The sequence below is a fragment of the Bacillus sp. CZDM1 genome (genome assembly GCF_055502545.1).
The window spans coordinates 403,701-461,371 of sequence record NZ_JBUESO010000004.1; the positions used below are offsets into that span (position 1 = coordinate 403,701).

47 protein-coding genes, 1 pseudogene and 3 riboswitches (2 of these 51 cut by a window edge) are annotated in these 57,671 nt (G+C 37.2%); of the genes and pseudogenes, 13 read left to right on the forward strand and 35 right to left on the reverse strand.

Translation table 11 applies throughout. The features are described 5' to 3' along the window. From ACY3XC_RS12225 to ACY3XC_RS12240, 4 genes are all read right to left on the reverse strand, one after another. On the reverse strand, window positions 1-391 hold the 5' portion of the coding sequence (locus ACY3XC_RS12225) for an NADPH-dependent FMN reductase (RefSeq protein ID WP_464868775.1). It extends 173 nt beyond the left edge of the window; the window shows 391 of its 564 coding nt (coding positions 1-391); it begins with the start codon at window positions 389-391; its stop codon lies off the left edge, out of view. 45 nt (window positions 392-436) lie between these two features. Further along, the gene (locus tag ACY3XC_RS12230; RefSeq protein WP_464868776.1) at window positions 437-961 is read right to left on the reverse strand and encodes an FAD synthetase; all 525 of its coding nucleotides are present in this window, start codon (window positions 959-961) and stop codon (window positions 437-439) included. Window positions 962-993: 32 nt separating this feature from the next. Then, window positions 994-2,472, reverse strand: a complete 1,479-nt coding sequence (locus tag ACY3XC_RS12235) for a 4-hydroxyphenylacetate 3-hydroxylase family protein (RefSeq protein WP_464868777.1) — start codon at window positions 2,470-2,472, stop codon at window positions 994-996. A gap of 163 nt (window positions 2,473-2,635) precedes the next feature. After that, the gene (locus ACY3XC_RS12240) at window positions 2,636-3,904 is read right to left on the reverse strand and encodes an MFS transporter (RefSeq protein WP_464868872.1); all 1,269 of its coding nucleotides are present in this window, start codon (window positions 3,902-3,904) and stop codon (window positions 2,636-2,638) included. Between the two features lie 368 nt (window positions 3,905-4,272). Between ACY3XC_RS12240 and ACY3XC_RS12245 the strand changes: the two genes are divergently transcribed. Next, a complete protein-coding gene (locus ACY3XC_RS12245; protein WP_464868778.1) occupies window positions 4,273-4,902 on the forward strand; it encodes a Crp/Fnr family transcriptional regulator in 630 nt (209 codons plus the stop codon). A 2-nt stretch (window positions 4,903-4,904) separates the two neighbouring features. Beyond that, entirely contained in the window at window positions 4,905-5,567 is a 663-nt protein-coding gene (locus ACY3XC_RS12250; protein WP_464868779.1) for a Crp/Fnr family transcriptional regulator, read from the forward strand. 78 nt (window positions 5,568-5,645) lie between these two features. On the opposite strand, the gene ACY3XC_RS12255 is transcribed toward ACY3XC_RS12250, so the two are convergent. The 13 genes from ACY3XC_RS12255 to ACY3XC_RS12315 all read right to left on the reverse strand — a co-directional run bounded on the left by ACY3XC_RS12255 (window position 5,646) and on the right by ACY3XC_RS12315 (window position 24,428). Then, window positions 5,646-5,891, reverse strand: coding sequence for a hypothetical protein (locus tag ACY3XC_RS12255; RefSeq protein ID WP_464868780.1), 246 nt, complete (start codon window positions 5,889-5,891; stop codon window positions 5,646-5,648). Window positions 5,892-5,989: 98 nt separating this feature from the next. Beyond that, entirely contained in the window at window positions 5,990-7,291 is a 1,302-nt protein-coding gene (locus tag ACY3XC_RS12260; RefSeq protein ID WP_464868781.1) for an MFS transporter, read from the reverse strand. Between the two features lie 121 nt (window positions 7,292-7,412). After that, window positions 7,413-8,738 (reverse strand): branched-chain amino acid transport system II carrier protein, encoded by a 1,326-nt coding sequence (gene brnQ / locus ACY3XC_RS12265; protein WP_464868782.1) that lies wholly within the window; start codon window positions 8,736-8,738, stop codon window positions 7,413-7,415. Between the two features lie 46 nt (window positions 8,739-8,784). Next, the gene (locus ACY3XC_RS12270; RefSeq protein ID WP_464868783.1) at window positions 8,785-9,744 is read right to left on the reverse strand and encodes an AraC family transcriptional regulator; all 960 of its coding nucleotides are present in this window, start codon (window positions 9,742-9,744) and stop codon (window positions 8,785-8,787) included. Between the two features lie 119 nt (window positions 9,745-9,863). Continuing rightward, window positions 9,864-10,706 carry a rhamnulose-1-phosphate aldolase gene (rhaD, locus tag ACY3XC_RS12275; protein WP_464868873.1) on the reverse strand — a complete coding sequence of 281 codons (843 nt, stop codon included), beginning with the start codon at window positions 10,704-10,706 and terminating at the stop codon, window positions 9,864-9,866. 322 nt (window positions 10,707-11,028) lie between these two features. Continuing rightward, the gene (locus ACY3XC_RS12280) at window positions 11,029-11,790 is read right to left on the reverse strand and encodes a DeoR/GlpR family DNA-binding transcription regulator (protein ID WP_464868784.1); all 762 of its coding nucleotides are present in this window, start codon (window positions 11,788-11,790) and stop codon (window positions 11,029-11,031) included. 172 nt (window positions 11,791-11,962) lie between these two features. Next, entirely contained in the window at window positions 11,963-13,216 is a 1,254-nt protein-coding gene (gene rhaA, locus ACY3XC_RS12285; RefSeq protein WP_464868785.1) for an L-rhamnose isomerase, read from the reverse strand. A gap of 21 nt (window positions 13,217-13,237) precedes the next feature. Beyond that, complete coding sequence (gene rhaB / locus ACY3XC_RS12290; RefSeq protein ID WP_464868786.1) at window positions 13,238-14,656, reverse strand: rhamnulokinase; 1,419 nt, start codon at window positions 14,654-14,656, stop codon at window positions 13,238-13,240. A 149-nt stretch (window positions 14,657-14,805) separates the two neighbouring features. After that, window positions 14,806-15,414, reverse strand: a complete 609-nt coding sequence (locus ACY3XC_RS12295) for a hypothetical protein (protein WP_464868787.1) — start codon at window positions 15,412-15,414, stop codon at window positions 14,806-14,808. 158 nt (window positions 15,415-15,572) lie between these two features. Further along, window positions 15,573-20,645 carry a rhamnogalacturonan lyase family protein gene (locus tag ACY3XC_RS12300; protein ID WP_464868788.1) on the reverse strand — a complete coding sequence of 1,691 codons (5,073 nt, stop codon included), beginning with the start codon at window positions 20,643-20,645 and terminating at the stop codon, window positions 15,573-15,575. 563 nt (window positions 20,646-21,208) lie between these two features. Next, window positions 21,209-23,278, reverse strand: a complete 2,070-nt coding sequence (locus ACY3XC_RS12305; protein WP_464868789.1) for a bifunctional aldolase/short-chain dehydrogenase — start codon at window positions 23,276-23,278, stop codon at window positions 21,209-21,211. Between the two features lie 167 nt (window positions 23,279-23,445). Next, complete coding sequence (locus ACY3XC_RS12310) at window positions 23,446-23,913, reverse strand: PTS sugar transporter subunit IIA (protein WP_464868790.1); 468 nt, start codon at window positions 23,911-23,913, stop codon at window positions 23,446-23,448. Between the two features lie 164 nt (window positions 23,914-24,077). Further along, window positions 24,078-24,428, reverse strand: a complete 351-nt coding sequence (locus tag ACY3XC_RS12315) for a hypothetical protein (RefSeq protein ID WP_464868791.1) — start codon at window positions 24,426-24,428, stop codon at window positions 24,078-24,080. A 314-nt stretch (window positions 24,429-24,742) separates the two neighbouring features. Here ACY3XC_RS12315 and proC point away from each other — a divergent pair, with 314 nt between their 5' ends. The 4 genes and pseudogenes from proC (at window position 24,743) to putP (ending at window position 29,392) form a co-directional block, all read left to right on the forward strand. Further along, on the forward strand, window positions 24,743-25,597 hold the full coding sequence (gene proC, locus ACY3XC_RS12320; RefSeq protein ID WP_464868792.1) for a pyrroline-5-carboxylate reductase: 855 nt from the start codon (window positions 24,743-24,745) through the stop codon (window positions 25,595-25,597). 2 nt (window positions 25,598-25,599) lie between these two features. After that, window positions 25,600-26,433, forward strand: a pseudogene (proB, locus tag ACY3XC_RS12325) (glutamate 5-kinase); the annotation flags it as partial. 51 nt (window positions 26,434-26,484) lie between these two features. Continuing rightward, window positions 26,485-27,747 (forward strand): glutamate-5-semialdehyde dehydrogenase, encoded by a 1,263-nt coding sequence (locus tag ACY3XC_RS12330; RefSeq protein WP_464868793.1) that lies wholly within the window; start codon window positions 26,485-26,487, stop codon window positions 27,745-27,747. Between the two features lie 172 nt (window positions 27,748-27,919). After that, the gene (gene putP / locus ACY3XC_RS12335) at window positions 27,920-29,392 is read left to right on the forward strand and encodes a sodium/proline symporter PutP (RefSeq protein WP_464868794.1); all 1,473 of its coding nucleotides are present in this window, start codon (window positions 27,920-27,922) and stop codon (window positions 29,390-29,392) included. A gap of 44 nt (window positions 29,393-29,436) precedes the next feature. Here putP and ACY3XC_RS12340 read toward each other — a convergent pair whose 3' ends face one another. Then, window positions 29,437-30,123: a hypothetical protein gene (locus tag ACY3XC_RS12340; protein ID WP_464868795.1), complete on the reverse strand. Its 687-nt coding sequence runs from the start codon at window positions 30,121-30,123 to the stop codon at window positions 29,437-29,439. 290 nt (window positions 30,124-30,413) lie between these two features. Here ACY3XC_RS12340 and ACY3XC_RS12345 point away from each other — a divergent pair, with 290 nt between their 5' ends. Continuing rightward, window positions 30,414-31,040 carry a class I SAM-dependent methyltransferase gene (locus ACY3XC_RS12345; RefSeq protein ID WP_464868796.1) on the forward strand — a complete coding sequence of 209 codons (627 nt, stop codon included), beginning with the start codon at window positions 30,414-30,416 and terminating at the stop codon, window positions 31,038-31,040. A gap of 78 nt (window positions 31,041-31,118) precedes the next feature. Here the strand turns inward: ACY3XC_RS12345 and ACY3XC_RS12350 are convergent, their stop codons facing one another. Next, the gene (locus ACY3XC_RS12350; RefSeq protein WP_464868797.1) at window positions 31,119-31,250 is read right to left on the reverse strand and encodes a hypothetical protein; all 132 of its coding nucleotides are present in this window, start codon (window positions 31,248-31,250) and stop codon (window positions 31,119-31,121) included. A gap of 348 nt (window positions 31,251-31,598) precedes the next feature. Here ACY3XC_RS12350 and ACY3XC_RS12355 point away from each other — a divergent pair, with 348 nt between their 5' ends. Then, window positions 31,599-32,297 carry a hypothetical protein gene (locus ACY3XC_RS12355; protein WP_464868798.1) on the forward strand — a complete coding sequence of 233 codons (699 nt, stop codon included), beginning with the start codon at window positions 31,599-31,601 and terminating at the stop codon, window positions 32,295-32,297. A gap of 240 nt (window positions 32,298-32,537) precedes the next feature. Here the strand turns inward: ACY3XC_RS12355 and ACY3XC_RS12360 are convergent, their stop codons facing one another. Then, window positions 32,538-33,773 carry an ATP-binding protein gene (locus ACY3XC_RS12360; protein ID WP_464868799.1) on the reverse strand — a complete coding sequence of 412 codons (1,236 nt, stop codon included), beginning with the start codon at window positions 33,771-33,773 and terminating at the stop codon, window positions 32,538-32,540. Between the two features lie 279 nt (window positions 33,774-34,052). On the opposite strand from ACY3XC_RS12360, the gene ACY3XC_RS12365 reads away from it, so the two are divergent. Together ACY3XC_RS12365 and ACY3XC_RS12370 are read left to right on the forward strand one after the other, a co-directional pair. Beyond that, a complete protein-coding gene (locus ACY3XC_RS12365) occupies window positions 34,053-34,964 on the forward strand; it encodes a DMT family transporter (protein ID WP_464868800.1) in 912 nt (303 codons plus the stop codon). A gap of 225 nt (window positions 34,965-35,189) precedes the next feature. Next, window positions 35,190-37,196 (forward strand): alpha-galactosidase, encoded by a 2,007-nt coding sequence (locus tag ACY3XC_RS12370; protein WP_464868801.1) that lies wholly within the window; start codon window positions 35,190-35,192, stop codon window positions 37,194-37,196. A 324-nt stretch (window positions 37,197-37,520) separates the two neighbouring features. On the opposite strand, the gene ACY3XC_RS12375 is transcribed toward ACY3XC_RS12370, so the two are convergent. The 3 genes from ACY3XC_RS12375 to ACY3XC_RS12385 form a co-directional block, all read right to left on the reverse strand. After that, entirely contained in the window at window positions 37,521-38,096 is a 576-nt protein-coding gene (locus ACY3XC_RS12375; RefSeq protein WP_464868802.1) for a uracil-DNA glycosylase, read from the reverse strand. A gap of 56 nt (window positions 38,097-38,152) precedes the next feature. Beyond that, window positions 38,153-38,440, reverse strand: coding sequence for a hypothetical protein (locus ACY3XC_RS12380; RefSeq protein ID WP_464868803.1), 288 nt, complete (start codon window positions 38,438-38,440; stop codon window positions 38,153-38,155). A gap of 90 nt (window positions 38,441-38,530) precedes the next feature. Beyond that, entirely contained in the window at window positions 38,531-38,677 is a 147-nt protein-coding gene (locus tag ACY3XC_RS12385) for a hypothetical protein (protein ID WP_464868804.1), read from the reverse strand. Window positions 38,678-38,786: 109 nt separating this feature from the next. Between ACY3XC_RS12385 and ACY3XC_RS12390 the strand changes: the two genes are divergently transcribed. Next, a complete protein-coding gene (locus ACY3XC_RS12390; RefSeq protein ID WP_464868805.1) occupies window positions 38,787-39,344 on the forward strand; it encodes a hypothetical protein in 558 nt (185 codons plus the stop codon). A gap of 58 nt (window positions 39,345-39,402) precedes the next feature. Here ACY3XC_RS12390 and ACY3XC_RS12395 read toward each other — a convergent pair whose 3' ends face one another. Continuing rightward, on the reverse strand, window positions 39,403-40,200 hold the full coding sequence (locus tag ACY3XC_RS12395; protein WP_464868806.1) for a DUF2935 domain-containing protein: 798 nt from the start codon (window positions 40,198-40,200) through the stop codon (window positions 39,403-39,405). Between the two features lie 203 nt (window positions 40,201-40,403). Between ACY3XC_RS12395 and ACY3XC_RS12400 the strand changes: the two genes are divergently transcribed. After that, entirely contained in the window at window positions 40,404-41,144 is a 741-nt protein-coding gene (locus ACY3XC_RS12400; protein WP_464868807.1) for a metallophosphoesterase family protein, read from the forward strand. A gap of 175 nt (window positions 41,145-41,319) precedes the next feature. On the opposite strand, the gene ACY3XC_RS12405 is transcribed toward ACY3XC_RS12400, so the two are convergent. Genes ACY3XC_RS12405 through ACY3XC_RS12415 form a run of 3 tightly spaced genes read right to left on the reverse strand, consistent with a single transcriptional unit; the run spans window position 41,320 to window position 45,131 of the window. Then, window positions 41,320-41,793 carry a flavodoxin domain-containing protein gene (locus tag ACY3XC_RS12405; RefSeq protein WP_464868808.1) on the reverse strand — a complete coding sequence of 158 codons (474 nt, stop codon included), beginning with the start codon at window positions 41,791-41,793 and terminating at the stop codon, window positions 41,320-41,322. Further along, window positions 41,774-42,817, reverse strand: a complete 1,044-nt coding sequence (locus ACY3XC_RS12410) for a ribonucleotide-diphosphate reductase subunit beta (RefSeq protein WP_464868874.1) — start codon at window positions 42,815-42,817, stop codon at window positions 41,774-41,776. The genes ACY3XC_RS12405 and ACY3XC_RS12410 overlap by 20 nt, the downstream gene beginning before the upstream one ends. 28 nt (window positions 42,818-42,845) lie before the next feature. Beyond that, on the reverse strand, window positions 42,846-45,131 hold the full coding sequence (locus ACY3XC_RS12415; protein ID WP_464868809.1) for a ribonucleoside-diphosphate reductase subunit alpha: 2,286 nt from the start codon (window positions 45,129-45,131) through the stop codon (window positions 42,846-42,848). Between the two features lie 158 nt (window positions 45,132-45,289). After that, window positions 45,290-45,467, reverse strand: a riboswitch (cobalamin riboswitch). A gap of 147 nt (window positions 45,468-45,614) precedes the next feature. Then, a riboswitch (cobalamin riboswitch) is annotated at window positions 45,615-45,795 on the forward strand. A gap of 161 nt (window positions 45,796-45,956) precedes the next feature. On the opposite strand from ACY3XC_RS12415, the gene metE reads away from it, so the two are divergent. Continuing rightward, entirely contained in the window at window positions 45,957-48,251 is a 2,295-nt protein-coding gene (metE, locus tag ACY3XC_RS12420) for a 5-methyltetrahydropteroyltriglutamate--homocysteine S-methyltransferase (RefSeq protein WP_464868810.1), read from the forward strand. 76 nt (window positions 48,252-48,327) lie between these two features. Here metE and glgA read toward each other — a convergent pair whose 3' ends face one another. The 8 genes from glgA to ACY3XC_RS12460 all read right to left on the reverse strand — a co-directional run. Continuing rightward, the gene (gene glgA, locus ACY3XC_RS12425) at window positions 48,328-49,770 is read right to left on the reverse strand and encodes a glycogen synthase GlgA (protein WP_464868811.1); all 1,443 of its coding nucleotides are present in this window, start codon (window positions 49,768-49,770) and stop codon (window positions 48,328-48,330) included. A 3-nt stretch (window positions 49,771-49,773) separates the two neighbouring features. After that, window positions 49,774-50,790: a GlgC family sugar phosphate nucleotidyltransferase gene (locus tag ACY3XC_RS12430; RefSeq protein WP_464868812.1), complete on the reverse strand. Its 1,017-nt coding sequence runs from the start codon at window positions 50,788-50,790 to the stop codon at window positions 49,774-49,776. Between the two features lie 32 nt (window positions 50,791-50,822). Then, window positions 50,823-51,950, reverse strand: coding sequence for a glucose-1-phosphate adenylyltransferase (locus tag ACY3XC_RS12435; protein WP_464868813.1), 1,128 nt, complete (start codon window positions 51,948-51,950; stop codon window positions 50,823-50,825). Then, window positions 51,901-53,829 (reverse strand): 1,4-alpha-glucan branching enzyme, encoded by a 1,929-nt coding sequence (gene glgB / locus ACY3XC_RS12440; RefSeq protein ID WP_464868814.1) that lies wholly within the window; start codon window positions 53,827-53,829, stop codon window positions 51,901-51,903. The genes ACY3XC_RS12435 and glgB overlap by 50 nt, the downstream gene beginning before the upstream one ends. Window positions 53,830-53,975: 146 nt before the next feature. Next, window positions 53,976-54,242, reverse strand: coding sequence for a hypothetical protein (locus ACY3XC_RS12445; RefSeq protein ID WP_464868815.1), 267 nt, complete (start codon window positions 54,240-54,242; stop codon window positions 53,976-53,978). Window positions 54,243-54,473: 231 nt separating this feature from the next. Then, window positions 54,474-55,961 carry an amino acid permease gene (locus ACY3XC_RS12450; RefSeq protein ID WP_179157586.1) on the reverse strand — a complete coding sequence of 496 codons (1,488 nt, stop codon included), beginning with the start codon at window positions 55,959-55,961 and terminating at the stop codon, window positions 54,474-54,476. 176 nt (window positions 55,962-56,137) lie between these two features. Beyond that, a riboswitch (cyclic di-AMP (ydaO/yuaA leader) is annotated at window positions 56,138-56,278 on the reverse strand. Between the two features lie 129 nt (window positions 56,279-56,407). Next, window positions 56,408-56,566 (reverse strand): hypothetical protein, encoded by a 159-nt coding sequence (locus ACY3XC_RS12455; RefSeq protein ID WP_464868816.1) that lies wholly within the window; start codon window positions 56,564-56,566, stop codon window positions 56,408-56,410. A gap of 360 nt (window positions 56,567-56,926) precedes the next feature. Beyond that, window positions 56,927-57,671 carry the 3' portion of an aldolase catalytic domain-containing protein gene (locus ACY3XC_RS12460; protein ID WP_179157585.1) on the reverse strand. It continues 215 nt past the right edge of the window, so only the last 745 of its 960 coding nucleotides appear in the window; its start codon lies off the right edge, out of view — the gene reads right to left on this strand; the stop codon is at window positions 56,927-56,929.

Sequence of the window (57,671 nt, forward strand, 5' to 3'; positions counted from 1 at the left end):
AAAATCCGGCAATCGGTTTCAATTGGTTTTCAATGACTAGGTAGTGCTGGTAAGTACCGCCGGTAGCGACAAATCCCATAACTTTATTACGAATATCCTTTGGATTGATTAAATCAAATAAATTCTTAAGTGGTCCTGATAATGAACCTTGAAAAATTGGTGTTCCGATAATATAAAAATCAGCAGATTGAATGATATCAAGAACTTTTTTTGTATCATCTGTGTAGGTCGAAGGGTTTCGACCATCACAAAACTGCACATCATATTCTCTTAAATCCAACAATTCAATTTCCACTTTTGGATGGTGTTTCTTTACCTCCTCAAGGACCTTTTGGACAACAATACTTGTCTTTGCACCAATGATAGTGCCTGAAATCCCTAGTAGTTTCATAGTTTTATTACCCCTTTTGTCTCTAATAAGTAACCCTCAGTTCTTTTACCACCCTAATAAAGAGTAGGACTGTTGATAATCTCCCGCAGAAAGTAACTGGCGTATTCTCGTTGATGAAATAAGTTCTCCATCGTTACAATAAACAGGTAATGTCACATTAATCTGAAAGTATTTTTTTAATAGTTCTACATCACCTTTTCTACTTTTTCCAAAACGATAATCCGAACCAACAGATACTTCTACCGGGTTTAGCTTCGATAATTCACTGATAAAATCCTTAGGAGGACGCGTTGCATACCATTCATCAAAACTAGCAACGATCACATAATCTACACCTAATTTATAGATTCTCCTTACCTTTTCTTGAATGGGTGTCAAGATTTGGGCACCTTTAAAAAAATGTCGAGGAGGCGGGTCGAACGTATATACGACGCTTGGAACCTGATGAAAAAGGCTCTTTTCCACAGCCTGCCTAATAACAGCCTGGTGTCCTTTGTGTACCCCATCAAATGCACCAATAGTAATAACAGAACCTTTAAGTGTCAGAACACCATCTTTAATCGTTTGCATCGATCACACCTCCTCGAGATAGTGTTGTAGATTTATAAGCTTGGAACCTCATTTTTTCGATTAAAAATCTCCAGCGCTTCTTCAGCCAGCTTAAATGAATTATTTCTTTTGTGGTTGTTATAGAAAATGGCTCTTTTGCGAATTGGATCTCCTGTGTAATAACGTTCGTATTGAAGGATTCTTTGCCCAAATGCCTCACCACATAAATCCCATGCCAGCTTAAAGAGATGAACCCGCTCTTCTGCAGTTACTCCTTCTCTTCCCACATAATATCGCTCTAAATCTTCTCGTAGATCTGGATTTTCAAAATCGGCATCTGTTGGTGACATTAATAGCCCTCCAGCACCGATGATTTGCATTACTTCAATGGCACGTGGATACATTTTCGGGAGCAATCCTCGAATGGTTTCAAGAGGTGCATAGGCTGGCATTACTTCACCAGTCTCTGTAACTTCGTACTCATACTCAGCGATTCGGAGCAAAGCCCTTATAGATTCTACTGATTGGATTAATTCGCCTAAATCGTTTTGAACATTTAGATAACAATCAACACCAATGGAGTCTGCTAATTTACAGGCCACTTCAGAAGCAAATTGCAGCTTTATTAAACCTCTAACTCCAGATTGATGTGCGGGCTGGATACCAATTCCTGTTTTCGGATAAAGTAAATTTGCTGCTTCGACATTGTTATAAAGGAAAACACGATCCCATGGTACTAAAACATCATTAAATACCAAAACTGCATCCATTTCTTCAAATCTTGATGCTAATGGGTGATCATAAACAGAACGCTTTCCATCCTGCATAGGTTCACGGCATAAAATACGCAGTCCTGGTGTATCAAGCGGCAGTGCAAAAGCAAGTGCGTAACGCTCATCTCCAGGCTTAAATCCAGGGAAGGAGTATACAATTACTTCGTCTGTAATTGGTGCGAGGGTCGCCAGCATTTTAGCCCCTCTTACGACTAAGCCATCTGGAGTTTCCTTAACCGCACCTAAATGGGTAAACATATCCTGTTGTTCATGTGATGATTTACTGCGGTCATTTTGTGGATTAATAATAGCGTGTGTTAAAAATAGGTCATTGTCGCGAACATGCTTATAATAGGCTCGAATGTTTTTTCCCCATTCAGGATTGTATTTGTCCAAGAACTCGGAATTACTTGCCATAGAAGTTACTACGACATTTAGAAAATCAGGAGTTCTTCCCATTAAACCAAAAGTAGCCTTAGCAAAGACTTCAAAGTTTTTTCTTCGGGCTTCCAGATCTTGATAGTTTTTTGGTACCATGAATGCATTCGAAATTCTTTCACCAGTTTCTTCACAAATATGAGTGATCTCTTCTCGATACTCTGGATCATGCTGCAAATCATACAGCTTCGCCATTTCAAGAATTGGCTGTTTAAAAACAGGTTCTTCAAAGATATTTGTTACTCTTATTCCTGATAACCAAACTTCTGGATAACGTGATTTCAATGCCTCGATATACTGCGCTCCTGTACGAATTCCCATATACATCCTCCTCATCTTTCATATTGTCATTATAAAACTGAATTTTCTGAGTCATTGTAGTCTGGTTAACACTTTTTTCAAAAAAGGTAAATTACTTTTTTTCAGAAAAATAAAAGCCGCACTCTTCTTTTGATTAGAAGAGTGCGGTTTTTAACTTTACAAATTAAATATTTCCTTTTTTAGGAATAAACAAGATTGTTATGGAAGCCAAGACTCCTGCAATGGCAAAGAGATAAAAGTTAAGGGAGAAGTCAAAATTTGAGCTCATAAAGAAACCAATTAGAATAGGGCCTGAAATGGCACCAATTCGCCCAAAACCAAGGGCCCAACCCAAGGCAGTCGCTCGATTGTCTGCTTCAAAATATTTGGAAATGTAGGCATTTAAAATAAGTGTAGTTCCAATTGTTCCAAAGCCTGCCATCCCCACTAAACCATACACAACAAACATCGATGATTTTATACTTAAAAGTGCGATTGATATTCCTGCTAAGAAATAAGAAAGGCTAATAATTTTTCTTGAGCCCCAACGGTCTGCCGCCGTACCAGCTACTAAAGCACCAATCGCCGCGGATAAGTTTAACATCAGTAAAAATCCTAAACTAGGTCCGAGCGGATATCCTGCCTCACGCATCATTTTTGGCAGCCATGTACTTAACCCATAAATCATTAACAGCCCTAGAAAGAAAGTAACCCAAAAAAACATGGTTGCCCTAATATTTGTCCGTGAGAATAGACTCGCGATAGCGGCAAATTTATTCATATTTCCTTTGGTCTCATACTTCATAGTGCTTTGGATAAGATCATTAGGAAGTTGATATTTTTTTGCCAAATTTTCAGCCTTATCAAACTTTTTCTTTGCAAGAAGAAAGCTGATCGACTCGGGAAGAAATTTAATTATAAAAGGAATAACTAAAAGTGGAATGACACCAATCCAAAACATTAATCTCCATCCATAATCCTCTAAAAGAAACATGGAAAATAAAGCGCCAAGGACTCCTCCAATTGGATAACCAGTATACATAATAGCGTACATTTTTGAACGATGCTGGACAGGAGAATACTCGATTGTTAAAGCGGATGCTGTAGGAATAACTCCACCAAGTCCAAGACCGCCAATAAAGCGAAAGATCCCAAACATTTCCGGAGACGTAGAAAGTGCGACAAGACACATTGAAATCGAAAATACGCTAACGCAAAAAATTAAAGTCATTTTACGGCCAATCATATCCGTAACCGTTCCAACACAGACAGCACCGATAAGCATACCCATTAGTGCATAACTACCGATTGCTCCAGCCTGTGCTGGTGTCATACTCCAATCTTTATACTCCATTAAAGACGGTAATACTGCACCATAGATTCCTAAATCATATCCATCAGCTAACATCGCAAACCAGCACAAGAGAACAACAATAAACGTTGCTTTAGGCATCTTCTTTATTGACAGATTAGTAGTATTTAGAGCCAATTGATTTGATTTTGTTATATCTTCAGTAACTACAGATTGTACTTTCTGGTTCATCCAATCATCTCCTTTTAGAATTTAATCCAATAGTCACTTGTGTTTATTCTTTGCTGTATTTTCTTACCGAATCCCCCTCTCTATATTTGATTTTATATTTTTTATCTTTTACACTATTGTTAAGCGGTTAACATTAATAAACTTTTTTATGTATTTGTTATGATAATTTAACAATACATTTCTATTAATCCATATTAAAATGTAAGCGTTAACAAAAAAGTAAACCAACTAACAAATTTTATACATAATAAATAAAATTTAGCTTAGGAGTTGATTCAGTGGCAATCCTTTTTGAAAGTGATATTAATTGGGAAACTTGTTTGCAATTTGGAACTAGACAATTCTTCAAGGAAAAAAAGAGTATTTACCAACAAGGAACAATGGGAGATGGATTTTATTATATCCAAAAGGGATTAGTGAAAGTGACAACTACAACAGCGAATGGGAAAGATCGTATGTTAAACATCGCTATTCCTGGTCAATTATTAGGAATTCAAGCTATGGATCGGATGCCACATTTTACAACGTCAACAGCAGTAAATGACACAGTACTCTACTATTTTTCATGTGAACAATTTCAAAAACTAATAACCTATCAACCTTCAATCCTAAACATTGTTATAGAAACAGTCATACATAAAATGCATATTCTTGCAGATAAAATTTACCTGGACACTCTTACTCCAGAGCAGCAGTTGTCCGTAATTCTTTTGAATATCTGTTATGAATTTAAGAATTATGAAGTTACTCTTTCACAGCAAGACCTTACAAAATGCACAGGATTAACAAGAATCACCATTTATAAGATTCTTAAGCAATGGAAGGAAGAAGACATCATTGAGGTTCATGGGAAAAAGATTATAATAAAAAATCCCGATGAATTAAAAAAACTTCAAGGCAGGGTGTAGGCATGAAAAATCTTAGAAATGCATGGGGTTCTTATTTAAAATATGGAAATAAACTTGTTCTTGAGGAAAATTCAGTTGTGTACCGTCAGGGCGGTGAAGGAAAAGGATTTTTTTTCTTATATGAAGGTGGGATAAAAATTACCCTTCTCTCAAAAGAAGGAGTGGAACGCACAGTTAACTATGTTCCTAAAGGAATGTTATTTGGTGAGCACGGCTCAAGGAAGCAATCCTATCTAACCTCCGCTTTAACAACCCGTACATCTATTGTCTATCATTTTTCTGATGATGCGTTAGAAAATATTTGTCATAATCATCCTGAAGCAGCATGTATTTTCACCAATTCTCTAATCTATAAATTTAGAATTCTTGCAGAGATTATTGCCTTTTTAAACTCCCCGGTTGAACAACAAATGGCGCATTATCTATTAAAACTAATAAATGAAAATGGCAGTTTCTCCATTGATCAAACATCCTTTGCTCATTACATAGGTACCTCAAGAATTACGGTTAATAAAATACTTAATAAGTGGAAGAGTCAAAAGATCATCGACTTAACGAATAGGACAATTGACATCCTGGATATTAATCGGTTAAAAGAACTACGAGAGTCTGGTGGAATTCACATTAATAACTTGGATTTATTAATATTGACTAACTATGAATAAAGCAGTGCCTAACTTCATTGTTAGGCACTAGAATCATTGGACCAAAGAGACTTTTATTCTGTTCAAATATATGAAACATTATTCAAGGACCAAAAAATATTGAATTTGATATGGTGTAACTGCTGTAATTGCTTTTATCGAATAACCGATACTTAGTAATTGCGATAAGGTTTCTGCACAATTTTCGCGAGGAGGCTCGATTGGTGCATGAAAGCTTTTAAATAAATTTATAAGTTGATTATTCGTCGTACATTGAAGCAAAACCACATGTCTACCAGTCCACGCCTGCCCAATCATGGGTTGTACTTGTCTTATCCTTCTCATGATATGACACCCTTACCTTATTGATACAATAGTCTATGTTTTACTTATCGGAAGGGTTTCACATTAAAGTACATAATTAAGGCGTGATCCAATTGGATTCACGCCTTAAGTTTTACCCTTTTAGAACTCGACCAGTTAAACACTGGTATTAGGAGGAGTGAAAGAATTCCTCCTGCAATGGATAGTGTGGCATAACTGCTATTCGCAACAACCACCCCAGATAGTACGCCTCCCGTAGCACCGGATAAAGCAACCATAACATCAACAGTTCCTTGCGTTTTTGCACGATTAGCCGGATTCGTTGAATCTACTAGAATAGCTGTTCCACTTATTAATCCGAAGTTCCAGCCTAGGCCTAGCAATATCAGTGCCAAAGTAAGTAAAGTCATCGATTCACCTGGTGCCATGGCAGCCAGCACCCCTGCTGCAAGTAAGGTGACACCCGATGCGATTGCCATGTATAGGCGTCCAATCCTATCAACAAGGACTCCTGTTAGGAGTGATGGAAGATACATAGCACCTACATGAAATCCAATTATCATACCAACCTCACTTAAACCATGTCCGTGCTTCCCCATATGTACAGGTGTCATTGTCATGATTGCGACCATAACCAATTGAGTTAACACCATTAATGTTGCTGCAGCCACGATTCCTCTTTTGTTAAACGCTAGTGTATTTGTATTACTATCTAAATGAACGTTCATGTTCTTTCTCTGCTCATCCGCAATTGCTTTTGCAACAATTAGTGGATCTGGACGCAGTAAAATGGCCAGCACCAAACCAGCTAGAATATAAGTTGCTGCTGCTAAAATGAATGGTCCTGATAATTCTGGGACACCTAACTTTATTGCAAATCGTCCCATTACATCAACCAAATTTGGACCCGCAACAGCTCCAAATGTTGTTGATACCATGGCAATACTTATTGCAGTCGCTCTCTGCTTGGGACTAGCCAAGTCTGTTCCTGCATAGCGGGCTTGTAAATTTGTTGCACTGCCGGAGCCATAGATTAGCAGTGAGATAAATAGCAGAAAAATATTATTGGTTATCGCTGCAATGACTACCCCGATTGCTCCAATTCCTCCGGCAAGAAAACCAGCAGCCAATCCAAACCTGCGGCCATAGTTTTGAGATAACCGCCCTACCAGAAGGGCTGCCCCTGCAGAACCAAGGGTAAATAACGCAGTTGGAACCCCTGAAAAACTATCTGTCCCCAGCATATCTTGAGCTAGCAGTGCTCCAACCGTGATGCCTGCTGCCAGTCCGGCACCGCCGAATATTTGTGATAAAACAACGATGATCAATGTCCGTCTATATAAAGCCCGCTGTTTTTCTGGTGAGTCAATGTAATTCTGATACTTATTAATAGTAGTTGAATCATCCTGTTTATCTGCCATATCTAAATCTCTCCCATTTGCACCATAATTGATATTGATTACTAAATAATATCATTTAGGGCTATTAACGAAAACAAAAAAAATTGAGAAACCACATTGAGTTTCTCGTTTTTAACAAATACTATGGATTTGTTCTTGTTACAGGAGTAGCACCTCTAAACCAACCTAAAATATATCCAACAATTAACCCTAAGAGCGCAGGAATTAACCACCCTAGCCCTTCAATATAATAAGGAAGAATTTCGAATGCCTCACTCCAACTACCAGCTAAAAATACTTTGTTAATGGTGTCTAAAACACTAAAAAGAGTAACAAAGCCGATTACTGAGCTATATATATATGGATTTCTTTTAATAAAATCATCCAGCAGACCTAAGAAAATTAGGACAATGGCAATTGGGTAGATCATGCCAAGAATCGGTACAGATATTTGCAGGATTTGGGTTAAACCTAAATTTGCAATTGCCGTACTTAGGAAAGCTAAGATAACGACCCATACTTTATAAGCGACTTTTGGAATGGCGTTAGAGAAGAACTGGCTGCATGATGTAATCAAACCGATGGATACACAAAAACATGCGAGCGTAAAGACAATACCCAGCAGCAATGTTCCGCTTTGTCCAAACAGGTAGGTCATAATGTTGGACAAAATAATTGCCCCATTTTCAGCTTGTCCTAATGAAGAACTCGCAGCGCCTAAATATCCTAAAATAAGATAAATCACCGCTAATAACAACCCAGCACCTAAACCAGCGTACATCATATAATGTGATTTCTTTTTGGAGTCGAGTATACCTTGCGATGTCAACGTGTTAGCAATTACAATTCCAAACGCCAGAGCTGCCAAGGCATCCATGGTTAAATAGCCCTCTAATATTCCTTGAAATAATGGATTCTCTTGATAATTCCCAACCGGTGATGTAAATGAACCGATAGGATCCATTAAGCTCTTTACAAAAATAATGGCGATCAAGGTTAAAAGGATTGGCGTCAACAGTTTCCCAAAAAGACTAATCAGTTTAGATGGATACATACTCAACCACGCGGCTAATCCAAAAAAGACGATGCTATAAAGTAATAAAGACATCGGACCTGCAACCAACTTCTCCGGTAAGAACGGTGCGGCCCCCATTTCAAAAGCAAGGCTTCCTGCACGAGGAATCGCTAGTCCTGGGCCGATTGCAATATAAATCAAAAATGGAAAGATTAATGCAAATAATGGGTGAACTCTAAGGTTCAGCTCGTTCAAGCTTCCTACCTTCGCAACTGCAATCACTCCTAATATTGGCAGACCAACGGCTGAAACAATAAACCCAGCAAGGGCCAGCCAAATATGTTCTCCGGCTGATTGACCGAGAAAAGGTGGGAAAATAAGGTTCCCGGCACCGAAAAACATAGAAAATAACATAAAACTAATAAAGACTACTTGCTTTGCAGAAAAATTCATGATGTATCTCCTTAGGTGTAATAAAAAACAACATTTTAAAATTATATCATTTTTTGGCTCTGAATTCCTTAGGTGTCTGTCCAAATTTCACTTTAAAAATTCGATAAAAATAACTGATGTTATCATAACCGACCTGTTCAACGATCGAAGCAATTGGCAAATCGGTTCCTTCTAACATTTCTTTTGCTTTTCCCAGCCTTCTTTCCTGAAGAAGGTCTTTAAATGTACGGGAAGTCGCCTTTTTTATCGTTTTGCTTAGACCATAATGGGATTGGTTTAATCGCTCTGCCAATTCGTATAAAGATGCTTCTTTGTAGTGTTCCTCTATATATTTAAGTGACTCCACTACCAAATAGTGTGTGATGGAGGCTTCTTCTTTTCGTTCTACCCGATCAGAATTCTTGATAAGCTCAATCATAAAGAGTCCCATGTATAGCTTGATGGCAGACTCTGAGAAAGTGGTGGGATACATAATTTCATGAATTATTTTTCTAATTAAATCCTGTATGTCTTCTATTTCCGAAACTTTAAAATAAAGAAATTGCCCATTCTGTGTATTATTGTAAAGGCTGCTCAATAAGAAATCACTGACAATATTACCTGAGCTTAAATAAGAAAATATAAAATCAAAAAAGGCTGGGCGAATAATAAAATTAATGACAATGTCTTCTTTGGCACAAGCTTTAATTTCATGCTCTATATGCTGATTTAATAGAAGCAGCTCCCCTTTTTTTAAGATTATCGGTCTCCCGCCGACTGTCTGCTCCAATTTCCCGTTATACACATAATTAACTTCGATATAATCATGTTTATGTAGGGGGAAATCTACAAATCGAGTGTGCTGGCGAACCATAATCATCTTATCTTTACTTAAGAATTTTTCACTTTCAATAATAAAATTTGTCTTACTCGTATATAGTTCTTTACTTACTGTCGCTTGCTGTTCAAGAATACTCTTCTCTTCGTCAGTAATCTGTAAAAGCTCGTTTAGTAGTTCTTGATTCATGTTTCACCTTTTCCTGTTTTCCATTTCATTATTATAGGTAGTATAATACCATTTCCCTTTATCCATTAGAACAAAAAGGTGTGCTCCATATCCGGAACACACCTTAGATTTATTTCTTATTAAATTTCCTTAAACATCTTTAAAATCCCTTTGCGTGGAACAACACCAAATGCATCCACAAGCTCTTGCAACTGAGCATCGGTAATGGTTTGCTTTTTGCCGCCTTGGGCACAAACAATGGTATAGACTTCAGCAGCTTTTTCAGCTGTTTCAATCAGACCAAAGGTTTCATCTAATGTAGTGCCAGCGCCGAAGATTCCATGATGCGGCCAAAGAACAAGCCGGACATCCTCCATTTTTACTGCTGTTGCTTCACCAATTGCATTTGTTCCAGGAACAATCCACGGAATGATCCCTACACCTTCAGGGAAAACTACAAGACATTCTGTACACATTTCCCATAGGGTTTTTGTGAAATCTTCTTCATTTAAACTATGTGTAAAGGACATGGCAATCAGGTTAGTTGCATGACAGTGCATAATAACTCGATGGTTTTTATCCGCATCTAATCGCTTCATATGATTCATAAAATGTGTTGGTAATTCGCTGGTTGCAACTCCGCCATCCTCAAAGCCCCAAAGGATTTCATAGCTTTTCCCATCCGCTGCAATACGAATCAGACCTAAGTTATTTGCAGGATCTCTTTTTACATTTTTAAAATATTTTCCAGAACCTGTTACGATGAAATAACGGCCAGCAAGTGCTGAAGCATCAAATTTCATAGGGACCGTTCTTTTAACATCATCGACATTCAAATACGGAAGAACTTCATATTCATGTAATAAATAACTGATATTGCCGCCATTTCGTTCATCCCAGCCTAAACGATATAAATTCGAAGTGGTTTCTAACATTTCTTGTAAAAATGGGGCTGTATAAATTACATCTTTTATGATTGTCATACTCATTTCAATTTCTCTCCTCTTATTGGAACCATTTATTTTGGCAAAAGTTTATGTTTAATATTAAATAGTTTTTGTTTTATTCTTTACAATGTAATCATACTCCCGAAACAAACATAAATCAACATAAAAACAAACGATTACTTTTGTTTATTTTTGTTTACTTAACAGAACCGTCACAATTGTATCCGTTTCCCCTTATTTCACTAAGAGTTTTGCAAAAATTTGATAATTATACTTGTATAAACAAATAGAAGCAGACCCACTTGGTCTGCTTCTAAACGATTTTTCTATAATAGATTTATGCGTTTACTTCATTAAATTAATTTGCTATCGTTATCGGAATGCTTCTTTCTTCTAATTGTTTTTTAGTTTGTTCATCTATATTTGAATCAGTGATAATACAGTGAATCTTTGATACAGGAGCTATTTGTGAAAAAGCCCGTGTCCCAAATTTGCTAGAATCAACCATTAGAATAGTTTCATCTGCAATATCCATCATTTGTTTCTTCAAAAGAGCTTGTGACTCATTGAAATCACTTAGCCCCTTTTCTAGATGGACACCCTTACAAGATATAAATGCTTTATTAACGTGATACATTCCCAGCGATCGTTCAGCAAGCGGACCGACATAGGATAGTGATTGTGCCAATAAAGTACCACCTGTCGAAATCACTTTAATTTGTTCTTTTTTGCTTAGCTCAATTGCTACTTTAATGGAATTTGTTAGAACAGTTAACGGAATGTCCTCTAATTCCTTTGCTACATACCAAGCCGTTGTACTTGCATCTAACACAATTTGATCGCCAGCCTCAATGGAGCGAACAGCTTCTGCCGCAATCGCCTTCTTCTCAGCAGCATTGGTAATTTCCCGTTCCAAATAAGAAGTTTCTCCATGTTCCTTTTCAATACAGACTGCACCACCATGGCTGCGCATTAATAGGTTCTCTTTTTCAAGCTTTTCAAGATCTCGACGAATTGTTTCCTCTGTAACAGAAAATATCTTGCTTAGCTCTGTAACACGTATACTCAACTTCTCATTTACTAGCTCAACAATTCTTTTATGCCTTTCTGCAACAAGCATTTATTATTCCCCTTCCGAACGATCACAATGATATTTTGTTTTTGTTGTTTTTTATTTATTTTTTCTTTGTTTATATAATAAATATATCATATTTTTTCAAAAACAAACACATTTTCAAAAAAAAGAAAGACCCAATAAGGGTCTATATTCCCTTATTGAGTCTTTTTATTACTTATCGCTTAGATAAAACTTCATTCTCATAAGCTTTTACTTCTTCTAACCAAGATTCTCTTACTGGTACGCCCATTTTTTCACAGTAGTAATCCCAAACTGCACCAAATGGATAGGTTTTGAATTCTTCCATTAATGCTAGTCTTTCTGTAAAGTTGCCTTCTTCTTGAAGCTGTTTTAAATATTCATTTGGAACTACCATCGCATAAAGCAGCGCTTTAATCATGTTGCGTGTACCAATAGTCCAAGCAGCAACACGGTTGATGCTGGCGTCAAAGAAATCTAGTCCGATGATAACGCGGTCTAAGGCATCGTTACGAACAATTTCAAGTGCGATTTCTTTTAATTCATCATCAAGAATAACAACGTGGTCGCTATCCCAGCGAACTGGTCTTGAAACGTGTAACGCAAGTTTCTCGCTAAATAAAAGCATAGAAGAGATTTTATTTGATACTGTTTCTGTAGGATGGTAGTGCCCAGTATCTAGTAAACACAATTTATCGTTTTTCATTGCATAGTTCAGGTAAAATTCGTGCGAACCAACAACATAAGATTCAGAACCAATTCCAAACACTTTACTTTCTACCGCATCAAGGTTATATTTTTCATCCGTTTCAACTGCAAAGATCTTATCCAATGATTCTTTTAATCTTTTTCTTGGAGTTAGACGATCACTAGGGATATCCTTATAACCATCTGGAATCCAAATGTTTGTTAAAGCTGGTGTACCAAGCTCTCTTCCGAAATATTCACCAATTTTACGACTGCCAATACAGTGATTAATCCAGAATTCACGAATTTCTTCCTTTGGATGGGAAAGTGTTAAACCATCATCCGCTTTAGGATGTGAGAATAATGTTGGATTATAATCCAATCCTAGTCCATTTTCCTTTGCCCACTTTATCCAGTTTTCAAAATGCTTCGGTTCAAGCTGATTTCTTTCAACCACTTCACCATTTGTTTCAGCATAAATAGCATGAAGGTTCACGCGGTGCTTACCAGGGATTAATGATAATGCCTTCTCTAAATCACTTCTTAATTCTTCAGCGTTGGTCGCTTTACCAGGGTAATTCCCTGTTACATCAATCCCGCCTGATAGTTCGTTTTGGTTTACTTCGAATCCAGCAACATCATCGCCCTGCCAGCAATGAATGGAAATCGGTACGGTTTTGAGCTTTTCTACTACTTCATCAACGTCTACTCCCCATTTAGCATATGCTTGTTTCGCAAGTTCAAAATTTTCTTTAATAGTCATGTTTATTCTTCCTTCCTTTAATTAGCTGATTACATGCTGAGCTGGTAGATATTTTTTCACTTCAAATGAATCTTTAATAATCGAACGCGCTTCTTTAATATCATTGATTTCTCCAAGAGCCATTAATTGTGCTGCTATGTTACCAATCGCCGTTGCTTCAACTGGTCCTGCATAGACTTCTTTATTGGTAACATTTGCGACCAGCTGATTAAGCATTTCATTTTGGCAGCCGCCGCCAATAACATTTATCTTTGTAAACTTCTTTTCGAAAATTTCTTCAATTTCTGCAACTGCTTCTTGGTAGCTTACTGCCAAACTATCAAATACACATTTCGCCACTTCCCCAGGCGTGCTAGGAACAGGCTGCCCTGTTTCAATGCAATAGTTCATGATTGCTTCAATCATATTATCCGGCTTTAGGAAACGGTCATCGTTTACATTTACTATCGCCTTATAATCCCCTGCTTCTCTTGCTAAATCCACAAGCTGTGCAAAGGAATATTCATCATTGTATTTTCGCTTCACTTCTTGGATCATCCAAAGACCCATGATATTTTTCAAGAAGCGGTATTGGTAATCGATTCCGCCTTCATTGGTAAAATTGTAATCCAATGCCTTGGTTACACAGATTGGAAAATAGTTTTCCACTCCAATGAGTGACCATGTACCCGAACTGATATAAATCGATTCATCTTCTTCTGGAACCGCAATAACCGCTGAGCCTGTATCATGTGTTGCTGGAAGAATAACTTGAAGGTCAAAACCAAGCTCTGTAACAAGTTCCTTTGAAAGTGTCCCAAGAATCGTTTTTGGAGTTTTGATTTCTTGAAACATTTCTTTATTAATCCCGAGAATATCTAATAGCTGCCCATCCCAGTGTTTCGTGAAGGCATTTACCAGCTGTGTAGAGGTGGCATTGGTGTATTCATTTGCCTTTTTACCAGTAAGTAAATAATTGAAATAATCCGGAATCATCAAAAATGATTTTGCTTTTTGTAGAATCTCAGGATTATTTTTTTTGATAGAAAATAATTGATAGATTGTATTAAACTTTTGAAATTGAATGCCTGTTTCGAGGTAAAGTCTTTCTTTTGAAAAAAGCTCAAAAACCTCTTCCATCATCCCATCTGTTCGGGGGTCACGATAGGCAACTGCTTCGGTTAAAGGCTGATCTTTTTCATCTAATAACAAAAAGTCAACGGCCCATGTATCAATTCCAATGCTGTCTGGCTTTATGCCCATTTCCTTGCACTTTTTTAGTCCATTTTTGATTTCTTGAAAAAGTTTAACCTCTTCCCAGCAAAAGGAATCTCCTTTTTTCACGATTTTGTTTTCAAAGCGATGAATTTCTTCTAGTTTTAAAAGACCATCTTCAAGATAGCCCAATATAAGTCTTCCACTTGATGCACCGATGTCGACGGCTATACAGTATTTTGGCATTAACATCACCTTTCCATTGGAAACGCTTACTGATATCTTTATTTTACTAGAAAAATATGTTTTTCCTATAACGTGATTCGACTAATATATTGTCCTTATTTGCACAAAAAAAGGAGATCTTTCGAATTGAAATAATCTCCTTCCTTCATTTATTCAGTTATGAGTGAAAAAAACTCATTGATTTGCTTCAAATTTTTTGTATTACTAGGGACGCATAATACCTTAATTTCATCCAACTTTAATGGAGTCAAAAAATTAATGTCCGAGGTGCTAATTCCATAAACTTCTTCATTAGAAGTCAATACTTTATTGATTCCCTTAAAATCATTTAGTGCTAACAATGAATTTTGCTGGGATGATATTTCCTCAAACAGTTCTTTATCAACAATCAGCAAATCAATAGATCCTGTAGTAATTTGTGCGGTCATTTTTTGCAGCCCTGCTTGGGAAGCCGGGTCTGGGCTTGATTTATCATAGGATAAAGTTTCGATAAAAACTTCTTCATCTGCTTTGTCAATTACTAACTCATTTGTTAATTGTTCTTGTAATTGAACCACACCTTCTGTATTTACCCCTTGTCCAATAATGGTCATATTTAAGGCAACTTCTTTTTTCTCACCGATACTACTAATAAATGAAATTAATAAGATGATTGCAGCAATTGTCCCAATGATATGAAACTTGTAATAGTCCCAGATATATGCCATTTTTTCTTTTTGACTCATGGGTGCAAGGATTGCTTTGATGTTTTGCTTCAATAGTTGTTTCTCCCTTCCATGACGGATTGTCGCTTTCAAATGATAGTTAAATATAATTTTAGTATAAAAAAACTTATAATACCACTGGCAGCTGCTTCAAAAAAACAGTAATCCAATACAGGGCCCATAGAATACAACACTTTGGGACCTGTTTTCTATTATTTTTTCAAAACTTCAGCGAATTTGATTAGCATTTGCATTTGATTCTCTGTGAAGTCTTTATTCGCTTTTGCTTTAACTTGGTTGATATAAGCATTTAGCTGTCCATCTCTTCCATCCTTATTGCCTATTTCCTCAGAAGCTTTAGCTGCTTCCAGTTTAGCATTTAATGCCTCCAAGATGCTGCTATTGCCCTTTGATTCAGTTAGGAACAACTGTGTAAGTTTTCCAAGGCTATCAAAATCAACATCGACGTTAATCGTAACGGATTTGGTCGATTTATTCCCAGCAATGTCTACTGCCTCTCCATTGAAGGTATGGTTTCCTAATCCAAGCTCATAAGCTGGTACCGAAACATCCTCACAAGTTGAGGAGGCAACTCCCGATAAAGCATCTGCTGCCTGACAAGTAATAGTAACAAGTTGGTCCACATTGAATACTGTTCCATCCTCAACCGAGAAAGTAATTTCTGGAGCAGTTTTATCAATGTTAATCTCAATTATTTTCTTTGGCTCGATGTTACCACTCTGGTCGACACTCCAATATTCAAGAACATGTTTACCACCTTCTGTAATGGTAACTGTACTGCTTTCTTGGTCGGCTGAACCATTTAATGAATAATAGGTTGTTTTAATGCCAGATTGATAGTCATATCCAGTTAAATTTACTGTTACTGTACGATTATACCAGCCTGCATTTTCTGTCCCTATTACCTCATATTCTGTTTCCGGCGCATTCACATCCGGTATTTCCACTACATCAATACTTGGTACCGGTGGCTTTGACATGCCTGTTCCAAGGAAAAAGCTAGTATGCGGCGGCTGGTTATAACCGACGTTTTGCCAGGCAATCGATAATCGATACTGAGGGTCATGCATTAGGGTGTAAATTCGATTATCTGTTTCTTCAGTTGTCATGTACACCCTTAGGGCACTGCTATCATCCGTTCTCCAGATAATCTCTTCTCTCCAGTCACCAAACATATCAGCTTGCAGGACAGGATTTCCTTTTGTTCCGTTATTAGATAGTGTTCCATCAGCAGTTAGGATATTTACTAGCTTACTATTTTCATAATCCCATTTGTCGATCGTTCCTACACCTGTTGCTGTGGCCTCATCCCACTTATGATCAACTAGTTCGCGGGATAAGTCTCCGTCCCACCAAATTGCAAAGTTGCTGGAAGGAATGTTGTCGGAAATTTTTTCACCTTGTGCTGTATGGATTCCGCCTGCCTTACTGTTCCAAGCACCTGAGATTGCCCATGCTTCTGCCCCCTCATACCTCGGATCAACGTCAGCAGACACACCGCGGCCTGTATCCTGGCCTGTTTTCACACCCCATAGGATTTCACCGGTTTGGGCATCGCGCATGTCATATCCATATGGACCGTCTTTATGCTCTTGTACAGCAAATACCTCAAGGCCTGGTCTAGTTGGGTCAAGATCACTCACATGCTGCGCATCTCCATGACCTAAACCAGTTGTATATAAGCCCTTACCATCATCATCTATTACTGCTTGACCGTAAACGATTTCATCTTTACCGTCCTTATCGACATCAGCTACACTTACGTTATGATATCCCTGACCTGCATAGTCTCGATGCTCTTCATCATTTGAATCGAAAACCCACTGTTTTGTTAGTTTTCCATCTTTAAAATTGTAAGCAGCAAGCACACTTCTTGTATAATATCCACGTGCCATAACAATGCTGGGAGTCTCGCCATCTAAATAAGCTACGGCTGCAAGGAAACGATCCACACGATTTCCATAGGTATCACCCCAGGCACCTACGTCACCACGAGCTGGTTCATAATCCGTAGTATCTAGTGCTTTTCCAGTCTCTCCATCAAATACCGTCAAGTACTCTGCACCCTGCAGAACATAACCTGTACTGTTACGATGGTCAGCATCTGCTCGGCCGATTACAGTTCCCAGTCCGTCTTTCGTTCCATCTGCCGTTTTGAAAACAATCTCAGATCTGCCATCCCCATCAAAATCATAAACGAGGAATGGTGAGTAGTGGGCACCTGCACGGATATTTTTACCTAAATCAATGCGCCACTTTAAGGTACCATCCATTTCATAGGCATCTACATATACATTTCCTGTATAGCCTGCTTGCGAGTTATCCTTTGAATTGGTTGGATCCCACTTTAACACCATTTCATATTCTCCATCAGCATCTAAGTCACCGATACTTGCATCATTTGCCCGGTATGAATATGGATCGCCAAGTGGTGTCACCCCGTCCGCTGGTTTTTGAAGAGGAATATCCAAATAATTTTGATTCAATACCTTCGTTGTATCCTTCGATTTTCTTTCTTTACCATCCATAACTGCACGAACTTCATAGGTTGATTCAGCTTTTCCATCTTTATCAACATAATTAGTGCTAGTTGTAATTGGTTCAGAATTAATCTTGTCACCATCACGGTAAACGTTAAAGCTAATACTTTCAGAATCTGTTCCGAGCATTCTCCAGCTGACAAAAACACCTTCTTCTGTTTTCATCGCAACTGGAGCACGCTTTAAGTCTTCCATTTGTCTTTTCAATTTCGTTACTGCAGGAGTCTCTAGGACTTCAGAGAGTTCGGAAGTACCACCTGCATTAACGGCAGCAACCTTATAAAAGTAAGGAATCGTTGTTAATACGGTCTCGTCTTTATAAGAATTTGTTTTGGTTTTACCGATAAATTCGTATGTTCCATTCACCTTCTTCGTACGGTACACATTATAGGTAATAGCACCCTCTACCTGATCCCAGCTAATCGTAAGGTCATTTTTATTTATATCACCAACCTGTAGGTTATCTGGTGCACTAGGAACTGGCTGTGATGGATCAATCATTACCACTTTTAGCGGAAGCGAGGGATCTGTTTCAACATCAGCATTATCTATGGTTGTAGCAACATACTCATATTCCATTCCTACATCCACAGTTTTATCAGTAAAGGATGTTGTAGTGGAGCTGCCGACCACTGTAAAGTCACTAGTCCCGACCACTTTCCGGTAAATATTATATTTTACTGCATCCTCAACCGCTTTCCATGATAAAGTGACAAATGGATTTTCAGCATCTAATGATGTCTCATCCACTTTAAGTTCGGACGGAGCGATTAAAATTGGGGTGATTTCTACACCGTTAACAATTCCTGTTGAACCACCGAAACTAAAATTCATTTGACCATCTTTAACAGAAACTTGAGAAACAACTTTGGTTGTAAAGTTATTTCTAGAGGCAGAAATTTGCCCATAATCCTGACCTTCTACTGCCAAAGTAGTTCTTGCACTTCCAGTCATATCTCCAACATAGACTTTTAGCGCATAAAGACCGTTTGGCACATCAACCTTAAATTTCCATCCGACGTTAAAATAACCCAGCCAGTCACGAATAACGTCTCCACCTGTACTGCGGTCTCGGCCAATCATACCAGTTGAATCAACAATTCCATAACCTCGTTCAGCAGTATATATGGTAGAGAGATTGACTCCTGTGTAACCTTCGGCAATTGGACTCCCGGCTAAACCGAAGTCAAATTTTAGGGTTGCTTTCTTCGTTGTAAACTGTATTGCATCCGAATATTCGGATTCACCCTTTCCATTTACAGCAGAAACAACAACATCGTAGGTTAGACCTTCTTCCATCCCCGTTACATTCAGTCTAGGGAGGGTGGAGGTACCAATTAATTTATAATCACTATCTGTTGAAAGCTTTCGATATACCTTGTAGATATCTGCTCCGTCTACCTCTTTCCATGTAATAAGGGCACCCGCATTACTTACATTGCTTACAGTCACATTGACTGGTTTAGCAGGTAAATTGGACGGTGGGTCTATACCCGTAACATACTGTGAAAGTGGAATATTCAGATTTTTTATTTCATCTGAAACCAACCTTGCAAGCTGAATGGCCCCATATTCTTGAAAATGAGTATTATCTTGGGATCCATTAGGGAATGCACCATAAACACCTGGGTCTGTATGTAAAAATACTGAAAGGCTACCTTCAGGCCCAATGGTATCGTAATAAGCAACACTGCGTGCACTTAAATCGACAACTTCGACATCCATTTCTGCTGCTACTTCCTTCATGCCCTGAACATACTCTGGGAAGCTGACATTAAACTTTCCAGTAGTTGGATTAAAATCACGTCTGCCAACCGGGGTTACCAGAATTGGAATCGCTCCACGTTGACGTGCACCATTAATATAGGTTTTTAAGTAATTTTTGTAATCTGGTACAGATGCATAACGTTCAGGAACACTGATCGTTGCATCATTATGACCAAACTGAATTAAAAAGAAGTCATTTGGTTTGATTTCTCTTAGGATGTTATCCAAACGTCCTTCATTAATAAACGTCTTTGTACTTCTCCCGCCAATAGCATGGTTTTTAAAAAGTACATCTGAGCTGAAAAAACGAGGAATCATTTGACCCCATCCGGCTTCAGGTCTCCAATATTCATCATAGGTCTGGACCGTTGAATCCCCTGCAATATAAACCGTTTGCAGTTCTCCAGCTGTTCTATCTGGAAGTTTCTCAATGGTAATACCGTTTACTTTTGAAGCAGCACCGGTAAATTCAAAATTTAATTGTTCATCAATTAGTGAAATCTCAAACTCACGTTCAATATAATTACCTTTTAATATCGGGGCATTTAAAACCTTTTGAATATTTTCAACCTTAATGCCCACTTCGGTTGCTTCTGCCTCGTCACCTGCTAAGACAGTTACCGAGTAATCGCCATTTGGCAGATCCACTTTAAAGGAGGTCTCAGTTGTCGAAATAAAATCTGATTTCAAGGGGTCTGATGTTGCACGCTCTGTTGAGGTTACCTTGGAGATATCAGCGAAACCGTAGCCTGTTTCTGCCGAATAAGCTGTGTCTGAAGAAACTTTAGTATAGCCGTCCATTACTGGACTTGTGGGTGTTCCAAAGTCAAACTTTTTTAATAGTGATGGTTCTGCCTCCTCTGCTTGAATTGGCACTCCAGGTAAAGAGGTTAAAATTAACAATAGACTTAGAATAACTGCAAAAAACTTGCTCTGTTTTTTTCTTTTGATCCTCAAAAAAACTTCCTCCCCGCTAACTCTTTTTTTCAATTGGCTGTGTTAAAGCTGAATGTTGATTTTACTGTGTTTGGAAAATAAGCGGAGAAGTTCCGTTTAAATTGGGAAATTCCCATATTTCCTTCATAATAAGCGGAGTTTTTCCGCTTAAGGTATCCAAAATCATTAGATTTTGTCTTATTTAAAGCAGTTAACCGGAATATTTCCGCTTATATCGGCTTCTTAAGGTTCCTTTTCTACATTAGCCGGAAATTCTCCGCTTATGAATGATCAACCCTACACGAAAATCAACAATGAATCATAACACAGCCTTTCAATTAAATACTCATTTGGTTTACTCCTAAAAATCATCTCCTCTTCCACTACTTTGGTAACGTTTTCAATTGTATAATAGCTCCATTTTCTACCTTTTAGTTAGATAGAAATCAGTCAATAATGTTTAAAATTCAGTGCTTGGCAAAAAATGTGTATTTTTACCTACTACTTATTGAGTGTTTGAAAATCATAACAGGTATAGAAAAGACTCTCTACCTGTTGATAGAGAGTCTTGATTTTGGATTATATTATCTAGTAAACGCGGCTGGTACACCGCCGTCTACGGTTAACATACAACCTGTTGTTTTTTCAGATTTTGAAGAAGCAAAGAATGCAATCGATTCAGCAATATCTGATGGATAAATATTGACTAGTAATGTCGTGCGCTTACGGTAGTGTTCTTCTAATTGGTCCGGGTGGATTCCGTATGCTGCCGCACGTTCTTCACGCCAGTTTGACCCCCAAATGGCAGAACCTTGAAGAACCGCATCTGGAAGAACAGAGTTTACACGAATTCCGAATTCTCCGCCTTCTGCAGCAATACATCTTGCTAAGTGTGTTTCCATTGCTTTTACAGAGCTATAGGCTGCGGCATTCTTACCAGCATAAACAGAGTTTTTCGAACCGATAAATACCATGTTACCGCCTATTCCCTGCTGCTTCATTTGCTTAAAGGCTTCACGGGCTACTAAGAAATAACCTGTTCCTAACACATTCATGTTTAAGTTCCACTCTTTTAGAGAAGTTTCGTCGAATGGACTAGAGGTAGCAAGACCTGCATTGTTAACGATAATGTCTACACCGCCAAAAGTAAGAGCTGTTTGATCGAAAGCAGCTTGTACTTGCTCTTCGCTAGTAACATCCATCTTAACAGCAAGGGCACGATTAGGACCGTATTGCTCATTAATTTCTGCTGCTACTTTTTCTGCACCTTCAAGATTTAAATCTGCCAACACAACATGTGCGCCTTCAGATACGATACGTCGAGCTGTTGCACTGCCTATACCGCCTGCACCACCAGTGATAAAAGCTACTTTTCTAGAAAATTCTGCTTCAGCTGGTGCCAGAGTTAATTTATATAATTCTAATGGCCAGTATTCCACATTATAAGATTCGTTTTCACTTAAAGAAACAAAGTTTCCTAGAGTTGTAGAACCTTTCATAACCGCAATCGCACGGTGGTATAAAGCACCACTTACTCTTGAATTATTTACATCCTTACCTGAATTCACCATACCTACTCCAGGAATTAGGATAACACGGGGAGCTGGTTCAAACATTTTGTCGCCTTCATTTTTGTTACGGTCAAAGTAAGCCTTATATCCTTCTTTGAAGCTCGCAATGCCTTTTTTTACACTAGCAATTAATGCCTCAACATCTTTTGTTTGTGGATCCCAATTTATATATAATGGAACCATTTTTGTATGAACTAAGTGGTCTGGGCATGCTGCTCCAATTTGCGATAGCTCAGGTGCTGCATAGCTATTTACAAATTGCAGGACATCTTCTCCACGGTCAAAGGTTAAAAGCATTTTCTTTTCTTCACTTACAGCACCACGGATAATTGGCATTACTTTTGCTAGAATGCTAGCAGCTTCTACATCTGAAAGAGATAGATATTTCTGTCCGCCAAAAGCAGTTTCTTCGTTTACTCTGTCATTAATATATTGTTCTGCTTCATTGATAATTTGAATTGTTTTTGCATATGACTCTTCTGAGGTTTCTCCCCAGGTTACAAGTCCGTGTTTTTCCATTAATACTAATTCTGCATTTGGATTGTTTCTAACGCCTTCTGCAATCATTTTGGAAAGGGTGAAGCCAGGGCGTACATATGGTACCCAAACAAAACGGTTTCCAAAAATCTCTTCAGCAAGCTGTTTACCGTTATCCGCACAGCAAAGGCTGATAATTGCATCAGGATGCGTGTGGTCAACATGCTTAAATGGTAAGAACGCATGTAATAAGGTTTCGATAGAAGCTCTTGGGTGCTTGCTGTCAATCATACAATGCGTAAGGTAAGCAACCATATCTTCATCTGTCATTTCTTCACGTTCAAATAATGGGCGAATATCTTCTAAATTTAGTCCTGTAAAGTTGTGAGCTTTCATTGTTGCTAAATCCGATCCACTTCCCTTTACCCACATAACCTCAATATCACGTCCACGGAAATCTTTTTCCGTTGTTTTCATAGAAGTGTTGCCGCCACCCCAGTTACATACGGCACGATCTGAACCAATCAAGTTGGAACGATACACTAATTCTTCTACCCCTTTAGATACTTGTGCAGCCTTTTCACTATCCCAATAATTTTTTACCATCCGAAATCCCCCGTTTGTATGTTTGTTAACTTCTGTAACTTATTATAATACACTTTTGTTTATTTTTGAATACTTAAATTAATATTTGTTTATATTTGTTTTCGATTTGATTATTTTTAATTACAAAAAAAGGGTATGATTCCTTATGAGGAACCACACCCTTTTTGTTACTTCGTAATTCTTACTCCTTGTTCTTCAATGACAACTCTTTCGTTTTCAGCCAAGTTAGTGAATATCACTGGTGTAATAATCGAAGGTACTTTGTCTTTAATGGTTTGAAAGTCAGCTTCAAGCAGCTTTTGACCCTTTTGGACACTTTGACCATCACTTACAAACGCTGTAAAACCTTCACCATTTAGAGAAACTGTCTCAAGACCAACATGAATTAATATTTCCCTGCCATCAGTTGACTTTACACTAACCGCATGTTTTGTCGGAAATACACTGATGACTTCTCCATCAACAGGAGAAACAACTGTACCATTTATAGGATTTATAGCAAAACCATCACCAATCATTTTTTGAGAAAACACAGGATCTGGAACAACATCTAGAGGAACGATTTCCCCTTCTAATGGCTGCAAAATCGTATTATCACTTTCAACCTTTTTACTTTTAAATAAATTTTTAAACATATATAAGACCGCCTTTTATTGAATTAAATGGATAACTTTTTAGGCAATGAAACCATTTTATCACTATATTATTTTCTCCTATTGTTCTAACTTTATCAAAACAAAAGCATTTTCAACTTTTAAAAAAATAAAAACTCCGCTAAGTGTGCGAAGTTAGGGTCGGATTATTCCATTTTACTAAAAGCCGTACTAAGATTTTTCAATGTATATAATCTAGCAGTTAAGATAAACAATTCATGATAGTTGTTTTTCACATATTCATCAATAACAGTAATTCCTTGCTGCAATCTATCAACTAAATAAAACGTATACTTCCCATCCCAGTCAAACTGATTTATTCTAATAAGTTCATCTGCTAATATTTGAAACTTAAAATCTTCAATCCAAAGATTAACCTGATACAATTTATCTGAATTAATTCGAAAGCTGTTTTTATTTTTTTGACGATGGATAAATTCTATAAACTCTTTTATATTTTCCGCCAAATTTATAGCTTTTTGCCTTTCGAAGTACATACACCCATCTCCTCCATGTCTAATTTCTCTAAGAAAAGTTTATGTAATAGGTGGGTGTTATGCTACAAAGCGAAATTAACCTCGCACCTGCTTTAACATTGTCCAACAAAACCTCAAATTTCCCCTTGAGAGACGATTTTCGCGCCTGAGAGCTCATTTTGATTAATGAAAAGGTGGTATTTTGCCTCATGCTCACTAATTAGGTCATATACACATTATTTCCCTTTTTTCCCTTGAAATCAATTACTCACATGTTAGTATTAGGTCATTGAAAAAAACAAGAACAACAATACGAACAATATGGGAGAGATTGCATGTTAGGAAAAAAGAAAATTGCGTTTATTGGAGCTGGATCGATGGCAGAAGCGATGATTTCAGGGATCGTACATTCTAAGAAAGTTCCACCCAAAAATATCATTGTAACCAATCGGAGCAACAACCACCGATTAAAAGAATTACAGAAGAAATACGGAATCACTGGGATAAAACGAGATAACCTAGATCTAAATAATATTGATATCATCGTCCTCGCTATGAAACCAAAAGATGCAGAAACCTCATTAAAATCAATGTTTGACACCATAAAACCAAATCACTTAATCCTGTCTGTTTTAGCTGGTATAACCACCTCATTTATCGAAAAGAATGTTCCGTTTGAGCAACAAGTAATACGGGTTATGCCAAATACATCTAGCATGATTGGGGAATCGGCTACAGCAATCTCCGCCGGAAAACACACCTCAAATCAAAACATTTCAATCACAGAAGAGCTGTTGCAATGTATTGGTGAAGTCTACGTTATACCAGAAGAAAAAATGGATCTCTTTACAGGGATTGCTGGAAGTGGACCCGCCTATTTTTATTACTTAATGGAGCACATGGAAAAAGAAGCAAAACTAGGCGGCCTTAATTCACAGATTATTCGGCAAATTATCGCCCAAACAGTTGTTGGCGCTGCAAAAATGATACAAGAACATGGTACGTCCCCTAAGATACTTAGAGAGAATGTAACATCTCCTAATGGAACAACAGCAGCAGGTTTAGAGGCACTTAAGGGGAATGGCGGTGGAAAAGCAATCGCGGAGGCAATAAAACATGCCGCCTATCGCTCCAAAGAAATTAGCTTACAGCTGGAAGAATCAACGTTAGGCACAGGAGTGATTGGATGATCATGAACGCAAAGTCACTTAGGATAGTAATTAAAATTGGCAGCAGTTCGTTAACAAGCCGTCATGGTGAAATTAGCCGGAGGAAAATTGAAAAGCTTACGAATGAAATTGTCTATTTAAAGGACCATGGATATGAAGTGGTATTAGTCTCATCAGGTGCAGTTGCTGCTGGTTACCGAAGATTAGGCTGTCTAGAACGCCCAAATACATTACCAGAAAAACAAGCTGCTGCCTCCATTGGCCAAGGATTATTGATGGAATCCTACTCTGAACTTTTTTTATCCCACGGTTATGTTGCCGCCCAAATATTAATTACCAAAAGTGATTTCTTAGACGAAGATCGTTATAAAAATGTCAGAAACACCTTAAACGTATTATTAGAAAGAGGTATGGTTCCCATCGTCAATGAGAATGACACCGTTACAAATGATCGCATAAATTTCGGTGACAATGACACACTCTCAGCCAAGGTAGCTGGATTAATAGATGCGGATCAATTAGTTATTTTGTCTGATATAGATGGGTTATTTAGTGAAGACCCCTCAAAAAGCATCAATGCTAAATTGCTGGAGTATGTAACTGAAATTACTCCCGAAATCGAAGCTGCTGCGGTTGGTTCCGGGACTATGATTGGAACAGGCGGAATGAAATCCAAAATTGAGGCAGTAAAGATAGCCATGGCCTCAGGAATTACTACCTTTCTCGGAAATGCTGCCCGCAAAAATGTAGTCATCGATGGAGTATCAGGTAAAGCGAAAGGAACTTATTTTAAAAGCGAAAAACCATCAGCTTATCTAAACCATAAGGAAAAATGGATAGCCTTTAACTCAGTACCTTAGGAAAAAAATAGAAGTTAATATAGAGCCGCAAAAATAGAGGAGGATTTGATGCATATATTAAATGAAAAATTAACGGTGGAAGCTCAGGCGATACAGGCAAAAAAAGCAGGAAAAGTGTTAAGTATTCTTTCAACAGAAGATAAAAACCAGGCATTATATACATTAGCTGAAAGATTGGAAACGGAGTTTGAACTCATCTTACGTGCAAATGAGAAGGACTTAGAGGCAGGACGTGAAAAAGGTTTTAGCGAAGCCTATATGGACCGTTTGGCATTATCAAAAAAGAGAATCTTTGATTTTTCATATGGTCTCAGACAGGTTGCAGCGCTTGATGATCCAACCGGAAAGATAATATTAAATCAAAAATTGGATAATGGACTTAGTGTTTCCAAGGTATCGGTCCCATTAGGTGTAATTGGAATGATTTATGAGGCCAGGCCCAATGTAACCGTAGATGCCACTGGCCTCGCTCTAAAATCCGGTAACGCTATTATTCTTAAAGGCGGTTCATCTGCAATCAACTCAAATAAAGCAATTGTTGATGTCATGCAACGCGCCCTTTATCATACAAAAGTTCCGAAAGAAGCCGTTCAATTTATTGATAGTACTGAGCGTGAAATTTCACAGCAGTTGTTTACGATGAGAGAACATATCGATGTTTTAATTCCTCGGGGCGGCGGATCCCTTATTAAAGAAGTGGTAACCAATGCAAGTGTACCAGTCCTAGAAACAGGTGTTGGGAATTGCCATCTTTACATTGATTCTGAAGCAGATGCTGAAATGGCATTAAGTGTTCTTGTTAATGCTAAAACAGATCGTCCTGCAGTTTGCAATGCCATTGAAACGGTAATCGTTCATCGGGAATGGCTAAAAAAACATAAAGAAGACCTCATCAACACATTATCTTCACAAACTATCACTGTGCATGGAGATGAAGAAACGCTATCTGAAATTCCAAACGCTGCACTGGCAAATGAAGATGATTGGCAAAATGAATACTTAAGCTTACACATTGCGATGAAAGTTGTTCAACATGTCGACGAAGCAATCGAACATATTGAACGATATGGAACAAAGCATTCAGAATCCATTATCACGGATAACAGTGAAACAGCTAAATATTTTCTACAGCATGTAGACGCAGCAGCCCTTTATCATAACGCTTCTACTAGATTTACCGATGGTGCTGCTTTAGGTTTCGGAGCGGAGATTGGAATTTCCACCCAAAAACTTCACGCTCGCGGTCCCATGGGATTAGAAGCTTTAACAACCGTAAAATATGTTATGAGTGGAAATGGGCAAATACGGTAAATATATAATAGTAGATTCTTAATTAATAATATTTATAGAAAATAATCTGAAAGGTGGTGTTTACATGGAACATGTTCTTACAGATGCAACTTGGGCATGGCTTATGGTCCCAATGCTATCACTAATTGTACTTTCTGTTGTCACATATTTTACTGAAAAAGGAGAGGGTTAAATGACTATTAACGTACCTACGTTAATTTCAATTATTATTTATTTAGCAGCGATGTTGGTTATTGGTATTATAGCAGCAAGAATGACGAAAGATTTGAACGATTATGTACTAGGCGGAAGACGGCTCGGTGCAGGAGTTGCTGCCTTGAGTGCAGGGGCTTCAGATATGAGCGGCTGGTTAATGCTCGGGCTTCCTGGGGCCATGTATATAGGTGGAATGAGCGAAATCTGGCTGCCAATCGGATTATCCGTCGGGGCCTATCTCAATTGGCAATTTGTCGCAAAACCATTACGTGTTTACACGGAAGTATCAAAAGATTCGATAACGGTTCCTGACTTTTTTGAAAATCGATTCCGTGATCAGTCGAAAATTCTTCGTGTCGTTTCTGCCATTGTTATTCTTGTATTCTTTACTTTCTATACGTCTTCTAGTCTTGTAGGTGGAGCAATTTTATTAGAGAATTCCTTTGGAATGGATTATAAATTGGCCTTGTGGGTCGGAGCAGCAGTTATTCTCTCGTATACTCTTTTCGGAGGATTCTTAGCAGCAAGCTGGACAGATTTTATTCAAGGAATCTTAATGTTTTTAGCTTTAATTATCATCCCTATTGTTGCAATTTTTGAACTTGGCGGTTGGGATGAAACTGTCCAAAAAATTGGGAGCATGGATCCAACCCATCTTAATGTATATTCTGGTGCTACCACAATAGGAGTTATTTCTTTATTAGCTTGGGGACTTGGCTACTTTGGCCAGCCACATATACTTGTCCGATTTATGGGATTAAAGTCAACAAAAGACGTTCCAAAAGCACGTTTAATTGGAATGGTTTGGATGATTCTTTCCCTATTCGGAGCAGTATTTGTTGGATTTGCAGGTATAGCCTACTTTGCGGATTCACCTCTTCAAAACGCTGAGACCGTTTTTATCATGTTCTCACAGGTTTTATTTAATCCATGGGTAGCCGGATTTTTACTCGCAGCCATTCTCTCAGCAATCATGAGTACTGTTGACTCACAATTACTCGTTTCTTCTAGTGCATTAGCAAACGATTTTTACAAATCACTTTTCCGAAGAAACGCTTCTAAAAAAGAAGAAATGATTGTTGGCAGAATTGCTGTTCTAGGAATTGCGATTATTGCGATTCTGTTAGGATACGATCCAGAAAGCAAGGTTCTCGAACTTGTAAGTTATGCCTGGGCTGGATTTGGGGCAGCATTTGGACCTGTTATTATTTTAAGTCTCTTCTGGAAAAGCATGACAAGAAATGGTGCTCTCGCTGGGATTATCGTCGGTGCAGTTACCGTTATTGTCTGGTCATCTCTTAAAGGTGGATTATTCGATCTATATGAATTAGCACCTGGGTTCTTATTTAGTAGTCTCGCGATTATTATTTTCAGCCTAATCGACAAAGCTCCTTCTAAGGAGATACAAGAAGAATTTAATAAATATCGCTCTGAGTTAGAGCAAGCTTAATCCTTAAATGACCCCTTGAATTCTCCATTCAGGGGGTTTATTTATTAATTAAATTTCTTTGCAATTTTAGTATGGGTAACATCAATTTTACCTGGTAATACAAAAAGATACTCAATTATATTTTCTAGTAGATCAACTAATAATGAGGTGGTCTCATAATCCATTTCACTTTCTAATTCAAGCATCTTATGTAAGGGTCCATCTGTGGCAAGCAACTGGCTCAGTGATTGAATTGGCTTTGCTAAATCCACATGATTAGGGAGGATTTCTAGTTGTTGTGATAAAGGTTGACCTTTACTTTTTTCTTTAAGAAAGTGTTTCAGGATACTTTCAATTACACGTTTAGACATAACGGCAGTTGCTGAATTTTCTCTTGTTTGATGAACATTAATGGCTGAGCGATAAGCCCTTATAAGATCCTTTGGAATATTAGGCAGACTTTCTATGTGATTAATAAGATGTTTTGACGCTTGGACGTCATATATATAGGTATCTGCATGTTCGCCTTCATCGTGACCATCCTTCGTCATGATGATAAAAACGGTGGATTTTTTACATGAAGGACAACTAGACTCCGTTAACAATCCATTCTTACTGCTCTGGAAGTTAGCATTAATCACAAACTCAATAGTATTTCGACACTCGGGGCACTCACTTTGTATGCTCTTTGGTATTTTAACGTTCCCATATCTAATGTAAGAATTGACGGAGCCAGGATTTATTCTTCTCATACGTTATCCTCCTGATTTTTCCACTTTTGTATAATACAATCTCCCGATTCGGATAAAATTATTACATCCCTAACCGATAGTTTTCCCCTAAATAGAAAAATATCATATGCTAAAAGCATTTTTTATTCAAATTAAATAATTAATAACTTTGATTGTTGACCAAAGGCCTGTAATCCAGGTCTCCTTGTGTTTTGAAATTATTTTTAATCTTGTTGAAATAAGATATACTTTTGGGGATATGCTTTATTCAATTTAGGGATGAATAGAAAAATTAAAGGAGATATAATAAGATGGAATTCTGGGAATCAAGTTTTATAGAAAAAAAAACGATGTGGGGATTTGAACCTTCAGACTCCGCAATCTTGACAAAGGACTTTTTCCTTGAAAGGAATGTTAAAGACATACTGATCCCGGGTATCGGATATGGTAGAAATGCAAAGATTTTTATTGAAAATGGAATAAATGTAACAGGTATTGAGATCTCAAAAACAGCGATTGATTTTGCGAGGCAGAACGGGATTGATAGTAGTATTTTTCATGGTTCAGTAACGGACATGCCTTTTGACAACAAGCTGTATGACGGTATATTTTGCTATGCACTTCTTCACTTATTGAATGGCCGCGCGCGAGAGAAGTTTATTAAAGATTGCTTCAATCAGTTAAAGCCCAATGGATATATGATTTTTACAACGGTTTCAAAAAAAGCCCCCATGTTTGGGAAGGGCAAACAACTGGATAAAGACTATTTCGAGATCACGGAAGGCGTGAAAATGTTTTTTTATGATTCTATCTCTATAAAACAAGATTTCGAAAAATATGGACTGGTAGAGTTTTCAGAAATTGACGAACCAAATAAGGATATGAAAAATAAACCTTCGATCAATTTTATAATGGTAAAATGTAAGAAGGAATTATAAGAAGAAATTGATTTAATAAAATGAGCGACTCTCGAAAATGAGAATCGCTCTTTTCTATATTTTGTAATAATCGAGGAATCATTTTTCTTTTGTTTTGGATTCAATAATTCGTACTAGTTCCTCAATAATATCGTTTAACCTCATCATGCTTGTATCTTTCCTAAGAATATTGGAAGTTTTATAAATCAAAATTTCTTCTTTATCTCTCACAAAAATGCCTCCATTCTTATTAAAATGACAACTCTAATGATTATTAACTCTTTACCTATATATGTAATTTACATATATGTTAACTTATTTTACCCTTGTTTGTAAATTAGATTTGTAATTTTTTCTTTATAAAAAAAACTATAGAATTAAACGACAAAAACTTTCCAATCTTTGTTTTTCGCTAGTAGAATTACTCATAAATACTCACTTATAGGGAGGAACCCTCGCATTTCATAAGAAAGTGACGATGAAAACTCTTCATACCCAAACAGGAAAGAAGGATCGGGTATTGAATAATACATACACATGGTAAATAACCTTGTAACTATTCGGAAAGGTTGTGAGTTTATGAGACTTCTGGATGTACAGCCAAAGAAAAACTTCAGCTACATCTTCGTTCAATTTCCAGGAATGAAAATGAATGTCCCTATGCTCTCCAACAATGAGGGAAAGGTGGTGAATGAAGATGTTGCTTTGTGTGTCCAAATAAACAGCAAAGAAAAGGTTAATAATTTGTACCTAGTACGCACACAGAGTATAAACCCCTTTGACTTCACAGATGAAGAAATTGGAGCTAATGTATTTTTTCGAGTCGTCAAGAAAAAAGAAACCTCTCCAGACTCACCCACGAAAGATTCCGAAGATTTCGTCACGTTTATTACAGATGAAGTGTCTGTTGTCCAAAAGAAAACGGATACAGGATATGACTTCGTCTTAGTTTTAAATAAACGTGAAATTGGAATAGTCGCTTCGATTGAAGAAGAAGTTTTACAAACAGAAAAAGTACCAGTGATACTTTATGAAGAGTTGGAAGAAAGTGTCAAAGTTGAAACAGTTAAAAAGGTAAATATGATTGTCTTCGGAAGGAGGGCCAAAAAGAAGATATTCTTTGGAGGCCATGTCTTTCAAGATACTGAAGTTATAGATCCAATTCGAATGTTTTTTGAGGGCGTTAAAAGAAAAGTTATTGTATTCTCCCCTGCCGCATTAGACTTTATCGGTCCAGGTGATTGTAACCAACCCATTTTTATCATGAAGGGAGGCTAAAAGCGTTATCTAAAAAGGAAAAGACAATTTCATACTAATATACAAATCGAAACATAAGGATTATAAGGATAATCCTTCTCGATTGAATAGATATGAAAAATATTAAGGAAAGGAATAAACATTAAAGGAGAATGAAGGAAATTTATATATATTAAAAAGACTTAACCATGGGGTTAAGTCTTTTTTATTTAATGTTTCATTCCTATTAAACCTACGTTTTCACCATTTGACTTACATTTATTAAGCAGGAATAGTAATGATAAACGTAGTTCCTTTCCCTATTTCACTCTGTACTTCAATCTTTCCATTTATTTTATTGATGGTACTATAGACCATCAACATGCCAAGACCTGTTCCTTCATTTTTTGTAGAGTAATAGGGTCTTCCTAATTGAAACACTTCTTCCTTTGCCATGCCGACCCCAGTATCTTTGATTCTTATCATAATGTCATTCTTATGTTCCGATACATTGATAGAAAGGACCCCGCCATGTCCCATCATTGATTCAATCCCATTTTTATATAAATTCATTAAGCATTGTTGCATCTGATTTTTATCATACTGAATATTTAATGTGTTAGTAAATTTATATTGGATATCAACCTGATGCATATTGGCAAATGGAGTAATTATGTCTTTAACATATTCTGTTTCCTTTTCGAGATTAGAAAAAATCATATTTTCGCTTTGAGGTTTAGCAAATGCTAGAAAATCGCTTACAATTCTTTCAGCACGTTTTAATTCTACTAATGAAAAATCAATATACTTTTTCTCTTCTAGCGTAATGTTCTGAGAATTATTTAGAAGCTGTAGGAATCCATTTGTAACTGTAAGTGGATTTCTAATTTCATGGGCAACACTAGCTGATAATTCGCTGATTATATTAAATTTTTCAGACTGTTGAGTTGATTCACGCCTCTTAATATTAGCAAGTATTTGCTCTATTAAAATCATGATGATGAACATGACGACAGCAAAGGTAATTAAAGCGTTGATGGTTAATGTCCAGAATTCCCTATTCAATACTGGCATTAATGTACCCAAAATTGTAAGGTACAGGAGCACCGTCAGAATAGAGACAACTACAGCACTCCAGATTCGTTTCTTTGTACTTTGGTTCATAAACCATTTATGTAATAGTGGTACTATTATAAAAATAACAGAAGCGAAAATAAACGAATGAATAGTTCCTTCCCCACCTACTAAAAACCGATACGTGTTTAAGACAATAAATAGTGGGAACGTAAACTTAAATCCTCCAAAAAGAGCAATAATTAGGAAAGGGATATAGCGTAAATCAAAAATAAAGCCGATTTCTAATCTAATAGGAAATGCCATACATAAAACCATGGAAATAGATGAAAGGAGTGTAAGAAAGTATTGATTATATGTATGGAATCTACTTTCAAAGAATATTAAAAAAGTTAAAACTGGAAATAGTAGAAAAAGGAAATTTAAAAGCAATGATTCTATCAAGGTGAAACTCCTTTCGTTAGAGTTGTAGACTAAAAAATTACATATAAAATATTATTTTACTACAGTATTGGAAATTTATACATCTGTTTTTCTTTCATAACCAATTTCTTTTTTCATTGACATTCGATTTGTTTTCATATATGATGACAAAAGTAAATTGAATAACAAAAATCATTTGTTTGTGGACTTTTCTAGAGAATTCTCTATTTTCGCCACACAGCTTCTATATAGCTGTGTGGCTTTTTTGTTTGTTTTTTTAGAATGAAAGGGGTAAAAAACATGAAAACTTGGCAATACGCACTAATTGTTTTAATAGGAGGCTGCTGCTACGGAGCATTATCAACTTTTGTAAAGCTAGCTTATTCCGCTGGTTTTACTAGTTCTCAGGTCACTGGAAGTCAATTCTTAATGGGGACTCTTTTAATCTGGATAGCAGCTCTTTTTACGAAGAAGAAAAAACTGACACTTCCGAAAATAGGCAAATTACTTATATCAGGAATTCCACTTGGTTTAACCAGTCTATTTTATTACCAATCACTGCAATCACTTAACGCTTCGCTTGCGATTATCTTTTTATTTCAATTCGTCTGGATTGGCAGTTTATTCGAGTGGATTTTTTTTAAAAAGGCACCAACGCTTGGAAAAGTTGTTTCCATCGGTATTCTAATTATTGGTTCGATTTTTGCATCTGGAATTATTGGAGTTGGCATCGGAGATATTACTTGGCAAGGAACTGGATGGGGAATGCTTTCCGCTTTGACCTATACCACATTTATCTTTGTTAGCAGTTCTATTGAAAAAGATACACCAGTGGTGCAAAAGAGTGCTCTATTCACCACCGGGGGCTTAATTACTGTTTTTATTCTTAGTCCGCCAACAGGGTTATTCGAAATACCAGTTTTATTGGAAATTGCACCGTACGGTTTGTATCTTGGCCTATTAGGGGTAGTCTTGCCCCCAATTTTATTTACCATCGGGATGCCGCATGTTGGACCAGGTCTTGGGACCATTTTAACGTCCTCTGAACTCCCAATAGCTGTTATATTATCCTCGATAGTCTTATCAGAACATGTTAGTATGTCCCAATGGCTTGGTGTTGTTTTAATATTGGGTGGAATTGTAGCAGGAAATCTGAAGATCTCTCATACTAAAAAGAAGTCTACATCTTTGGATTTGGAATCTGCCTCTTAAGATTAGCAGTCCAGGTGTAGAGGTCACAAAAAAAGAAGTGCCAGGAACCTTCCAGAAATTTTGGGGTGCCTGGCACCTTTTTTATTGGAAGTGAGTGTGATTCCGATTATTGTGTAATGCAGTTGGAACATATTACTCATTAATATTTAGAGTTTTCTATATTAATATAGTACTAATGACTTCATTTATAGTTTTAAAGGTTCATACTACTTTGAGGAGGCATTTATGCTGAAAAAAATAATCTCGACTATCGTTTCCTTCTCCATACTGTTAACTGGTATTTTTACCGTTTCTAACATAACCCCACATGAAGTGAGTGCGTCCTCCTATAATGAGCTGGCAGATCGTCCTTTTATGGGCTGGAGCAGCTGGAGCTCGATTCGTAGAAAGCCGACAGAGAAAAAAATCAAAGCGGCCGCTGATGTTTTGGCAGCGAAGTTTAAATCCCATGGGTATCACTATGTAAACCTTGATGATTATTATATGTTGGATTGGAGGACTACCGTTGATGAATATGGCAGGTGGGCGGTAGACCCTAAGAAATTTCCAAATGGTATGAAAGCACTTGGGGACTATATCCATAATAAAGGGTTGAAGTTCGGCCACTACGTTACCCTTGGTATTCCAAAGGCGGCGGTAGATCAAAATACCCCGATTGAAGGAACACGTTACCATGCAAAAGATATTGTGGATCTTAGCAAAGGCGAAAAGAAAAATTTTAATTTTGAAAAAATGTATGCCATTGATTATTCAAAGCCCGGTGCGCAGGAATATATTGATTCTTGGGCTAGGCTGTTTGCTTCTTATGGGATAGATTACCTTAAAATTGACGGTGTTCGAAATCAGGATATCGCAGACGTAGAGGCATGGGCAAAGGCACTGAAAAAAACTGGCAGACCGATCCATGTGGAGTTGTCTAATAACCTCGATATCAAACACATTGATACTTGGCGAAACTTATCCAATGGCTGGCGGACCGATCATGATGTAGAAGCCTATGGGACGCCTAACCTTGTCTCTTGGAAAAAGATATCGAGAAGATTTGATGATGCCGCAGAATGGCAGCAGCATGCTCAGCCAGGCGGCTGGAATGACTTTGATTCATTAAATGTCGCAAACGGTAGTAAGGATGGTATTACGAATGATGAAAAACGTTCTTACGTATCACTATGGGCAATTGCCGCATCTCAGTTCGTAATAGGAAATGACCTGACAAATCTGGATGATTATGGGGTTAACCTTTTAACAAATGACGAGATAATTGGAGTAAACCAAAGTGGCTCAGCAGGAAAACGTTTATACAAAAAAACTGACTCTCAAGTATTCTATCAAACCCTTCCAGACGGTTCGTATAATATAGCACTCTTTAATACCAGCACTTCAACACAAGATGTAAGCGTCAAATGGGAAGATTTAGGGATTGCGGGCTCAGCTTTCGTGCGTGATTTGTGGAGCCATCAAGATTTAGGAAGCATGGAAAAAGGTTTTACAGCAAACCTTCCAACGCATGCTTCTAGTATGATTCACGTAGTTCCGGCTTCGTCCCTAATTGTTTCGCCGAAAAGCGGTGCAATTGATGTTAATCCTACCAATGTGACGTTCAAATGGGGCTCCCAATCTGGTGCGGAAAGTTATCATGTACAGATGGCAACAGATTCAAGCATGAAAAATATTATCTATGATCAAACTGTTTCTATCCCAACTGTTAATGTAAAGGAACTTGATAAGGATACACGTTACTATTGGAGGGTATCGTTTGTATCAGGCGGTAAGGAAACTCAGGTCGGCACCTATTCCTTTCATACTGAAGTAACAACTGCTCCTGCCAAACCAAGTGGAATAATGGCAAATAGAAATAATAAAGATTCAGTTTCACTTGCCTGGAATCCGTCATTTGGTGCGACCTCCTATACAGTCTACCGGAAGGAGATTAATGGTTTTGGGGTGAGCAGTGATTACACGCCTATCGCCGAAAATCTAACGTCGCCAACCTTTCTGGATAAAAGTGCTAAACACCATATTGGCAGCACGTATTCGTATATCGTAAGTGCAAACAATACAATTGGCGAAAGCACAAAGTCCTTTGAGACCAATACGGATCAACAATCCCCTGCTCAGGTAGCAGCACTTATTGTGTTTTTATCTCTAATAATCATTTCAAAAATCTTTACTTTAGCTAGGGAAAGATTTAAAGGTTCAAAATCTAGTATACCGCAAAGGACCGTTGCTTAGAAAAATCTAAGGGGGAGTCATCTTTAACTCCCCTTCCCCTTACCGTTTTAATGACCTCACTAAACTAATCCTCTTTTCACCTACCCTTTTTATTGTCTCGTATTCTTGGTATTTAGTATTCTTTTTTTGAGAATACAGTGCATTTATTGATGTTCTAATACTGGAACAATAACCACAATTTGTACATTTACCATCCTCGAACATTCTTAATGCCATACAATCCGGACATTTATGAATATCCACCGAAATCCCCCCACTATCCCATTGTTAATTAATAAATAATATGTTGGGGGAAGGAGATATATAAATAATTCCTAAATTGTTTTAACCGTTCTTTTGGTAGCGTTCTGCAACAAATACCATATCTCTTAAAAACATTGACCATAAGTTAGGGCGACGCCTTACTGCTAGTGGATGGTAAGCAACAGCAGTCTGATATCCATCAACATTGTGCCAAGTACCTCGCATGTTCTTAACCTCGGCTTCAGGGTCTTGAAAAAAGGATTGGACGGCAACATTTCCTAAACATAAAATAAGCTTGGGTTTTTTATGTTGTAATTGTTGTTCTAAATGAAACATACAGGTTTGGCGCACCTGATCTTTATCATAAGCACGCACTGGTCTTCTTTTTAGGATAATAGTTACGTAGAGGTCTTCAATTTTCAAGCCAACTTCACTGGCTGCTTGTTGTAATGTATGTCGAGTTCCGCAGACAATATGATTCCCTTCCCGGTCTTCTCTGGCTCCCGGGTTATCTAATATAACCATAATTGGTGCATCTGGATTCCCTTCTCCCCAGACCATACGTGTTCCGTGATGATAAAGACCACATTCACGGCAATCTTTAAAAGTTTCAGGGGTGGGTTCTTCCGGCCATAATTCCGAACAAAAATCAGTCATAGCATCCATCTCCTGGTACTGAATTTCGTTAATTAAGATAATAATGACAGTATTTTTTATTCTTTCCAATAATCAATCATGTACTCAACTTGTTTATTAGCTACTATATTTGCTGCATAATATACAATTTCTTTATATCTCATTTCTCGTATAGGATTATTTGTAACATTATGCATATCTCTCATAACTGCTATATCTGGCAAGGTAAATGCCACTAAAATAATAGACTTTTTTCCATTAATACCCCATGTACCTTTCGTTCCTAAAACTAGAGGCAAGGGTTTATCACGATTCTTAAGATAATTATAAACCCACTCTTGTTCACTCAGATTCTTTTTGTCCAAACGTAGTCCTCACCTTTTATTGTGTTCATCAAGAATTTAATTCCTGACCTTTTGTGTTAAAAAAACAGCCAATTTAAATTGGCTGCTTCCTTAACGATCAAGACCCTTTTTATTCTTACCCACATTATCATTTGGTGAGTCACCAGTACCATTTTTACTTTTGCTATTAGGTGTTCCATAAATTTGATTATCCGCTGTTACCTTTGCTCCTGTTTTAAAATTATCCTTAGTCTTCATTCTGTCATCTCCTTTAGTAAATCAGTTTTATTATCTATATAGTGTAAAAGAAATATACTTAAGAAATTTATCTAAAATTTGGGGAATCTTAATAGTGGAGGTTATGAAAATGATTGTATACCATGGGTCTATAAAAAAATTTCAAACTTTTAATGAAGAAACCGTAGTTCAAAATTTAGGTAACGATATCAATACTATTGGATTTTGGTTTACTTCGAATTTCGATACAGCAAAACCTTTTGCAATGGGTTCTGAGACGGTGATTGAAAAATCAAAGAGCGAGTTCTGGGAGAATGAAGAACCAAAGGTAATTCAATATGAAAGACCCGTTAGCGGCTATATTTATAAAGTGTATATAGATGAACCAAATTTAAAAATTTACGAATCTAATACAGAGGAATCATTTGATTTGTTCATGAAAGAACGTGACGTATTTTGTGATTATTTAGGCGCCAAAAAAAGAGACGTTACCTGGAAAAATGATGCTATTCTATTAAATAAAGAAGAAGCCAATACAAAATTTCGTAAGAGCCTTATAAAACAGGGCTATGAAGGCTTATTAATACGAAAGGCTCTGATACATAGTATGATTACAGATTTGTATTGCATTTTTCAGGAGGAATCTCTACTTATAACAGAAGTCCTTCCTTTAGAGTTTAAACAATAGACACAAAAAAATGTTCAGGAGATTATCCCTGAACACACCTTAACTGTAATAAAGTTTTTCATTCCTTAAGTCGAGGTTTAGCAGGATCACAATTGGGCGGATCAATATTTGCCGATTCTGCTAATTTCATTAGATAATAACATTCTTCCCGATACATATGATCAGCCATTAACGGTGCAAAGGTTCCCAATGCTTGGTTACTTAGTTCTAATTCTTCTAGTTCCGTTAAAAAATTTTGGAATAACTTAATTTCTAATTGAGCATCATTCGTCATTTTTGTTAAAGCTGGAAAGTTCGTCAAATTGGTTCTTAAATATCCTGCCAGCTCTACTGCCTTTAGATAAAAACCTTCAAAATCCTTCTTAAATGTCTTGCTTTTCTTTTTTAATTTCTTTTCTACACCATCTAAATTTAAATATATAGCGTCTGAATGACCTGCTGCGTCTAATATCCAAAGTAGGTGATGATGAAGTTCATGGTAAACGGGAGGGACTTTCCCCTCTTTCAAATGATTTAAAATCCTTAAATATTCCTCTAATTCATTTACCATGTGATTAATAAAAGTAGGTGAAAGGTGAATTTTGATTTTTCCGACGAGGTGTTTTCGTATTAATTCTAATTTGAATTCCCGTAATTTTAGTACCTCTGGTTCTACTTGTGCTGTTAGTTGTTTCAGTGGTGAGGATTTTGCGCGTTCTAGAAGTGTATCAAATATGTTAATAAAATTTGTAGCCTGCTCAATCTCAACTTTTTGAATTGGCGCAAGAGCTTCAAAAATAAACCTAGAATGATCACCTAATATTTGAAGCCAAAAACGGTGTTCAAATCTGGCTGACCTTTCAAAAACTTCGTTCATGTCCATTCCTCCTAGGAAAAAAATACCCACACTAATTTGATATTTATTCTCCTATAGAACTTCTTATGAACATCGGTTCTTGGGATAAGTGAATAACTAGCGGAGCTATAACTACTTGCATTAACAATTTCGGGAAAATATACAGGAAATGAAGAGACAAATGGAGAATTACTTTCATATTAATCATTAGGAGTTTTGTAAAGATGGAAAAAATAGCTATTATTTCAGACATTCATGGAAATATCCCTGCGTTAGAATCGGTACTAGCTGATATAGATTCTAGAAACATTAAGCGAATTTTTTGCTTAGGTGATTTAGTTGGAAAAGGACCACAATCAAGCATGGCAGTCCAAATAATCCAAAAGCGTTGTGAAAAAGTGGTTAGGGGTAATTGGGATGATTTCTTTCCTAAACCCCAGGAATCCAAAACAATCAAATGGCATCAAAACCAATTAACGAAAATACAAATGAATGAATTGGGAAAACTACCGTTTTCAGTAGAGTTTATGATGAGCGGTAAACTAGTCAGAATGTTTCATGCTTCACCGCGGAGTGTTTATGAAAGAATACAACCTTGGGATTCTCTTGATCGTCGCTTAAGTATGTTTGAGAACACAGAACTCACAAAAAATATGGCCGGAAAAAGAGAGCCTGATGTTGTTTTATATGGAGATATTCATAATGCCTATCAGCAAAATATTAAAGGTAAAACCTTATGTAACGTGGGCAGCGTAGGGAATCCTCTTGATCTCACTCAGGCATCCTATGCTATTCTCGAGGGAGAATATAACCAAAGTGGAAATGGAGTCTTTTCGATTCAGCTTGTTCGAGTTCCATATGATATCGAAGCATCCATACAAATAGCCCAAGAAATGGAAATGCCCGAGCTTGGAGAATATATTCAAGAATTAAAAACAGCAAAATATCGAGGAATAAAAAAGTAGAGATTTTAGTGAAGACCATTTTAAAGGTATTCTTTTAGGTCCAATCCTAAATCAAATATCACATTAAAGACATTTCATTTTCCGCAGAAGCAAATTCTGCTTATGTTTCAGGCGTTCAAGGAGTCTCCCAGCACAAAACATGCTTTTAGAGTCTCCAATCGGCCATATTTATAAATTACGTTACCTGATTTTCCATACTAACACGCAATAGTAGTATTTCAACAAATTTCCTGCAACGTTTTATATCCTGTTCCTGTGGCAAAAGTTCAACCTTTAAGGTAGCAGCTAAGTTCGTGTGAACATAAAGCATGTCTCGAAATTGATCAACCGCTCCACAAAACATTGGATAAAAGCTATCTCCTGTTCCAAAAACGGCAGTCGTAATGTCTTTTCTCTTAATTGATTCAAACGCTTGATAGAGCTGCCTCATTTCCATTGGGATTTCACCATTTCCCCATGTGTACGTTCCTATGACAACTGCCTTATATTGGCTTAAGTCTTCCAATGAAAACTCATTTATACTATAAATTGATATATTGACTGACATCCCTAGCAAGATTTGATAAAGTTCTTCAGCTAATTCTTTTGTGTTTCCGGATACGGACGCATAAATAATAACAACGGATATTTTACAGTTCTTCAAATCCATTGGACTGCGAGACCTTTGAATAGGTTCTGGACTTTTGTTCAAAGAAATCCGATTTTGTCTCATTCATCATTTCATCCCCAAAAATTTGAATCCACGGCATCGGATTGTTTCTTTCTTTATAAAGATTTTTCAAGCCAAGCTGTTTCAACCGCTTATTTGCCAAATATTCTACATACCACTCGAATTCTACTAAATCAATCCCTTTTATGTCAGATAAAATGTATTGAGCCCACTCTTTTTCTAGTGCAACAGCCTCATTAATCGTTTCATAGACATAGTGGATATTTTCATCCGTATGAAGTTCAGGGTTTTCAGTTAGAAGAATCCGAATAAATTGAGAAATAAAATAGGCATGCTGCATTTCATCTCGTTGAATATAACTAATCATCGTACTTGTTTTCAGCATTTTTTGCTGACGTGCTAAATGGTAGAAAAAAGCAAAACCGGCGTAAAAGAAAATCCCCTCTAGATTGATGGAGTTTACACTTAACTTAAATAACGATTGTGACGTTGGATTTTGTCTAAATTCCTCATATGAGTCTAAAATTAATTGATTTCGTTTTAGGACAATGTGATCACTTTTCGCTTGATTAAATCGATGATTTTGTTCACCTATCGGTATAAGTGAGCTAAGTATATAAGAATATGACTCATTATGAACGGCTTCTTGTTGTGAAATAACCGCAAAGATCGCTTTGAAACTAGAGTCCGTCACATAATCCATAACTTGACTCATGGTTGGTGTTTGCAAGCTATCAAGTGAAGCAAGCTGCGTATTAATACGTAAAAACACATCCTTTTCATGATTACTAAGGGATTCCCATTGTTTTATATCATCCTGCATATTAATTTCTTGCGGTTTCCAAAAGTTCGATAATAGAGTTTGATATAAGTCGTACATTTTCGGATAGGCAATATCATTCCAATTAAGAATACCTGAAGACTCACCATTTATGATCCTAGTGGATTTGTTTGGAAAATCTGGATTTAGTAATTTTATTTTGGTTAATGGTGTATGTATCATCAAATAAAAACCTCCTCGATCGTTTCTTTTAACTTTGACATGCTTCACATTCTTCTATCTCAGTTTGCGATGTGCTTCTTACGTAATAGGTTGTTTTTAATCCCTGCTTCCACGCTTGCATATGAAGATTTAATAACTCTATTGCTTTAATATCATGACGAACATAGAGATTAAAGCTAATCGATTGGTCAATATGGCGCTGCCTGGCTGCGTTTTGCAAAATACTCCAATTCTGATCCAGAACATGCCTGGTACGTCGATAAAAGTTGTAACTGTTATGGTCTAAATCAGGTGCGGTGACTTTAAACTTGAAATTTTTCTTCTCCTCTGCGTATTCAACTGCATATAAAGGATCGATCCCATCTGTTGAACCACCAATCTTTGCAGTGGATGAGTTTGGGGCGATCGCCATCATCCAGCCATTTCGAACCCCATACTTTGAAATATCCTCCATCAATTGGTTCCATCGGTCTGATTCATACCCTTTCCGTTCAAAGTACTCGCCTGATTGCCATTCTGAACCTTCAAACTTCTTATAGGCACCCTTTTCCTTAGCTAATTCCATAGATGAACGAATCGTAAGATAAGCAATTTCCTTATATAGTTGATCAGCAAATTTAACAGCCCTTTCGGATTCCCAAAAAATCCCCTCTAATGCGAGAAGGTGATGCCAGCCAAACGTACCTAACCCCACTGGACGATATTGCTTATTTGTCACCTCGGCTTGTCCGACAGCAATGGTATTCAGATCAATAACATTATCTAACATTCTCATTTGAATAGGGATTAATCTTTCTAATACATTGGCTTTTACAGATTTCGGCAGATTAATAGATGATAGATTGCAGACAACAAAGTCTCCAGGTTTTCGAACTATGACAATATTTCCTTCTTCATCCTTAAATTCTTTAATAATGGTAGTGGCAGACATATTCTGGGTTATCTCGGTACACAAATTACTGCAAAAAATCGATGTACGTCCCTTTCCTCTTACATGTTTGTTGGGATTTTGACGATTTACTTCATCGCGATAAAACATATATGGAGTACCTGTTTCTAATTGAGAAATCATAATCCTTGCCATAATATCCATAGCTCGATAGGTTTTCCGAGGAAGTAGAGGATGGTTGACCGCTTCTTCATACTTTTCAGTAAAAAACTTTATATCGCACTCATCATAAAAATCTTCCAAACCGAGGGGATTTCCTTCTTGATCCTTCCAACCCATCATTTGTTTTACTTGATGCGGACAAAAGGTATGCCATTCTCCAACACTTCTGCCGTTTTCATCAACTTCTTCTAACTTTTTCATAAACAAGTCTGGTATCGAAACACCTGTAAAAATATCATGAGCCTTACGTCTTTCGTCCCCGTTGTTTGTTTTTAAGTCTAAAAAGCCGTTCATAATATCTTTGTGAAATACATCTAAATAAACGGCAATCGCCCCTTGCCTTTGTCCCAATTGGTCAACACTCACAGCCGTATCATTAATAAGACGAATCCAAGGTACCACCCCAGAGGAATTACCTTTAAATTTCTTTATATCTGAACCTAAGGCACGTACCTTGCCTAGATAAACGCCTAGACCGCCACCGTCCTTACTTAATCTAGCAATATCCCAATTGTTCAAATAAATTCCATCTAATGAATCTTCTACTGTATCAATAAAACAGGAAGAGAGCTGGCCAAAACTTTTCCCAGCATTTGATAGTGTTGGTGTAGCAACGGTCATGTACAAGTTGCTTAGTGCCCAGTATGCTTCTTTAACATAGGTTAATCTGATTGCCTTTTGTTCCTTTCTCATTAATGTCATGGCGATAATCATAAACCGTTCTTGAGGCAATTCGTATAGGTTTCCTTCGTAATCTTTTGCTAAGTAACGATCTGCTAGTAAAAACAACCCTATATAATTAAACAAATAATCCCGTTCTGACGATATTTCTGCTCCTAATATTTCAATCTCTTCTTTTGTGTAATCTTGTAATAGATCCTTAGAGTAGATTCCTATTCTAGTTAATTCAGCAATCAGAATGTAAAAATCTCCGTATTTTTTTTCCGACTTATCCCCCCTGCTTTTTGACGCATTCTGATAAAGTTCCTGTAAATACAGATTTGCTGCAAGAAAGGTCCAATTTGGGTCGGTCATTGAGATTTGATTTAATGCATAAAGAAGTGAGTGTTCATAAATTGAAGACTCTTCAAGATTATCAATCTTTTCAAATAATTCAGCTGTATCCAGATTATATTTTTCAGATACTCTTTTCACTGCTGCAAAAACTGTATCTTTTTCTGAATAAACACGATTTACTGCCATAGCCATTCCTCTTTTCTATCGAATTGACTTCGAGAGTGAAACAACAAAAAACCCATCAATGAAGATGGGTTCATAACGTGGAATAATCTATCATACAGTACTTAGTCACTGTAATAGTAGGCATACCCTCGTTATATCCTCCCAACTCCCGAAGAAGATAATACGTAATAATAATGGCAGGTCTCCTGACTTGTGCCTCTTCCTACTCTAATCCCTTCCCGTCCAATGACAGTGGATATGATTATTTCGTCAGCACTTACAGTTGCGGGTACAGCTCTGGATTCTCACCAGATTCCCTATTAAGTCTATACAGACACCATTAAATTTGGTCATTATCTATATTTAGTGTCACAACCTTACAATCAACACTAAATATTGTATAACAACAAATATAATATACATTATCTACTTTGACAATAACAAAAAAAATTCTCAGAAAATTATGTACGAATGTTTTTTTGTATGTTATATTAATTGGCAATTACATATCGTGTAAGAATTGGTGCCAAGCTGAGGCTTGGCTTAAAAGGGAAGAACGGTGTAATTCCGTCGCTGTCCCGCAACTGTAATTCGGAGTGAATCACAAATACCACTGTCTTTTGATGGGAAGGTGTGATGAACATTGATGATGAGCCAGGAGACCTGCCAATTCTAGTACACACCAAATACCTACGTGGAATAGGTGGTGACCTTCGTACGACAAACGAGTTATGAGTTGTTTGATTTCTTAGACATACCTTTAACTTGAATGTATAGCCATTTCCTTTTCATGGAGATGGCTTTTTTGTATTTGGAATATGTAAATGTAAAGGAGGAATGGTAAAAATGAATTTAGTGAGTACAGCCATTGGTTACCCCTACATTGGTGGTAATCGAGAGTGGAAACGCTGTGTGGAATCTTTTTGGAAGGATCAGATATCAGAGGAAGAGTTTATCTTTGAGATGAAGACCATACGCTTGAATCATTTGAGGCACCAGCAAACATTAGGATTAGACATTCTCACGGTCGGAGATTTTACTTTTTATGACCGTATGCTAGATCTCGCGACCATGTTCGGTTTAATTCCAGCCCGTTATAAATGGAAAAGTGAAAAGGTAGATTTAACAACTTATTACGCAATGGCACGTGGAGCAAACAATGTTGTAGCTTCTGAAATGACAAAGTGGTTTAATACAAACTACCATTACATTGTTCCTGAGTATGAAGACAAGCCACTAAAATTAACTCAAAACTACATTTTAGATTATTTTTTAGAAGCGAAGTTTGAACTAGGTCTAATTACAAAGCCGACCATTATAGGTCCCTATTCTTTTGTTCAATTATCGAAGGGTTATGATTCACTATCCAAAGCATCCTTTATTTTAAGACTCTTACCTCTTTATGCTCAAGTACTCCAACAACTTGTAGATGCAGGGGCAGAGTGGATTCAAGTGGAAGAACCAGCATTAGTCCTTTCACTAGCACCTGAAGATGTAAAACTAGTTCAACAAATTTATAAACAATTAAGAGTTGAAGTCCCAGCAGCGAAATTGATGTTACAAACCTATTTTGAAGGACTATCAGCGTATGAAGAGCTCATTCAATTACCTGTTGCAGGAGTTGGTCTTGATTTTATTCATGGTGCTGATGAGAATATGTCTTCACTCCGTAAATACGGATTCCCAGAAGATAAAGTATTAGGGATTGGAATCATAAATGGGCGTGATATTTGGCGGGCAAATTTGGCTGAAAAAGCAATGATGACAAAAGCAATTTTATCTTTAAGCGGTGTAAAGGAAGCTTGGGTTCAATCTTCTTGCAGTATGCAGCATGTTCCGGTGACAACTAAATCTGAAAAGACTCTTGATGCAACATTACTAAATGCATTATCCTTCGCCGATGAGAAAATCATTGAGTTAACACACATAAAATCCTTTGTTTCAGACGAGAATTGGTCAGGAAATAAAAGTGTGTCACAAAGTATGGCGGCTATTCAAGCCTTAGAACAGCATGAGACGAGGAAAAACACACGTGTGAAGGAGCTTTTGTTACAAGTTAAACCTGAGAATTTCACACGTCCAATGCCATTTAAGGAACGTCAACCTTTACAGCAAGCGTCGTTACAATTACCAGATTTTCCAACAACAACAATTGGCAGCTTCCCACAATCGGATCAAGTAAAACGAACACGAACAGCATGGCGCAAAAATGAAATAACAGACTCTGATTACGCTGCGTTTGTGAAAAGTGAAACAGCACGTTGGATAGAAATCCAAGAAGAAATAGGCCTTGATGTCCTCGTTCATGGTGAATTTGAAAGAACAGATATGGTCGAATTCTTTGGTGAAAAGCTGAAAGGTTTTGCTTTTACAGAAAAAGCCTGGGTGGTATCATATGGGTCACGTTCTGTAAAACCACCGATTATCTACGGTGACATCGAGTGGACATGGCCAATGACTGTGAAGGAAGTAGTAGAAGCACAGCAATTAACGTCTAAGTATGTTAAAGGAATGTTAACAGGCCCTGTCACCATCTTAAATTGGTCTTTTGTCCGTGATGATCTTTCTCGTGAACATGTAGCCAACCAAATTGCCTTAGCCCTGAAGGAAGAAATTCAAGCATTAGAAAATGCGGGCATCGCTATTATTCAGGTGGATGAACCCGCATTACGTGAGGGCTTGCCACTAAGAAAAGAAGACTGGAAAGAATATTTATTATGGGCAGTAAATGCATTCAAGCTCGCGACTTCTAGCGTCAGAAATGAAACACAAATTCATACGCATATGTGTTATTGCGAGTTTAATAACTTTATAGAGCCAATTCGGGCACTTGATGCAGATGTAATTTCTATCGAAACGTCTCGGAGTCATGGGGAACTACTACAATCACTAAAACAAAATCCATATGAACTTGGTATCGGTTTAGGTGTGTATGATATCCACAGCCCGCGTGTTCCAAGTGTAGAAGAAATCGACACCATATTAAAAGACAGCTTAGAGATTATTTCAAAAGAACAGTTTTGGGTGAATCCAGATTGCGGTTTAAAAACACGACATGAAGATGAAACAATTTTCTCATTAAAAAATATGGTGACAGCTGCACGAAAACTACGCCAGCAACAGCAACAACAAACTGTTTAAACTGCCTATAAAAGGAAGAAGATGTAAGCTGCAAATGTACTTACATCTTCCCCTTTTGAATGATAGCAAGGATCCTTTATTCTACTGTGCCTTCAAGCAGTTCCTCGTATATTTCATTATATTTCTTCGCAGACTGTAACCAACTATAATCTTGAGTCATTGCATTTTGTATTAAGCGGCTCCAATTTTCATTTTGATGATAAAAATCTAAGGCTCTTCTGACGGTATGCAGCAAATCATGGGCGTTCAAATTCTTAAAAGAAAATCCATTACCAATATGAGTTGATTCATCATAAGATTGAACGGTATCATTTAATCCGCCTGTTTCTCTCACGATGGGTATTGTTCCATACTGCAAGGCAATAAGCTGTCCTAACCCACATGGTTCAAACTGCGAAGGCATTAAAAACAAATCTGCCCCTGCATAAATTTGATGGGCTAACGCCTCATTAAAACCAATGAATACTTTCACTTTATCCGGGTATTCTTGGGCCATTTGATTAAAGAAGTTTTCAAAATGAAGGTCACCAGAACCAAGCAAGATGAATTGTACATCATCCTGAATCATCTCGTGAAATACATGCAGGACTAAGTCTAAACCTTTTTGCGGTGTTAAGCGTGTTACCATTGCAATTATGGGTGTGCTATCTTTTTCGGGCAATCCGAAATAGTGTTGTAAAACTTTCTTATTTTCTAGTTTTCCTTCTATGGTATCAAGGTCATAAGAAACAGCGATATCTCGATCAATTCTTGGATTATAAACTGAATCATCTATACCATTTACAATTCCTATGAGTTTATCGCTGTGCTTTCGTAATAGTCCATCAAGCCTTTCGCCAAAATAAGGAAATTGAATTTCCTCTTTATAGGTCGGGCTGACGGTTGTTACACGATCAGATGAAACGATACCACCTTTCATAAAGTTAACATTTCCATAAAATTCGAGCTGTTCCATGTTAAAATATTGAGGATCTACTTGTAACAGTTCACTAATTTTCTCAAATGGGAAGATACCTTGGAATTGCAAATTATGAATCGTAAATACGGTTTTTATTTTTTCATACATTGGTATATGACGATACTGGAACTTTAATAAAAAGTTCACCATGGCTGTATGCCAGTCATGAGAATGAATCACATCAGGAATAAAATCTAGATGTGGTATACACTCGAGTACTGCTTTTGAGAAAAACGAAAATCGTTCTCCATCATCGTCTTGTCCATACAATGAACTCCGATGAAAATAATATTCGTTATCAATAAAATGGTAGGTAATTCCATCAAGTTCCATATTAAAGATGCCACAATATTGATTCATTGATCCTACCTGTACTTCAATGGATGTTTTAAATTGGAAAGATTGTTTAAACTCATCAGAAATTAAACTGTAATTCGGTAACATTACATGAACTTCTGTACCTAACTTTTTTAACTCTTTAGGAAGTGCGCCCGCTACGTCCGCAAGGCCACCTGTTTTCACAAACGGAACACACTCAGATACGGCAAATAAAACTTTCACTTCTCAGCGCCCCTTTTGTACTGTCCCTTTTTCTACCACATAAGGGTTTTCTCTTGTTCCTGTTAATTTAACACCACTTTCAATTTTAACATCCTTATCAATGATGACTCCATCGAGTACACAATTATCTTCAATTTGTGTTTTTTGCATAATAATGGAGTTACGAATAATAGCGCCCTTCCCGATTTTAACCGCACGGGAAATAATGCAATTCTCCACTTCACCTTGAATCATGCAGCCATTTGCAATCAAAGAATTTGAAACTTTGGCACCGGTTTTATATCGTGTTGGAGGTTCATCTTTTACCTTTGTGAAGATTGGCTCGTTTTTCGTAAATACATGATAATATGCCGCTGCCGTAAGCATATCCATGCTATGTTTATAGTAACTATCGAGAGAGTCTATAGTTGCACTATATTCCTTCCATTCATACTTTTCAACTTTAAATTTATCAAGTTGCTCATTTACGACATCTAAAATACTGTAATAGCCTTGATCTTTGTATTGCTCAAATAAAGTGAGCAATAATTCTTTTTCTAAAATATAGGTATGGAGCGATTCTCCATTATGAACGATCTCTGTAATATTCGCATCTGTTTCAATATGATGAACCAAAACAGAATTGAAATTTATAGTCCCAATAATATTGCAATTTGTAATCACAACGTATTTTTGCCTGCTGCGTAAGAAAAAGGTGATATTCTTAGCTAAATGTGCGAAGGACCCAAATGACTCGTTTTTAGATTTGCCATCAGGTGTGAATACGAATAGTCCATCACGTTTTCTATCCAAGTCCCATTGCTTTCCACATCCTAAATGGTCCATAAGTGACCTTACCCCATGACCGGTGAAAATAGCCACACTCGTGATCCCTGAATTCACCATATTCGATAACATAAAATCGATCAAACGATATCGTCCTGCAAAAGGAAGTGCAGCTATGGAACGATGAGCTGTTAAATTTTGAAAGGTGTCTAACTCATGGGTAGCATTGATAATTCCTAGCATTGATTGCGGCATAGTATCTTATTCCTTTCCTGTCAGTTTTTGCGCTAATCTTCCTTCGCAACCAGAATGACATCATCCTTTTTCTTTTCAGGACGAATCATGGCATTATCCTCGACCACCATTCCTTCAGCGATGATCGCCTTCTCAATTATTACATTTTTTCCGATTCGAGCATTGGGCATGATAACGGAGTCCTGAATCACACTTCCTTCTTCGACCGTTACGCCTTGGAATAGAACAGAATGCTTTATGTTTCCTTTTACTATACAGCCTTCATTAATTAGTGACTCTTCTACTTGAGCAGTGGGTGATATATATTGCGGCGGCTGGTTCGGATTTACAGAGTAAATTCTCCAATTTCGGTCATAAAGATCTAGTTCTGTTTCTTCTGTTAATAAATCCATATTTGCTTCCCATAAACTTTTTACAGTACCTACGTCCTTCCAGTATCCCTTGAATGGATACGCAACCACCTTTTTATTTTCTTCCAGTAATAATGGAATAATATCCTTCCCAAAATCATTGGAGGATTCTGGATTATTATCGTCTATTTCTAAAAACGTTCTTAAAACGGACCAATTAAAAATATAAATTCCCATAGAAGCCAAATTACTTTTTGGTGATTTTGGTTTTTCCTCAAATTCGATAATATCTAAGTTCATGTTAGTATTCATAATTCCAAAACGGCTTGCTTCTTCCCAAGGTACCTCTATAACAGAGATGCTGACATCTGCATCCTTTTCAATATGATAATCAAGCATTTTAGAATAATCCATCTTGTAAATGTGGTCACCAGAAAGAATCAGTACGTATTCTGGATTGTATTGCTTTATGTAATTAATATTTTCGTAAATCGCGCTGGCAGTGCCTTTATACCATTTAACGCCAGAGGTTTCCGCATACGGAGGCAATACGGTGACTCCGCCATTACTTCTATCTAAATCCCAAGCAGCACCGATCCCAATATAAGAGTGTAAAACCAGAGGTTGATACTGTGTTAACACACCTACAGTTTCAATTCCAGAGTTTGTACAATTACTTAATGGAAAATCTATTATTCGATATTTGCCGCCGAATGAAACGGCCGGCTTTGCAATATATCTAGTAAGAGCACCGAGACGGCTACCTTGTCCTCCTGCTAGTAACATTGCTACGCACTTTTTTTGTACCATTGCTATTTGTCCCCTTTCTAGTTTTAACTGGTCGTAAGATGGACATCCCAAAAGGCGGGATCGTCATTTCGAGATGACATAACTGGTTGTGAAAGGGCTCTTCAATCACTTTCATTTTCTTATTATTCACCTGACCAGAACCACCGTATTGAATACGATCACTATTAAAAATTTCATTGTAAAAAGCGTGAGAAGGTACCCCAACTTTGTAGTTCTCATAAACGAACTCTGTAAAATTACACACGATAATAAGCGGGTCTTCATTTTTGTCTTTTCTTATAAACGAGAATATACTTTGATCTTTATTATCTGCATCAATCCATTCAAAGCCTTCGTGGGTATGGTCAAGCTCCCACAACGCTTTCGAACGGTTATATAGCTGCATCAATTCTTTAAAGTAATCATGCAAGATGCGATGCATCTCAAAATCCTGTAACTCCCAATCTAAATCCTCTAAATCCTTCCATTCATCAAACTGACCAAACTCTCCACCCATAAATAATAGCTTTTTACCAGGGTGTGTCATTAGGTACCCGAACAAAAGACGCAGCTGTGCAAATTTTCGCCAATAATCTCCTGGCATTTTATTTAGCAGTGACTTTTTCCCATGAACTACTTCATCATGCGATAAAGGTAAGACGAAGTTTTCTGTAAAAGCATACAGTATGGAGAAGGTTACTCTATCATGCAAATACTTTCTGTTCTGCGGTTCTGCTTCCATATATTTCAAAATATCGTTCATCCAACCCATGTTCCATTTATAGTTAAAGCCTAAACCGCCTTCAGAGGTGGGTCTTGTCACAAGCGGCCAATCGGTCGAATCCTCAGCTATCATGAGCAGATTAGGTTCGGCTTCAAACACAACCTCATTCAGCTTTCTTAAGAAGCTAACGGCATATTCATTCTTTTGAGATTCCCCCCCGGCTTGCCAGTAAAGCATGTTGGCAACCGCATCAACACGAAATCCATCAATATGATAGTATTTGATCCAGAATAAGGCGTTAGATATTAAAAAGCTTTGCACTTCACCTTTTCCCAAATCAAAATTCGCTGTACCCCATATCGGATTTTCTTTTACGTAAACATCTTCATATTCATAAGTAGTCAGTCCATCAAACATATACAAACCATGGGCATCCTTACAGAAATGTCCCGGAACCCAATCCAGAATAACACCTATTCCACTTTGGTGACATTGGTCAATAAAATACATTAAATCGTGCGGGGTACCATATCGACTTGTTGCAGAATAGTATCCAGTTCCTTGATATCCCCAAGAACGGTCATAAGGATGTTCAACTAGAGGCAAAAGTTCAATGTGTGTAAAGTGATGTTCAAGTACGTATGGAATCAGTTCATCTGCTAGCTCCCTATATGTATAAAACTCTTCTTCACCCTTTTTCTTCCAAGAGCCTAAATGTACCTCATAAATGGCAAGCGGTTCTTCATACACCGTTTTCTTTTTTTTATTTTGATACCATTTATGATCCTGCCAAATGTATCCTTCCAGGTCATAGATAATAGACGCGGTATTTGGCCTTACTTCTGAATAAAATGCATACGGATCTGATTTTAGGATGGTGTCTCCGGCAGCTGTTTTAATTTGATACTTGTAAATATCATTTTCTAGCAGCCCTGGAATAAAAAGTGACCATATTCCTTGTTTATTAAGTTTCGTCATTTCATGATTACTACCATCCCATTTATTGAAATCCCCGACAACATGTAATTGGGTCGCATGGGGAGCCCAAACAGTAAAGCGAGTGCCTTTTTCTCCTTCTTGGGTTTCAGAATGAGCTCCAAAAACTTTATAACTCTCAAACAAACTTCCTTCGTGAAAAAGATATACTTCATACTCTGTCGGATGTGTTACAACCACTAGTCTCACCTCTTTAAACTGCTCTTCCATAATATCTAGACTATCTGTTAGTTTTTCTAAAATGTATGGTTTAATGCATAAAATTACTTTGACAATATCATTATAAAAAAATGAAAAAAGCGACCCCGAAAAAAGAGTCACCTTCCCTAATTATTAATATTTTTCAAGTAACGATTTAAAACTTTCCTATACCGCCATATATCTTTACTATCAACCGGAAGCTCATGTATGTCCCAAAACGTTTGATATTTCCGATGTGCAGTCAGTGTGCCATCTGGATATTGCATAAATGTAAGGGTACCGCTGTTTACTTCATCTTGTACGGCAATGTAGTACTTCGAACCATCCCAACTTGCCAGCTCACCAAACCTCTCGCAAAACTGCTCCACATCCGCTTTACTTCGAATTATCATTATTTTCACTCCTTGCTTTAATAGTCTGATTTGATAGAATTATAACATACAACTCTTGGAAATTAGTATAAGTAAGATATAAGAACTAGAAATCTCGAATTTCACTACCCAAAAATAGAAAGATACTTTTTTGTAATTATTAATGAATGTGTTCCTAATGAAACAGGCTCTTGGGACCATTCCCAAGAGCCTGAATATTCTCTCCATCTTCAACAATAACCACGTTATCGTCTAATGATATTTTTTATCAAAGTCAAACTCAACTTCCTCAAGTTTAACCACTTTCGTTTTCTTAATCAATTTATATCCAAAATATAAACTAAGGAAGAACGGAATACCTAAGTAAGCTGCTACAACTCCGCCCCAATCAATCTGGTCGGCAAGAAAGGCTTGGAAATTTTGAGCTACTATTACGATAATTCCACAAGCAATCGCGAAAATTGGTCCAATCGGAAACCATTTTGCCTTATATGGTAACTTGTCTAGAGAATGCCCTTGAGCGATAAGAGCTTTTCGGAATCGATAATGACTGATGGAAATACCTAGCCAGAAAATAAATCCTGTTATACTGATTGCATTCATTAACCATATATAGACCATACCATCACCGAAGAAGGAAGCCAAAAAGGCAAGCGCACCTATAGCACAGGTTAGAATAATACCTGCAACGGGAACTCCACGGTTGTTAAGTTGTCCAAAAATCCTAGGTGCTTGTCCCGACTTCGCCATCGAATACAACATGCGTGTTGAAGCATATAAACTAGAATTACCCGCTGATAATACCGCAGTTAAAATAACCGCATTCATAATTGAAGCTGCAAAGGCAATCCCAGCCTTTTCAAAAATAAGGGTAAATGGACTTACCATCACATTATCATTTTGTAAATTCGGATTGGTATATGGAATAAGAAGCCCAATAACAGCAATCGCCAAAATATAAAAAATCAGGATTCTCCAGAAAACACTTTTAATTGCCTTTGGTACATTTTTGGCTGGATCCTCACTTTCTCCTGCCGTAACGCCCACAATTTCCGTACCTTGGAAAGAAAAACCTGCTGCAATAAATATAACAAAAACACTTAAAATACCACCTGAAAAAGGAGCATTATCCACTGTAAAGTTTTTAAACCCTACTGCTTCTCCTCCCATAATGCCGAAAATCATCAGAACACCAACAATAATAAATAGTACAATCGCTGATACTTTAATTAAGGATAGCCAATATTCCCCTTCCCCATATCCCTTAACAGATAAATAGTTTAATAGAAATATAAGTACTAAAAATGATGCACTCCATACCCAGGAAGGACTATCCGGAAACCAAAATTTCATGATCATGGTTGAGGCGGCTAATTCAGCAGCAATGGTCATCGCCCAGCTAAACCAGTAGGTCCATCCAATCGCAAAACCAAATGCTGGGTCTACAAATTTTGTCCCATATGTACTAAATGAACCACTAACTGGCATAAATGCAGCCATTTCCCCTAAACTCGTCATGATAAAAAAGACCATTGCGCCAACTATGGTATATGCAAGTAAAGCTCCTCCAGGGCCGGCTGTGCTGATTGCTGTCCCGCTGCTAAGGAACAGTCCAGTACCAATTGCCCCTCCGATTGAAATCATTGTTAAATGCCTAGATTTTAACTCGCGTTTTAATGTCTGTTCATTTTGTCGATCTACAGATTGCTGGAATATTTCTACTTCACGTTCTGGTAACATTTGCTTCAGTCCTTTCATTTTTTATAGAAAGCGGTTTCAAACATATGTAGGCTATTACCTTTTGAAAATAAATAATCCCCCTAGGAGTAGAAAATCTATTTAAGAAATAAAAAAAGTGTCTACAAGTCATGAGAAATAGACTTGTAGACACTAAATAATCGTGTCACAAGTTCCATCTTCCTTCTCATAAACGCTTACGAGGTTAGCTGTCGGATTCGGGCCTACTGAGTAGCCCTACCTTAAAAAGGATTCACCCCTTGGATTGATTAAATCCATATGGTTCCCCCGTGCCTAAATGGTTTCAGCGATTTAGAAATTTGAAACTATTTTCAATATTATAATAGTTGTTATCTTAAGAAAAGTAAAATACTTTTTTTCAAAAATATAAAATAATCTAAACTCCCCTATATACACTGTCAATACTTCTGAAAATTGGAAAAATCGGATTAATAATGTGATTCAACTATATCAAAATCATTATAGTAAATCACTTCACTGAGATATTTACACCCTTTTATACTCTTGTAAGTGGCTCTTGCTTCCTCTTGATTATCGAACTCAAACATTTGAATATTCTTTTCTAAATGCACCGTAATGACCCACATAATTATTCCTCACTTCATTTTTTTATTTTTAAAACTGAACCTTCTGAAAATTACTGATAAATAGAATCAGTTTTTTCTTTTACTGATTTTCACCATTGACAACATAATATTGTTTTATATCTTGTTCTTTTATAATGCAATAAGTGTGCCAAGATGATTTCCATTAGAAATATAGATTTTATAATTCTTTTAAATGGAATTACCGCAAAATTTCTTTGCCTATGCCAAAATATTTTGCATAGCAATGTTTAAAAAGGTGTTCACGCAAAGATTTTTTGCTACCTTACAATTGCATGTTATACGGTCTTTAGGTAAGACAAAAAAAGCACCTCTCAAGAGAGGTACTTTTTTCAATCTTACCTATTTCATTGCTGTTGCAATGGAGGCTTCGGGGGATGTTACCTTATCATAAAAATCGACGAATTTATCACGATTGTCGCTATCGCGGTAAGCCATGGCGACACGGGGATGTTCATTAAGAACACCAGAAATCATATACGGAATAATATAACCCCACTCCCACTTTTGACGCATGTCTAACATGTGCTTTTCAATCACTTCAAGTACTGGCTTAAGTTCATAGCTTGGTTTTTGAATGTAGCTAACAAGTAGTTCTGTGTTACAATTACCAGCAGCACGACCCATGCCATAAACAGACGAATCCAGGTATGTAACTCCGTTTTGCAATGCCGCTAATGTATTGGCGAATGCTAACTGCATGTTATTATGCGTATGGATTCCAAGCTGTTTGTTAGGAATTAGCTCTTGGAATCTTTTCACTTGGTGTTCAATATCCGCAGGGTCCAAGCTTCCGAAGGAATCGACAATATATACAACATCGACAGGACTTTCCCTCACCATATCAAATGCTTTCGTAAGCTGCTTTTCAGGTACACTTGATAAAGCCATAATATTAAGGGAAGTCTCATAACCCAAATCATGAAACATTTGTACAAGCTCTAACCCTTTATCTACTTCACGAATATAGCATGCCACTCGGATCATATCTAAAACACTTTGTTCACGTGGTAAAATGTCATTTGGATCTACACGGCCAATATCCACTAGAGCAGAAAACTTCGTAAATTTTTTCTCAGGGAAGATT

Excerpts from the sequence above, each read along its gene's own strand:
- ACY3XC_RS12230 (WP_464868776.1), bottom strand. The coding sequence starts at position 961 with ATGCAAACGATTAAAGATGGTGTTCTGACACTTAAAGGTTCTGTTATT.
- ACY3XC_RS12345 (WP_464868796.1), top strand. The coding sequence starts at position 30,414 with ATGGAATTCTGGGAATCAAGTTTTATAGAAAAAAAAACGATGTGGGGA.
- ACY3XC_RS12455 (WP_464868816.1), bottom strand. The coding sequence starts at position 56,566 with ATGTGGGTCATTACGGTGCATTTAGAAAAGAATATTCAAATGTTTGAG.
- ACY3XC_RS12310 (WP_464868790.1), bottom strand. The coding sequence starts at position 23,913 with ATGTTTAAAAATTTATTTAAAAGTAAAAAGGTTGAAAGTGATAATACG.
- ACY3XC_RS12240 (WP_464868872.1), bottom strand. The coding sequence starts at position 3,904 with ATGCCTAAAGCAACGTTTATTGTTGTTCTCTTGTGCTGGTTTGCGATG.
- ACY3XC_RS12375 (WP_464868802.1), bottom strand. The coding sequence starts at position 38,096 with ATGACTGATTTTTGTTCGGAATTATGGCCGGAAGAACCCACCCCTGAA.
- ACY3XC_RS12260 (WP_464868781.1), bottom strand. The coding sequence starts at position 7,291 with ATGGCAGATAAACAGGATGATTCAACTACTATTAATAAGTATCAGAAT.
- metE (WP_464868810.1), top strand. The coding sequence starts at position 45,957 with ATGAATTTAGTGAGTACAGCCATTGGTTACCCCTACATTGGTGGTAAT.
- ACY3XC_RS12435 (WP_464868813.1), bottom strand. The coding sequence starts at position 51,950 with ATGGTACAAAAAAAGTGCGTAGCAATGTTACTAGCAGGAGGACAAGGT.
- ACY3XC_RS12395 (WP_464868806.1), bottom strand. The coding sequence starts at position 40,200 with ATGAACGAAGTTTTTGAAAGGTCAGCCAGATTTGAACACCGTTTTTGG.
- ACY3XC_RS12340 (WP_464868795.1), bottom strand. The coding sequence starts at position 30,123 with ATGAGAAGAATAAATCCTGGCTCCGTCAATTCTTACATTAGATATGGG.
- ACY3XC_RS12370 (WP_464868801.1), top strand. The coding sequence starts at position 35,190 with ATGCTGAAAAAAATAATCTCGACTATCGTTTCCTTCTCCATACTGTTA.
- putP (WP_464868794.1), top strand. The coding sequence starts at position 27,920 with ATGACTATTAACGTACCTACGTTAATTTCAATTATTATTTATTTAGCA.
- brnQ (WP_464868782.1), bottom strand. The coding sequence starts at position 8,738 with ATGAATTTTTCTGCAAAGCAAGTAGTCTTTATTAGTTTTATGTTATTT.
- ACY3XC_RS12385 (WP_464868804.1), bottom strand. The coding sequence starts at position 38,677 with ATGAAGACTAAGGATAATTTTAAAACAGGAGCAAAGGTAACAGCGGAT.
- ACY3XC_RS12405 (WP_464868808.1), bottom strand. The coding sequence starts at position 41,793 with ATGGATTTGAAGAACTGTAAAATATCCGTTGTTATTATTTATGCGTCC.
- ACY3XC_RS12445 (WP_464868815.1), bottom strand. The coding sequence starts at position 54,242 with ATGATAATTCGAAGTAAAGCGGATGTGGAGCAGTTTTGCGAGAGGTTT.
- rhaB (WP_464868786.1), bottom strand. The coding sequence starts at position 14,656 with ATGCCAAAATACTGTATAGCCGTCGACATCGGTGCATCAAGTGGAAGA.
- ACY3XC_RS12365 (WP_464868800.1), top strand. The coding sequence starts at position 34,053 with ATGAAAACTTGGCAATACGCACTAATTGTTTTAATAGGAGGCTGCTGC.
- ACY3XC_RS12270 (WP_464868783.1), bottom strand. The coding sequence starts at position 9,744 with ATGAATCAAGAACTACTAAACGAGCTTTTACAGATTACTGACGAAGAG.
- ACY3XC_RS12430 (WP_464868812.1), bottom strand. The coding sequence starts at position 50,790 with ATGCCGCAATCAATGCTAGGAATTATCAATGCTACCCATGAGTTAGAC.
- ACY3XC_RS12400 (WP_464868807.1), top strand. The coding sequence starts at position 40,404 with ATGGAAAAAATAGCTATTATTTCAGACATTCATGGAAATATCCCTGCG.
- ACY3XC_RS12330 (WP_464868793.1), top strand. The coding sequence starts at position 26,485 with ATGCATATATTAAATGAAAAATTAACGGTGGAAGCTCAGGCGATACAG.
- ACY3XC_RS12250 (WP_464868779.1), top strand. The coding sequence starts at position 4,905 with ATGAAAAATCTTAGAAATGCATGGGGTTCTTATTTAAAATATGGAAAT.
- ACY3XC_RS12390 (WP_464868805.1), top strand. The coding sequence starts at position 38,787 with ATGATTGTATACCATGGGTCTATAAAAAAATTTCAAACTTTTAATGAA.
- ACY3XC_RS12305 (WP_464868789.1), bottom strand. The coding sequence starts at position 23,278 with ATGGTAAAAAATTATTGGGATAGTGAAAAGGCTGCACAAGTATCTAAA.
- ACY3XC_RS12280 (WP_464868784.1), bottom strand. The coding sequence starts at position 11,790 with ATGCTTGTTGCAGAAAGGCATAAAAGAATTGTTGAGCTAGTAAATGAG.
- ACY3XC_RS12235 (WP_464868777.1), bottom strand. The coding sequence starts at position 2,472 with ATGGGAATTCGTACAGGAGCGCAGTATATCGAGGCATTGAAATCACGT.
- rhaA (WP_464868785.1), bottom strand. The coding sequence starts at position 13,216 with ATGACTATTAAAGAAAATTTTGAACTTGCGAAACAAGCATATGCTAAA.
- ACY3XC_RS12255 (WP_464868780.1), bottom strand. The coding sequence starts at position 5,891 with ATGAGAAGGATAAGACAAGTACAACCCATGATTGGGCAGGCGTGGACT.
- ACY3XC_RS12450 (WP_179157586.1), bottom strand. The coding sequence starts at position 55,961 with ATGTTACCAGAACGTGAAGTAGAAATATTCCAGCAATCTGTAGATCGA.
- ACY3XC_RS12315 (WP_464868791.1), bottom strand. The coding sequence starts at position 24,428 with ATGTACTTCGAAAGGCAAAAAGCTATAAATTTGGCGGAAAATATAAAA.
- ACY3XC_RS12355 (WP_464868798.1), top strand. The coding sequence starts at position 31,599 with ATGAGACTTCTGGATGTACAGCCAAAGAAAAACTTCAGCTACATCTTC.
- ACY3XC_RS12415 (WP_464868809.1), bottom strand. The coding sequence starts at position 45,131 with ATGGCAGTAAATCGTGTTTATTCAGAAAAAGATACAGTTTTTGCAGCA.
- rhaD (WP_464868873.1), bottom strand. The coding sequence starts at position 10,706 with ATGACAATCATAAAAGATGTAATTTATACAGCCCCATTTTTACAAGAA.
- ACY3XC_RS12410 (WP_464868874.1), bottom strand. The coding sequence starts at position 42,817 with ATGATACATACACCATTAACCAAAATAAAATTACTAAATCCAGATTTT.
- proC (WP_464868792.1), top strand. The coding sequence starts at position 24,743 with ATGTTAGGAAAAAAGAAAATTGCGTTTATTGGAGCTGGATCGATGGCA.